Genomic DNA, 57,671 nt, shown 5'->3' on the forward strand with positions numbered 1-57,671 from the left:
ATAAATACCGAGCCTGTTTCAGCAAAAATGATCAGAAACAGAATTGCATAAATCCAGATACCGTACTGATCCAGTAAAACAGGTAACCACTGATCCATATGCAGCATAAAATCAAGCATAATCAAAAATCCGATTGAAGCATTTCATCTGCATAAAATTAAAAACAGCCCCATAAAAACAAAAAACAGCCTGATTTTCAATCAGACTGTTCATTATTTTAATAATTTTTACTTCAGGAAGCCATTTTCAGCCAGGAAATCCATACTGATTTTTGACGGTTGTGTCACTTCAGCGGCTTTATCTCCCATCAACAGACGTTCGATATAGCGTGCCAGCACATCCACTTCCAGGTTGACTTTTGTTCCTGCTTTCCAGCTGCCGATATTGGTTCGTTCAGCCGTATGCGGTATCAGATTCAGACTGATCACACTGCCACGCAGATGGTTGATCGTCAGGCTGATGCCATCCACAGTCACCGAACCTTTCTCTGCCAGGTAACGTGCAATTTCTGCAGGTGCAGTCACTTCAAAATACAGTGAACGTGCATCTGAACGTACAACGGTAATTTCACCGACAGCATCAACATGGCCACTGACAATGTGTCCACCGAAACGTGTAGTCGGCAACATTGCCTTTTCCACATTAACCGCCTGTCCAGCTTTCCAGCTGCCCAGTGTGGAACGGTTCAGACTTTCCCTGGAGACATCTGCCGCATACCAGTTGCTGCCCCAGTCAATGACGGTCAGACAGATGCCGTTGGTCGCTATTGAGTCGCCCAGGTGTACATCGGACATATCCAGATCGGTCTGTATACGCAGGCGGATATCACCACCGACATTCTGCAGACTTTCCACTTTACCCAGACTTTCAACAATACCTGTAAACATAAACTGCCCTCTGCCCTTTCCATTTCACAGAAAGGAAATTTCTGAATTTATCCGTTTCACTCTGATCAAGCCATACGCTCAGTACAGCCGGTTTTACCACAGTGCCAGCTGTGTGCTGACGCCACTGGTATCCACACCGCCCAGCTCAGCAAAATGATAAAGCTGACCCAGCAACTGTCTTAATGGTGGTCCCGATTTCGCATGCGTATCTGTAATCACAATAAACTCAAGCACTCGTGCCCGTTCAGACTGACGCTGCTTACTGACTCTGTATCGTGGCACATCCTGAGTCAGCAGGGTCACACGACCACGTTCGAGGTTTGCTTTCAGCAGATCAGCTGCTTCAATATTACCATCAGTGGAATAACTGGTCAGAATAAAACGTGCATTAATGGTTGAAAGCAGTTTTTCATACGCTTCCTGTGCAAACCTGGACGAATTATAAGGGCTTGGGCGTTCTTTTCGCCATGCACGGTCAATACCACTTTTAAAACCCTTGGTATCCGGTGTTGGCAGGTCGACCTGATCCCACAGTGTCAGAGAGTTCAGCACATGATAATTACTACTGTATGCATGCTGATTATAAGGTGGATCAAGATAAGCCACATCCACTTCAAAGCCACTCATCTGACTGGCCAGATGCTGTGCATCCACACACCACATTTCAGCCATTGGATTTTTCTGCTGGTTTTCACCCACTTCACAGAAACGGCTTGGGGTCAGCCACAACAGTGACTCAATCCGCTCAAGTGCAGTCTGTGTTTTACCCCCCCACCCGTGATGGAAACTTTTAAATACACCACTGGTGTTACTGACAAAACTTGCCGAATAAAGTAATGGCGCAAGTAATGCACTCATTTCAACATCATCAATCGCACCCTGCGCCTGCCAGGTTGCGATCTGCTGACGGATCGCGTCGATACGCATCCCATTACGGCGTTTAAAAAACAGACGGTCTTTTGCAGGGTCATAGATTTCATCATTCCGTGGACACAAGTTATGTGTCACCCACCCTTTTACTTCAGGCAGACGGTTCAGATAATCAATGGCTTTCTGATAACCACCCAGCTCATTGAACGCAGGTGCTTCTGTACCTGCCAGAATGGCATGATTCAATGCATGACTATAGGGTTCCCAGTCATTGGCTATCACACGGTAGCCATTCTGACGGGCGAGTCGTGACACCACACCACTGCCTGCAAAGAAATCGGCAAAGATCGGGGCACGCTTCTTCCCTGTATGCAGGGTGCCTGTTATTTCAAGTGCTTCAAGAATCAGGTGCAGTAAACGACGCTTGTTGCCCAGATAAGGAACCAGCTGATGGAAAAGATATTCATCTGTCGTACGAGCGGCATGACGACGTTTGTGATAAACCGAAGAGGTTGACTCTGAATTCATACTGACTCTTGAAAAGGTATTAGTTTTAAGCGCACGTCATCACCCAGCTGTGTGACCTGTATCAGCTTAAACCTGAGCTGCTCTGCCATGCGGCTGAAATCCGCATTGAACATTGCACGTGCTGACTGACCTAAAAAGGTCGGTGCGACATAGCTGATCATTTCATCGACCTGTTTCTGCTGCAGAAAAGCCGTGGATAATGTTGCACCTGCTTCCACCAGCACATCATAGATCTGATACTCACGGACCAGCAGTGACAGCAGGCTTTCCAGTGACTGAATTTCCAGCTGGATGACACCCGCATCTGCCAGGTCCTGACGATAAGGGCCCATCACCATCAATGTTTCAGGATGTTCCATCAGTTTTGCATTGAATGGCAGACGTCCTTTACGGTCCAGCACAATCCGTACAGGCTGCACAACCGAAGATATATCTTCCACGGCATCAAGCGCACGTACATTTAACTGACAGTCATCAGCAAGCACAGTTTCAATGCCTGTGATCACCGCACCAGAAACTGCCCGCCAGTGCTGAACATCACTGCGCGCCTGTGCTCCTGTGATCCACTTTGACTCTCCTGAAGCCATCGCTGTACGACCATCCAGGCTTGAAGCAACCTTGAGCCGGACATACGGTCGTCCTGTCGCCATTGCTTTTAAGAAACCTTTATTCTGCTCCGCTGCCTGTTCTTCACAGACACCTGTCAGAACCTCTATACCCGCGTCACGCAAAATCTGTACGCCTTTACCTGCCACCAGTGGATTTGGATCTGAACAGGCAATCACAACTTTTGCCAGGCCGGCATTGACCAATGCTTTTGCGCAAGGCGGCGTACGCCCATAATGCGCACATGGCTCCAGTGTGACATAAGCCGTTGCACCACGTGCCAGCTCTCCTGCTTCACGCAGCGCAAACACCTCAGCATGTGAACCGCCGACCGGTGCAGTTGCACCACGCCCAACAATCACATGATCACGGACAATCACACAGCCCACAGCAGGATTAGGACGGGTTCGATAAATCGCTTTGCCTGCCTCAGCCACAGCCTGAAGCATCCACAACTGATCCTGACTCAGCTCAGACATAATAATCCTGATCAAAAATATAAGAAGATGGGGGCTGTTTCTTTAAAATCACGCTGACAATTAATCCTGGACACCACGGTGGTGCTGCATCTGTTCAATCTGCCTGCGGAAGGCTTCAACATCCTGAAAATCCTGATAAACCGATGCAAAACGTACATAAGCCACATGATCCAGGGCAAACAGTGACTGCATGACAATCTCACCAATGGTACGTGAACGGACATCACGCTCTCCAAGACGGCGGATCTGTAACTGAATATCGCTCAGCACCGTTTCAATCTGCTCCTGAGTCACAGGTCTTTTCTGCAAGGCATGCATCAGTGAACGGCGTAACTTTGCCTCATCAAACGGTTCATTTTTACCATCTGACTTGGTCACACGGGGCATGACCACTTCATAGCTTTCAAAGGTGGTAAATCGTTCACCACAGCTCGTACATTCACGGCGTCGACGGATCTGGCAGCCTTCAGCCGCCAGACGGGAGTCAATCACTTTACTGTCTGCTGCGTTGCAAAATGGACAATGCATAGCGGTTTAATTGAACAAATTGTACTGAACTCAGAGTGTAGCAAAAATAATGTATTTTGTAGAGACTTTCGCTGGATATGGAAAAAAAACAGCCCCGAAGGACTGTTTTACACAATATATTGATAATACTTTTCAGCTTTTATTCTACACGTTCACCATGCTGACTTAAGTCCAGACCCATACGCTCATCATCAGGTGTCACACGGATACCAATAATCAGATCAATCACTTTCAGAATAATAAATGTCAGGACTGCTGAGTAAGCAATCGTTGCAAGAACACCTTCAACCTGTACCCATAACTGATGAGCAACACTGACCGGTGCTTTATCGCCCATAATAAATTCACTGGCAAAGAACGCTGTCAGGATTGCCCCGACTATACCGCCTACGCCATGCAGACCAAATGCATCCAGTGAATCGTCGGCTTTGAGTATGCGTTTCAGTGCAGAAATACCCCAGAAACAGACCACACCACCGATCAGACCCATTGCTAGTGCACCACCGACAGTAACAAAACCGGCTGCTGGCGTAATCACCACCAGACCTGCAACTGCACCAGAAGCCGCACCCAACACAGAAGCTTTACCACGGATCACTTTTTCAGTGATCAACCAGGAAATTGCAGCAGCGGCAGCAGCAACCTGAGTCACAATCATGGCATAGGCAGCAGAACCATTTGCACCCAGTGCAGAACCACCGTTAAATCCAAACCAGCCAACCCAGACCAGACTTGCACCCAGTACAGTCAGTGTCAGATTGTGAGGTGCCATGGATTCACGTCCAAGTCCAATACGTTTGCCCAGCATATAAGCTGCGACCAGACCTGCCACACCCGAGTTGATGTGAACCACGGTACCACCAGCAAAGTCCAGTGCGCCATCGCTGCCTAACCAGCCGCCACCCCATACCCAGTGTGTGATCGGGGCATAGACAACCACAACCCAGACTGCAATAAAGGCAACAAAAGCACTGAATTTCATACGTTCGGCAATTGAACCACTGATAATCGCAACCGTGATAATGGCAAACGTCATCTGGAATACAACAAAGAGAATTTCAGGAATAGTGCCTGTCAGTGCGTCAGTCGTAATACCGGACAGCATGACTTTGTCCAGGCTACCGATAAAGGCATTGCCCTGACCGAAGGCAAGAGAGTAACCAATCACGATCCAGGCAATACTTACCACTGCTGCGGCAACAAAACTGTGTGACATGGTACTGAGAACGTTTTTCTTACGAACCATACCACCGTAGAACAATGCCAGACCTGGGATGGTCATCAGCAGCACAAGTGCTGTAGAAATCAGAATCCAGGCAGTATCACCTGTATCAAGAGTGGGTGCTTCTTCTGCGGGTGCCTGTTCAGCAGCAGCCGGAACAGCAACTGGCTGTACGTCAGTTACAGTTGTTTCAACGACCACTGCATCAGCAGTAGAAGCCGGTGTCGTAACCGCTTCTTCAGCCCATGCAACAGAACCACCTAATAATGCGCCGGACAGACTCAGCGCGAAAAGCATTTTTTTCATTCGTATCCCCCAACCTGTTTTTCTGAGTTATTAGATACTCAGCAAACTTCGTGCCAGTTAAACGGCATCTGCACCTGTTTCACCAGTACGGATACGGATGACCTGCTCCAGATTAGTGACAAAGATTTTGCCATCACCAATTTTGCCTGTGCTTGCAACACGGGTAATTGATTCGATAACTGAATCCACCATTTCATCGCTGATTGCGATTTCAATTTTTACTTTAGGAAGAAAATCAACAACATATTCAGCGCCACGATAAAGTTCTGTATGACCTTTCTGACGACCAAATCCTTTGACTTCTGTTACGGTGATCCCTTGAACACCAATTTCAGACAATGCTTCACGAACATCATCCAGTTTAAAGGGTTTTACAATTGCAGTTACGAGCTTCATGTGTGTTTTCCTTCGGCTTCTTTCACCAGTAAGGTTTTATGTTCAAATTTCATGCCAGAAATATCTGAGGTCGGGGGAAAACAGATTTCCTGTACATGAGTTTTCTTTATAACCTATTTTATCCGTTTTCAAGCAGATTAATCATTAATATTAGACATTTTTACTGGATTCCTTAACACTGTTATAAACACGAAACCATATTTAAACTGAAACACTGTCCGAGCAGCTCTGAGCGGTGATACACTGCGCAAACTTATTTCAATTCAAGGCTTAAAAAATGATTGAAACCTTATTACAGGCGATTCTTGAACAGGTGGATCAGCCAAAGAAAGATCTGGAACATAATGTACGTGCTTTACTGAATGAAGCCGTCAGCAAAATGGATCTGGTATCCCGTGAAGAAATCGAACGTCAGCGCACTGCTCTGAATGTCGCGACCCAACGACTTCAGGAACTGACTCAACTGGTTGAAACACTCGAAAGTAAAATTCAGAACAATAAATAAGCACCAGAAAGGTGCATAAAAAGACGCATAATGATTAAAAAATGCGCACAAAAATGGAACAATAATAATGTCATTCGCAAAAATTCATACCCGGGGATTGCTGGGGCTGCATGCCCCGCTTATTGAAGTTGAAGTCCATCTCAGTCAGGGACTGCCCTCTCTGACCATTGTGGGACTGGCTGAGGCAGCGGTCAGAGAAAGTAAGGATCGTGTGCGCTCTGCCATCATCAACAGTGGTTTTCAGTTTCCGGCAAAACGCCTGACTATCAACCTGGCACCGGCAGATTTGCCCAAAGATGGTTCCAGACTTGATCTGCCCATTGCACTGGGTATTCTGATTGCTTCAGGGCAACTGCCTGAAAATGTAACAGATGGTTTTGAGTTCATTGGAGAACTGGCACTGGATGGTCATTTACGTCCTGTCTCAGGTACTTTAACCATTGCCATGGCATGCCTTCAGGCAGAACATCATTTAATGCTTTCTTCTGAAAATGCACCAGAAGCTGCCCAGTTGCCTGCCTTGCAGGTCTATGCAGCTACACATTTACGTCAGGTCTGTGAGCATTTCCTTGAAATGCACAAAATCAGCGCCACAGCATCTCCAGAGATACGGACAGAGCCTTCCTGTAAATTTGATATGGCTGATATTAAAGGTCAGTTGCGTCCCCGACGGGCACTGGAAATTGCAGCAGCAGGCGGACACTCCATTTTATTTAAAGGACCTCCCGGCACAGGCAAAACATTACTCGCGTCCAGACTCTCAGGCATCCTACCTCCACTGACAGCACAGGAAAATCTGGAAGTGGCAAGTATCTACTCGATTGCCAGTACGCCACACACTTTCGGGCAACGTCCATTCAGAGCACCGCACCATACGGCATCTGCCATTGCCCTGGTTGGAGGCGGATCATATCCAAAACCTGGAGAAATCACCCTTGCACATTTAGGTGTGTTATTTCTGGATGAATTACCTGAGTTTGACCGTAAAGTGCTGGAAGTACTGCGTCAACCGCTGGAGTCCAGAGAAATTGTTATTTCAAGAGCCTCCCGCCAGATCACCTTTCCTGCAAACTTTCAGCTGATTGCAGCCATGAACCCATGCCCATGTGGTTATGCCTTTAATCAGGATGTGCGCTGTCAGTGCTCGGCTGAATCCATCAAACGCTATCAGAACCGAATTTCAGGTCCTTTACTCGATCGTATAGATCTGCATATTGATGTACCCCCCTTAAAAGCCCACGAACTCCAGGACAATAAACCGGTCGAAAACTCAGAAACAGTTCGCAACCGAATTACTCAGGCTTATGAACTGCAGATGCAAAGACAGGGTTTTCTGAATCAGAACCTGTCACCACAGCTACTGGAAAAACATGCTCAACTGGATGAGTCTTCAGCCAGAATGCTGGAAATGGCACAACAGAGACTGAATTTATCGGCACGGGCATATCATCGGATTTTACGGGTCGCCCGCACCATTTCAGACCTTGCAGGTTCAGAACAGATACAGAGTTCACACCTTTCTGAAGCACTGTCCTACAGAGGTCAGCAATCCTGATCAGGCAGGCTTAAAGCATAAAAAAGGCGACAATACTGTCGCCCTTTCCTGTTCATATATTCAGTCTGATCAGAATGCTTTGGTCAGTGTAAATACTGCACCGGTTTCAACTGCACGTTTCTGAGCATGAGTTAAACCTGCTGTCTCAGTATTTGTACCTATTGCAGCCAGTTCTGCGCTTAAACCTGAAACAGATTTAAAGCCATAGGTCACGCCTGCTTTCCAGTCCACATAGTTGTCATCACCATTGAAGCTGTATTTGTCTTCGTCCACCGTGGTATATCCCACACCAAACACACCACCAAAACCTGTTGCACCAAAAGGTACGCTATAACCGAGATTGACATTCCAGCTGTCCGCTTTGACCCCTGCATAGTCGTTGGTATAGTTGATATTGGTCAGAATACTGTCTCCTTCAGCAACCGCATTTTTGAAAGTCAGCTTACCGTACAGCTCTGCCCAGTTCAGATCACTTGAACCTGGATAGTTGTAATACCAGACACCCACATCAAGAACAGGTTTACTCCCGATCGCCTCTAAAGTAGTGCTGTAACCAATATAAGGATCAAGTTCCAGCGATGGAGAGTCCGAACCAAAGCTGACATTGGAACCCCATGCACCTGCATACAGTCCTGAGGTATGTGCCAGTGTGAAACCTGCCTGAACAGCAGGATCGGACTGTGTCTGAGTAATACCGCGGAAACGGTAGTCAGAAGTTGCAGCAGCTGAACCGCTGAAACTCAGTCCCATCTGAGACAGTGCTGTATCTTCCGCTGCCATGGCAGTGCCAGCAGTCATACAGCTAAGAACAGCAACAGAAAATGCCTGAGTGGATAATTTCATCTTGATAACTCCCCCATCGTTTGATGTGTATTTGTTTTGCTGAAATTTAATGATTCCGATATCTGTTCAGCAATTGCTGTGCCAGCTTATGACTGCATCAGAATAAAAAAATTAAATAACCATCAAAACAACAACTTATATTTAAAATTATCTTTTTCATGCACAGACAAAACTTAAGCTGTTCAGAGCACCGCCTGGACCAGCCAGTCTGAATATAGAGATACAACAGGAACATAAACCGGCAAACTGTCATATAACAGCGCATAGCAGTGTGCTCGAATGCTGCATAAAAATGCCATTTACAACCCGGGGTCTGGCATAAATTAAATGTAATATCTGTAAGCTGAGATAAGAAAAACCGGATGAAACTGCGGGGGCAGTTACGCTCCATAATTCGGCATTTTTTGTTTTGTGATTAAATTTTACGCATTAAAAAAGTGCATTTTTAAAATGCACTTTTTAAGCCTTTAAAATCATTCAGAAACTGAAATTCAATCCTGCGACCATATGATTATCAAAATCGTCACCCAGTCGGTCCTGACCACCCACCACATAATCAAGGCTGGCAGTCAGCCCTGTATCGGAAAAGGCCTTACTCACTCCCACCCGTGCTTCATTGAAAACAACGTCTTTTTCAGTCTGTATAAAGCTGTCATCGTGAGCATCATTGTAAATATATGCACCCACTGAGGTGTTCAGCGTCATGTCATATTTTAAAGGATGATGATAAACCGCACTCAAATACACATCTCCGGCATTGGCATAAGTGGCATTGTTCAACTGAACCGTTGCACCCACACTCAGGTCTTTATATGCCACATAACCCATCACATCATAGCCTGTGAGTTTACGGCGTTCACCCTCTTCAGACACCAGTCTGCCGCTGTCCTGATAATAATAAGCTGTTGTCTGCAAATGATATTTCCAGTCTTTGGCAAAATCATGGTCATAAGCCACATAAAGATCGTGTTCAAACCCACGGTTCTTTGCGTCATCGGCAGGATCATAACCCAGCGTTGATCCCCAGTAACCCAGTGTCACTCCGCTTTTATGCGCATATTCGACACCACCCTGAACAGCCATATCATCATTTTCCACACCGCCACGGTATACATATCTGGATACAACACCCACGTTACCAGAAAAGCTGTTGCCTGTATCAGGCTCATCAGCCCAGACAGTGTACGCAGGAACAGAAAATGCAGCTGCTAAAAACAATTGGGAAATTCGAGAGAACATAGCTTCAGGGTCAGACACATAAAGAAGCCGAATTGTACTGAATAATAAAACTTATGGTAAAAACTATTCATCAAAATATGATTGATTTTTCTAATACATTTCATCTTTTTAAATAAAAAATTAAAGCTCAGAAAGCTTATGTATTCTCATTATTATCTAAATTAATGAAAAATAAGTACAAACCGCATGTCATATTATTGAAATAATCTTCCAAAAATACTGTACCTTTTTATGAGATAACTTATACAATTTATCCATTTCCTGACCTGACCGTTCAGTAAAAACAAATATTGCAAATTATCCTTTTTTTTGAGGCAGTCCCATGCTGAAAGCAAGCAAACTTACATTGGCAGTTTTAATTAATGCCGCATTAATCTCCACTGTATACGCCAGCGAACAGAGTGAAGCCAAAGGCTTTGTAGAAGATGCTGAAGGATCAGTACTGTTCCGCACCGGTTTTGTTGATCGCGATAAGAAACATGGCAAAGCAGACACCCGTTCCACCGCTCAGTCTGCTATTTTCGATTTAGACTCTGGTTATACTCAGGGTGTTGTCGGTTTTGGTGTAGGTGTTGTTGGCGATGGATCATTTAAAATCGGTGACAACAATCATGCTGGCAACAACATGATTCCACTGCACAACAATGGTCAGAAAGATGCAAAAGGCCGTGTTGATGCCTACGATCACTGGGCACGTGGTGGTGCAAATGTAAAAGCCCGCATTTCGAACACTGACGTTCGCTATGGTACTCAGATTTTAGATCTGCCGGTTCTTGCCAGCAATACAGGCCGTATGGTTCCTGAATATTTTGAAGGTGTACTTGCAACCAGCCGTGAAATTAACGGTCTTGAACTGACTGCCGGTAAATTTACTAAAAACCAGATGTCTGATCAGATTTCAACAGATAAAAACCGTCTGGACAGCGCGATTGTATGGGGTGGAAAATATAAGTTTGATGAGCAGTTAAATGCATCCTACTTTGGTCTCGATTCCAAAAACAAACTTGAACGTCACTATGTAAATGTGAACTTCAAGCAGCCGCTTGCCAATGACAGCTCACTGACACTTGATTTCAGTGGTTATCACACTAAATTTGACAAAAATGCGGTCACGTATTCTGCAACAGGTGAAGTTGCTCCTGACTATGGAACAACGAGTATTGCAGGTTTTGAAAAAACCAATAATATCTGGGCGGTATCAGGTAGCTATAATACTGGCGCACATAATCTGATGTTAGCTTACCAGCAGAACACAGGGAATGTTGGCTATGACTATGGTCAGAATGCGGATGGTTTCCAGAGTGTTTACCTGCCAAACTCTTACCTTTCAGACTTTATTGGTAACCATGAAAAATCTGTACAGGCACAGTACAGCCTGGACCTGGGTAAATTAGGTGTTCCTGGTCTGAATTGGACCACTGCATATGTCTATGGCTGGGATATCAATGTTGCCGGCACAGCGGATGAAGGCAAAGAGCAGGAGTTCTTCAACCAGGTCAAATATACAGTTCAGTCCGGTTTTGCCAAAGATGCCAGCTTACGTTTACGTAACTCCATCTATCGTGCAAACGATGCATATGAAAATACATACATCGGTGACACCAACGAATGGCGTATTTTCCTTGATATCCCTGTGAAATTCTTCTGATTTCCATAGTATCAGGCATAAAAAAACCTGCACAGTGTGCAGGTTTTTTTATGGAAAACATTCTGTTTCAGATCATTTTCCAGTTCCGCGAGGGAATTATTTATTTGCAGCTTTATAAGCTTCGATTGAATCAAGAACTTCCTGTTTTGCAACTTCAGAACCTTCCCAACCGCTTAATTTAACCCATTTTCCAGCTTCAAGATCTTTATAGTGAGCAAAGAAATGTTCAACCTGTTTAATCAGTAATTCAGGCAGATCTGTATATTCTTTAACATCTTTATAAAGCGGTGTTAATTTGTCATGTGGTACTGCAATCAGTTTTGCATCCACACCACCGTCATCTTCCATGTTCAGTTTACCCACTGGACGGCAACGGATTACCGAACCTGGTTCCACTGGATGTGGAGTTACAACCAGTACATCAAGTGGGTCACCATCAAGAGACAGTGTATTTGGAACATAGCCGTAGTTCGCTGGGTAGAACATCGCAGTACCCATGAAACGGTCTACAAATAATGCATCAGAATCTTTATCAATTTCATATTTGATTGGCGCTGCATTTGCAGGAATTTCAATAATTACATAGATGTCGTTAGGTGCATCTTTACCCGCAGGGATATTGCTGTAGCTCATAGGATACTCTTTAACAAATTAAATCTGATTTAAACCGGCACAATTATAGCGGTTTTCTGGTTATGTCGCCGGAATTATACATCCTGGACATTAAAAAAGTATTTTCACCGGTCTGAACTTAGGTCAGTTTGATCACCATTATCAGCAGACAGATCGGACATAACAAAGACAGCATCCAGATGACTGAACGCAGGGTTGCAAGATTTGCCAGATAACAGATGCCATACAGCACACGCAACACAATGTAGGCAATACCGAAGGTCATCACCACAATCTGCGGAACCACCATATATTCAGCCATCAGCACAGAGGCAATAAATAAAGGCAGGCTTTCAAAACTGTTCTGCTGAACTGCATTTGCACGTGCGGACAGACCCGTTGTTTTACTCAGAAAATCCCGCGGGTTCTGATTATCTGCCGGTTTAAATCCACCCGCCATTTTTGCAATGACTGTAAATACATAAGGCAACAGACAGGCAATGATGATTAGCCATATGATTCCGCTGATACTTTGCATCCATTCTGTCTCTTCAACAATTTCTGCACTATCATAGCATGGCATTTCATTAATAAATTTTGTTAAATATAGTGTTTTTATAACCAGAGGAAGAGATTCATCATGCTTAGTCCTGATCAGAAGGAAATGTTTGATGTGCTGGAGCAGCAGCACAAAAGTCAGCGTCAGGTGGATCGTATTCTGAAGTTTGTACTGCCTGTTATGGCTTTTTTACTGACCGTGATCTGTGCCAATCTGAATGTATGGTCTACCGTCTTCACATTTTTTGTCCTGTGGATTGCTTTTATTGCCACAGGCATCAAAAACATGGCAGTTGGGCAATGGGTTGTTTTTATTCTGGTTTATTGTCTGATTGATAATTTTCTGAGTTATGGCTCTTTTAATATTTCAGGCTTCAGCCGCCAGTTCGGCACCATGTTTATCTTTCTGGGCATTGTTGCTATCGGACGACCTTATATTGACCGCTGGTTTCTGAAAAGTAAGTCATAAAAAAAGCGCCTTATGGCGCTTTTTTTATATCTGATTTATTTACGTAAGTCCTTACGCAGGATTTTACCTACATTGGATTTTGGTAATTCATCAATAAATTCAACATAACGTGGACGTTTATAGCCAGTCAGGTTTTCTTTAGCATATTCAAGTACTTCTTCAGTTGTTAAAGAAGGATCCTTCTTCACAACAAACAGCTTAGGCACCTCACCTGATTTTTCATCAGGTACACCAATGGCTGCAACCTCAAGCACTTTTGGATGTTTCGCAATCACTTCTTCAATTTCGGCTGGATATACGTTGAAGCCTGAGACCAGAATCATATCTTTTTTACGGTCTACAATTTTCACGAAACCACGGTCATTCATGACACCAATGTCGCCTGTACGGAAATAGCCATTGAACATAACTTTTTCTGTTTCATCAGGACGGTTCCAGTAACCTTTCATAACCTGAGGGCCACGGATTGAAATTTCACCCTGCTCACCCAGTGCAACTTCATTGCCATCATCATCCAGAATCGCAACTTCAGTCAGTGGCAATGGAATCCCGATTGTACCGCTGAACTCTTCTGAAGCAGGAGGGTTTGCCGTTGCAACAGGTGAGGTTTCAGAAAGACCGTAACCTTCAATAATGTTGGTTCCCGTTACTTTCTTCCATGCTTCAGCAGTCGATGGCAATACCGCCATACCACCACCCATCGCCATTTTCAGCTTGCTGTGATCCAGCTGTTTAAATTCTTCATTGTTCACCAGTGCATTAAACAGTGTATTGACCGCTGGGAAGAACGATGGCTGATATTTACGTAATTCTTTAATCACCGCAGGCAGATCACGCGGGTTAGGAATCAGAATGTTTGCCTGACCTTTGTACATGCCGTACATGGCACAGACCATGAATGCAAAGATATGATAAAGCGGCAGCGCACAGAAAATACGGTCATCTTTTTCGCCATCGGCTTTACCGAATTTGCTCTGGAAAATACCGTCACACTGCAGCAGATTCGCAACAAGGTTGCGATGTGTCAGCTCTGCACCTTTGGAAACACCTGTTGTACCACCCGTGTACTGTAGAACAGCAGTATCACTTAAAGTCAGACTTGGACGCTTATAATTGTTTGCACTGACTTTGGACATTGCAGCATTGAACTTCACATGTCCTGGAATACTCCACGCTGGAATCTGCTTACGTACAGAACGCAGAACAAAGTTCACCAGTGTACCTTTTAAAGTACCCAGCATATCACCCACAGAAGCGACAATCACATGCTTCACAGGTGTTTTACCGATAATTGCCTGATACACCGTCGCAAAGTTTTCAACAATAACCAGTGCTTCTGCACCTGAGTCATTCAACTGATGTTCAAGTTCACGTGAAGTATACAGTGGGTTCACATTGACCAGTACCAGTCCTGCACGGAACACCCCCAGTGCAACCACAGGATACTGCAATACGTTTGGCATCATCACCGCAACACGCGATCCTTTTGCCAGCCCCAGGCTTTGAAGATATGTAGCAAATTTACGGCTTGCTTCTTCCAGCTCACTGAATGTCAGTACTTTATCCATAAAGATAAAGGCATCACGTGAACCAAATTTCTGGAAATTACGCTCAAAAATATCTACAAGTGATGTATTTTCTGCCGGTAATTCAACAGTCTCCGGAATCCCTGTCTTATGGTATTCAGCAAACCAGATCTTTTCCATAACGCCTATCTCTCCAATCAATAATCCTTAGTTTTCAACTGTTTTTTTCAATGCAGCGCGTCATTTTTTGCTTGTATATGCGCTGCATCTCATCCATTTTCACGAATATGATCATATATAACGTATTTTGCTCAAAAAACGCTACTATTATCTTTGAATCAACAGTTTATTTGCTTTTTGATATCCCCGTGGTAGGAGCTGACCTTTCGTTGCTCTTTTACCGATATATTTCTGGAGATCATCCCCTTTGAGTTTAAGCTGTTGCTGTCCAGCAACAATCTGTACCACATCATTCAGGTTCAACGTTATCATGTCGATCACCTGGTCATCACTTTCCAGTTGTATCAACTTATTACCTTTGCCTTTATTCAGCACGGGTAAGTCTTCAAGATCAATCAGCAACAGTCTGCCCGTTCCATTCAGGACTGCCAGATGCGTACTGTCTTTAACGACCTGTAAGTTCAGTGCCTGAGCATGATCAGGGACAGTCAGGAATGCTTTACCTGCTTTGGCATTGGTATCCAGCTGTTTTGCCTGAGTTTTAAAACCATAGCCTGCTGAACTTGCCGCAATGATTTCCTGCTCATCTTCCTCCACAAGAATCTGCATAAAGCCGACTCCGCTTGCCGGAGAAAGTTTTGAACTTAAAGGCTCACCCAGACCACGGGCAGAAGGCAGACTGTTGATGGCAAGTGCATAACTGCGCCCGCTTTCATCCAGGATATAAACTTTCTGATTGGTCTTGCCCTGAGCTGAACTTAAGTACTGATCGCCCGCACGGAAATTCAGACCGGCAGCATCCACATCATGCCCTTTGGCAGCACGGATCCAGCCTGCTTCTGAAAGCACAACGGTCACCGCTTCGGCAGGCATTAAATCCTGTTCACTGATGGCTGTCGCTTCTGCACGCTGTACAATCGGAGAACGGCGGTCATCGCCAAAGTTTTTTGCCACCTCTTTTAATTCATCAATAATCAGAGATTTTAAAGATTCAGGGTTGGCTAACTGTTCACGGATAATGGCAGCTTTCGCCTCCAGTTCTTCCTGTTCACGGCGCATTTCCATTTCTTCAAGTTTTGCCAGATGACGCAACTTGAGTTCCAGAATGGCTTCTGCCTGAATTTCATCAATATGAAAACGTGCCATGAGCTCTGGTTTAGGCTGATCTTCTTCACGGATAATTCGGATCACCTCATCAATGTTCAGATAAGCAATGATTAAACCGCCAAGGATATGTAAACGCTTTTCAATTTTATTCAGATGATACTGTAGACGACGGGTAACCGTATTTTTACGGATCTCAATCCATTCCAGTAAAATTTTACGGATGGATTTAACCTGCGGACGACCATCAGCACCGATCATGTTCATGTTGACACGATAGCTTGATTCGAGGTCAGTCGTTGCAAACAGATGGCTCATGACCGCTTCTGCATCAATCCGGCTTGAACGCAGCACAATCACCAGTCGGGTCGGATTCTGATGATCCGACTCATCACGCAGGTCTGTCACCAGTGGCAGTTTTTTTGCCTGCATTTGGTCTGCAATCTGAGTAATAATTTTTGAACCGGATACCTGATAAGGCAGTTCAGTAATCACAATTTCATTTTTTTCAATTGTGTAAATTGCACGGGTACGATAACTGCCACGTCCCGTGGTCTGTATTTTCAGTAATTCTTCGGGTGACGTAATAATTTCAGCCCGAGTCGGTAAATCAGGTGCCGGAATGTATTCTGCAACTTTTTCATCACTCAGATCAGGCTTACGGATTAAAGCAATCGTACCCTTCACCACTTCACGTAAATTGTGCGGTGGAATATCCGTTGCCATACCGACAGCAATACCCGTTGTACCGTTTAACAGAATATTGGGTACCCGCGCAGGCAAACTGACCGGTTCTTTCATGGTTCCGTCAAAGTTATCCTGCCAGTCACAAGTGCCTTGACCCAGTTCTGAAAGCAGTAAATCACTGTATTGTGAAAGTTTAGCTTCGGTATAACGCATTGCAGCGAATGATTTAGGATCATCCGGTGAACCCCAGTTACCCTGACCTTCAATAAATGGATAACGATAGCTGAATGGCTGTGCCATCAATACCATCGCTTCATAACAGGCTAAGTCACCATGCGGATGGTACTTACCCAGTACATCACCGACAGTACGTGCTGATTTTTTCGGCTTACCACTCGGCTTTAAGCCTAGTTCACTCATGGCGTAGACGATACGTCGCTGAACAGGTTTTAAACCATCACTGATATGCGGTAATGCACGATCCATGATCACGTACATGGCATAGTTCAAATAAGCCTGTTCGGTAAATTCGGCTACGGAACGGTTTTCCGTTGCTTGATGCGCAAGGCTTGTCATAACAACCTGTTATCCTGAATCAATTCGTTCTAAGTAATATTATTTCTACGTTCTTATGCTAAGTCGCCAGCTTCACCTATACAAGTATAAGCACACCGCACAGCGACAATTTGCGTCTTCAGATGTTCCTACTGCCGTAAAATTATCCATTTTTGATGAAATGAGCAACTGATAATTTTGATACTCATCCATCGTGGTTTCAGATGTCACATCCGGACAGCAACAGATACGTTGATTCAGACATCATGGATGGTCATTTATTTAAAATATAAGTCATGATTGATTTTTAAGCGTTTTATTTATAAAAATATGACAAATACATCAATCAGCTTTTACAGAACCAATCGTCCATTATTTTAGACAGGACATAGTGGCAACTCCTGGGAGAATGACTTAAATTCATGAAAAATCTTAACCTGAACAGGATACAGACGACTACTTTACAATACTGTAATGTAACAGCCCTGAGTAAAAGAAAGCTGATCAGATTTTTCTTTAATTCATTTTACTCCAATAAGTTACTTACAACTTTAACAACATTAGCTTTTTCATCTCTGTCAAAAGTAATCATCTCTGAAGTAAGTGTATCCAGTCTTTTCTTTTTTAAATTTATTGAATATGACGTCTTGATTTGATTTCCATTTAATGTAGAACCTGCAATCTCATTAATTATTAATTTTCTGTTTTTTATAAAAAAACTAATGTCAGGTGAAATACTGGGAAAATACTTAAAAGAATAACAGCCATTCTTTTGAGTATCCGATAACCTCAGGATTAAATAATCTTCGTCTGGAATACTGAAATCTTCAGATTTACCTGAATCATCAGAAATTATCAGTTTATCTATATTCTGACATGCCTTTGAATCCGATAGTTTCTGTAATGGGATAGACGTACCTGCATGGCTTATACAGGAAACAAGTGTAGAAACCATTATAATAATTTTTTTCATTCTACTTCCTTAAGACTCACAGGATACATATTTTTTTAAGACCTGGGTTTTGATTGTATTTTGTCCATATCTGAGAACCAACTTTACTTTTACTTAAAACACCGGCTGAAGATGTTTGAAGACTAATATTTTTGATTATTGGATAAGTTATTTTATAAAACAGCCACTTAGTAAAAACATCTGATGGAAAAATTAATCTGAAAAGCTCCATGCCGATATCCTGTTGGCAGAAGCATTCTTTTTTCTCTTCCGTGCTTGCTACCAGACTATTGGTTAAATTCTGCCAAGAATTAACAGGCTTAAAATCAGAGAATGAATCATGTCAGCTGGAACCACCACTCTCTCCAACCACATGCACCTGTTTCGGTAAAATGGTTGCACCACAGCTGAGCTTATCGCCGACATAAGCAACGGCTTTACCATCAAAAATGACATGATCATGACTTTTGATAATCGTTGACCACTGACTGCACCTGGCACAGAAATAGCCATCTCCTGCCACAAGAAAAGGGATGCCCATCTGAGTTGCTTTCATTTGTGTTGCAGGAATAACCCCACCATGATCTGTCATGGAATGATGCACAGCAAAAGCCTTTGCCATATCTGAATCCTTATAATTTAAATTCTTTTTATATTTTAAATATTTATTGTGCTTATTTTCTGTTCATAAAATCCGGCAGGATTATATACCAGATCAGTTCTGCCAACATAGAAAAATAAATGCAGACAGCGTGAAAGTAAGCACTGCCTGCATCAGGTTCAAAGCCCGATTTCTTCCAGGGTTCTTCCTTTGGTTTCTTCACCCAGTACCAGTATCACAGCTGCCACAGCCAGCAACACAGCGGTAAACATCATAAAGACTGCACTGAAACCATTGCTTGCAACCATCATATGGGTCACCACCAGTGGCGCTACGATGCCACCGATACGTCCGATTGCAGATGCCCAGCCAGAACCAAATGCACGGATATTGGTTGGGTACTGTTCTGGCGTATAGGTATAAAGCACACCCCATGCACCCAGGTTAAAGAAAGACATCAGGCAGCCCCAGAGCATAATCATACTGACGGTCGTTGCCTGCCCAAAGAAATAGGCAGATACCGCACACATGCCGATAAAGCCTGCCAGCGTTGCTTTTCGCCCCAGTTTTTCCACCAACCACGCTGCAACCACATAACCTGGAAGCTGAGCCAGAATCATGCCCAGCACATATTCAAAAGACTGCACGATGGTATAGCCCTGTTTGACCAGCAGACTGGGTAACCAGGTGAAAATGCCATAATACGAAAAGACGATTCCAAACCAGATCAGCCACAGCATCAGGGTTCTTTTTGCAAATGGATCAGACCATAGCTGTGTAAAAGAAACTGTATTTTTTTCTGCAACAGGTTTGACTTCAATTGTTTCAATCACTTCCACGCCACACTGGCGTTCAAGCTTCTGCACCAGTGCATGTGCTTCCTCAATCCGCCCTTTATTGATGAGATACGGTACAGATTCTGGGACTTTTTTCAGAATCATGAATACATAAATCGCAGGTAAGCCACCAATTAAAAAGGCAATATGCCAGCCATAATCTGGAATGACAAAATAAGAAATTAAAGCAGCCACCAGCCAGCCCAGTCCCCAGAAACTTTCCAGCAGCACAATAAAACGACCACGTACCTGCGCAGGAATATATTCACTGACCAGTGTCACGGCAACAGGCAGCTGTCCACCCAGCCCAAGTCCAACCACAAAACGGAAAACAAGTAACCAGGTCAGATTTGGAGCAAATGCACATAATGCTGTTGCGATGCTGTAAGTCACCAGGGTAATGGCAAAAACCGTACGGCGACCAATTTTATCGGCAAGTCCGCCTGAAAACACCGCCCCAATAGCCATACCAACAAAACCAATCGATACCACCCAGCCTTTTTCCGCTGGCGTCATTTGCCATTCTTCTGCCATACGCGCCAGAATAAAGGAAATCAGTCCTGTGTCCATGGCATCGAACATCCAGCCCAGTCCAATGACCCACAGCAAGGTATAGTGAAATTTGCCGACAGGCAGGCGTTGTACTCGTGAGATTAAATCCATAACGATTCTCTGGCTTGAGGTGAAAGTGAGTCTTACTGCTTTCACAACAGGATTTTATTGTTCTGTTTATTCTTTTTAGAGGAGTGAACCCACAGTTTAAACCCGCAGGTTCAGTTCATCATCTTTCAGATCTATTTTTTAACACAGCGTGGTTCTGCATATACTGTATCAGGTTTCATCCTTGGAAGATGCAGACTGTTCATCATCATCTTTATAAATAAATTTCGGCATTTCCAGACCAAAATAAATCGCAATACAGCGTAAAGAGAAACCAAAAACCAGCGTCGAAATAACGGTCAACTCCAGTGATAAACCGAAGTGGATACAGAACCAGTAAAAAATGACCGCAACAAAAGAAATGGAAGCATAAAGCTCACGGCGGAACACCAGTGGAACATCATTACACAGAATATCCCGCAGAATACCACCGGATACACCCGTTAACACACCCGCCACCGCACTGACAACAAAGCCATGTCCCATTTCCAGGGCAATCTGACAGCCAATAATGGTAAAGCCAATCAGACCTAAAGCATCCAGTAACAGGAAGATGGAATGTAAATGCTTCATCCATTTGGCAATAATAATTGTCACAAATGCGGCAACACAGGTCAGCACCAGATATTCAGGATGTTTCACCCAGGTCAGGGGATAATGCCCAAGCAGGACATCACGGACAGAACCGCCACCCAAAGCCGTTACACAGGCAATCAGCACCACGCCAAACCAGTCCATACTACGCCGTCCAGCCGACAGCGCACCCGTCATGGCTTCTGCCGTAATTGCAATAATATAGATGACTAATAACAACATTGCCCTTCTTCCGCTGAGGGTTATCGATGCGCGTATTCTAAGTCAAAATGCATGAAAAGTTACAGATATTGCGCACAACACTGTTTAAATTTTTTAGCTGAACCACAAATACAGGGCTGTTTCATGGTGAGTGGCTGATCTGTGGTTGGATCAAGAAAATACCAGGTATCCTCCTGCTTTACAAAATGTGAGACTTCGTGATGAATCTGTACCTGTGAATCATGGCTTTTCTGTTCTGAATAATGTGCCTTGAACTCGACCTGAGCATGATTTTTACCCAGTTTTTCCTTCGTCTGCACAATTTCGAGCTTTAACCACTGGTTCGCTTGACTCCAGTCTGCAATGGCTTTGGCATCCAGTGCCTGCTGTTGCCCCAGAGCAGTCGTCTGCACAATATAATCAGTTTCATGTTTTGCAAATGCACTGTAACGGGAACGCATGAGCTGTTCAGCCGTTTCAGCTTTTTTCTGACCTGCATGTAAAGGCTGGCAACACTCGCTGTAAAGTGGTGAACCACATGGGCAGGATAAATTTGACATGATAAAACCCTTCTGGAAACCCATGGAATTATAAGAAATTCTGATCATAAATGGCGTATTTAAATGAAGGATTCTTTTTAGCTGAAATTCCGCTATGATCAGCTCATAAATTATTAAAATGAATCAGGTATTTTATGTCTGCTGGGGTATGGGTACTTATTTATCTGGCGGTCAGCCTGATGTGTAAATGGATTCTTTCATGGGGTGGTGCAGACTGTATCAAAGGCTGGAAAAGTGTATTTTTCTTCAATGGCTCACCCGAAGACTGGAATACAGAACAACTCAGAGCAATGGCTTTATTTTTATGGATCGGTTTTACCATCCTGTTTCTGATCGGTCTGATTTATCCTGAGTTCCGATGTTACCGACTTAAAAGCTGCTTATAAACTTCAAAACCTCAGGTTTGTTGACCACCAGCACTGTATTTCTGATCTTAAATACAGAATTCAAAAAATACTTCAGTATAAAAAGGTTATGGAGTAAAAATATATTCACCCATATATCCTGACTATCGGTTCTTACACCGCAAAGTATCATTTTTTCAACAAGCCAGCAGGGGTTTGAGTTGCTATCTATGACAAAAATATCTGAACGTATCCCCATGCTCAGCTTCTGGATTTCTGTCGGTATCAGCGTCATGAATATGATTGCCACTATTGCGGGCTTCAAATCAGCACTCAGCTGGTATACTTGTATAACTGTTTCCCCAGCTTTGACCATCCCCATTGCTTTAATCTCGATGGGGATTCTGGTAACCGTCTGGATAAATTCCCTGATGAGTAATTATGGTGGCATGCTGATCTACTGGATCAATCTGCTGATTGCTCCATTTGGTTATCATGCTTTCGGTCTTCCCTTCTGGCTGGGCATAACTTTAGCCGCTGCGCCATTGCCATTTTATTTTGGTGTCATGTATTTTTCCGACTGGATTGATACACGTCAGAAAGAAAAAACCTGATATTCAATCATTTAAAAAATTCAGACCCTTAAAGTTTCAATCATGATCACGGTTTGCCTGTCCATGACCATGTACCGCTTTAAAACATCCAGTATGACTTAAAGCTGAAAGCCTGCATCAGATATTTTACGCACACAAACTTGACAATATGTATTGTCAAAATTATCTTAATAAAAAAAGGAAATTTAAGATGCGTAAAAACAATGAAATCACCGCAGTTTCCCTGACCAAAATGAGCCACCAGCAACTGCTCCATTTATTTAAAACACTGGACGCTCCATCAATCAATGAAATGCACGGTGAATATCGAGCCACCCTGTTAAAGCAACCTAGTTTTATTGCGACCCTGAGTGGCTATATCATCAATAATCCGATACTCAACTGGCAGACCAAATCGTTTCGCCCTGTCAGTGAAGATCAGGGACGTGGCTATAATACCTTTCTGCGTAAAAACAGAATTATTCAAAAATTTCCCATGCAGACAGTGATCGCCCATTCCAGATATGATGCAAAACCAGTCTATCAACTGATCTACAAAAGCTTCCATTCATTGTGTGCTGATATCAATATGGTGGATGAGGTCAGAAAAATTAATGAGCATTTATATTTAGGCATTGGAACATGGGGATTTTCAGAAAAGCAGCAGCATATTGCCTATCCATTTATGCTGGAAGGTCCCATCCATGCTTATAGAAAAGACATCGGGATCATGAGATCACCACTCAAATAATCCATCACGGAGCTATGTTTTAAATTTCAGTCAGACTCTGCGCTAAGATTAAGACTTCACTGTTGATGCCTGAGTGTACAGAATAAATGAGCTGTCCCCAGATTTATCCATTCAATGGTCTGCGTGTTTTAAACCAATAAAAAAGCCAGTCTTTCGACCAGCTTTTCTGTATTTTATGAATTATCACTCATCATCGGACTGTTCCAGCGCCACGATATGGACTTTATCAATCTTATGTCCATCCATGGTCACCACTTCAAATATATAACCATCCGCAATCATTTTTTCACCATTCTGTGGCAAACGCCCCAGGTGAAACAGAATATAACCTGATAGCGTCGAGTACTGCTCAGACTCATCCACAAGATCACGTCCAAGCAGCAGTGAAACATGACGGATGTCTGTAGAACCTTCCAGCATGAGTGAACCATCTTCCAGGCTTTCAGCAGCAGTATCCATTTCATCTTCGTCTGGGAATTCACCGGCAATCGCTTCCAGTACATCAATCGGCGTTGCTATACCTTCGATGGAACCGTACTCATTCAGCACAATTGCCATCTGTAAAGGTGCCTGACGCAACTGTTCCATGACCATCAGAACCTGAGCATTTTCATGCACAATCACAGGTTCACGCAGGTGTTTTTCAAAATCCAGCACACCTGTTTCAATGAATTCATTCATGACTTTATGCGTCAGTACAATGCCTGAAATATTGTCCAGTTCCCCACGTGCCACAATCAGCCTGGAATGCGTCATGCTGAGCAACTGCTCTTTCAATACCGCTTCGTCTTCATCCAGATCAACCCACTCCAGTTCTGGACGCGGTGTCATCACGGATTTGACCGGTCGTTCAGACAGTCCCAGGACACCCTGAACCATCACACTGTGATAAACGCTGTTTTCAGGATCAAATATTTCATCGGCCAGTGCCTGAGTTGCCAGCACATCATCTGCTTTATGGTTCTGCCCATCTGCCGATTTTCCGCCCAGCATTTTCAGAACAGCTGAAGCCGTCCGATAACGCAGGTCAGTCGTGGTCACTGTTTTTTCCTGATTTTTACGCACCGTCTGGTTAAGGAACTCAATCAGGACAGAGAAACCAATGGCAGCATACAGATAGCCTTTCGGAATGTGGTAGCCAAAGCCTTCGACCAGCAAGGAGAAACCGATCATCATCAGGAAGCACAGACACAGAATGACAACGGTAGGATGTTTGTTGACAAAATCCATCAGTGGACGGGATGCCCACAGCATAATACCCACGGCGATAATCACCGCAATCATCATGACGGACAGCTCTTTGACCATACCCACAGCGGTAATCACACTGTCCAGCGAGAACACAGCATCAAGTACCACGATCTGCACAATGACCATCCAGAAGGTGGCATGTACGGGATTTTCTTCTTTGAGCTGAGCACCGCCTTCAAGCCGCTCGCGCAGCTCCATGGTGCCTTTGAACAGCAGGAATACCCCACCGAACAGCAGAATTAAATCCCGCCCTGAAAATGGATGATCAAAAATATGGAACAGTGGGTTGGTCAGTGTGACCACCCAGGCGATGGAAGCAAGCAGAATCAGCCGCATGCCCAAAGCCAGCAACAGCCCGAGAATCCTGGCTTTACTGCGTTGTTCAGGTGGAAGTTTCTCTGCCAGAATAGCAATGAATACGAGGTTATCAATACCCAGTACAATTTCCAGTACGACCAGCGTCGCAAGCCCGACCCATGCAGCAGGATCAGACATCCACTCCAGGATCATGTACGTATCTCCTGAATGATATGATCAGGCATTGCCTGCATATTTTGCTGATAACTGAAAATGCCTGAGCAGGCTGGATAAATAATTATTAGTGAATAATTGATATGTTCGGAGCGATGACAACCACTACCCATGTCGGTTCATTTGTTGTGAAACAGATCATCAGTATAGGCAAGATCAGCGCGAAATTCATCTTTTTTATTTTCAGGAAAAATTTTATACACAGAGAAAGTACACAGAATCTTCCTCTGTTCCCCCGACCCTGAACTGTCATATTTAAGACATAAACTAGAGCATCAAAGAATAAAGTGATAAGGTAAAAAAAATACCATGATCAGCAGTGTATTAAGAATGACAGAACAACTGAATAATCCATCTCCTGCAACAACACAGCCTCTCATTGCCCTGTACTGTGGCTCCCGCCCTGGTAATAACCCTGTTTACCGTGAAAAAGCCATCCGTCTGGCTCAAGGTATTGCAGATCATGGCTTTGGCATTGTCTATGGTGGTGCCAGTATTGGTCTGATGGGACAGGTCGCTGATACTGTGATTGAACACAATGGTGAAGTGGTCGGTGTGATTCCTGAATTTATGCTCGACTATGAAATTGCACATAACAAGCTGACCGAGCTGCATATTGTTCAGAACATGCATGAACGTAAAGCAATGATGGCAGAACGTGCCAGTGCTTTTGTTGCTCTGCCTGGCGGATTTGGTACCTTTGAAGAAATTCTGGAAATTGCTACCTGGGGTCAGCTGAATCAGCACCAGAAACCCATGATGCTCTACAATGTCAACGGCTTCTACAATCACCTGATTGCTCAGCTGGATCATGCGGTACAGGAAGGCTTCATTCCCCCTCAGCACAGAGCTAAACTGATTGTCTGCGACCATGCGCATCAGATTTTCAATGCCATTAAAAATCTGGAATGTCCTAAAAAATTTGTGGTCTGACAGACCTGACATTAAAAAAGGGCAGATCTGCCCTTTTTTTGATTTATCCCTGAATTTATCAGACCGATGGCGTATTCGGCACTATCTGAATGACTCCACCCATGCATACAGCCACGGTAATGTCGTCGCCAGCAGAATACTCATCAATAAACCGATCAGCAGTTTAAAAGCATCTTTACTGACATTTCGTGAAGTACGGTGTTTACTGACACTGACCAGATGCATGGACATGGCAAATTCACGTCCCGCCAGCAGCCCCAGGAATACCCAGGTGGTACTCATTGGAATATTGCTCATTTCCTTGAAGACCAGCAGAATCAACGCATAAATGAAGTCAATAATCGTGGCTGAACGGACATCCTGCACCCCTGTTTTGGTATCAATGATATTCTGGATGGCTCCGCCACGCTGATAAAACACCACGCCCAGTAAAACGACAAAAACAGCAATGGCAAACAGCATGAACCAGAAAGGTACGGCACGTGGCACATAGACAAAAATATTCGCCAGATCCTGGATCAGCCACTGACTCCACAGAAAGCCGGTCGAAACCCACTGAATGCCGATCCAGGTGCTGGATGCTGGCTGATCACGGGTCTGGCTGAAATAGATGGTCACTGTTTTAATGACAAAACGGTACACCAGTATGGCAACCACAAATGCCACGGCATAACCCAGCATGGACTTGGTCAGCATGGAGCTTAAACTGCTCGGAGAAAAAATGGTGAGCACTAAAAATGTGGTACTGACAGGAATACCGAACCGGGTCAGAAACAGCAGCAGTACGGGCGGCACAATATACAGCCAGGTCATGCCCTCTGCGGGAAACGGAATGGTTTCAAGCCGTCCGTAGGATGCATCACCTGTTCCTGAAACCCACCAGCCGTACATCAGAACTACGCTCAGAATTGTACTGGTGTACAGCCACAGCACCCACCACGGGCGGTGTGCATTGGACGAGATAAATGTCCCCAGAGTCTGAGGAACGTCATTCCCCACAATCGAATACGCTGCAAGACAGAACCCAACAATCATCAACAGTTCAATGCTCATCCCGCCATTCCCCGTATTTCAGACATAAAAAACGTTTTTCATCTTTAAAGTCTGCGAGGTTAAGCCACTTTTATCTATTTGCCTACCCTTTTTTGATTCTGGAACTGAAATGTAAAAAGGAGCAGACAGCTGCTCCTTTTTCTGAAACTGCGTGACTGAAATCTATTTCAGATTGATCTGGTACAGTGCGGTACTGCCACTGACTTCATTGCCGACAATCAGCATCGGCTTAGCATTAGGAGAGTCTTTAGCCGGAACAAAAACCAGTCCTTCCGGTCCCAGATCACCCTGTTTCAATGACTCCGCTGCTTTAAAATCACGGGTACTGAAATACTGAACAAAGGCAGGTTTCTGCGGATTGCTGATGTCATACACCATAATTCCGCTCTGACGTTCCAGCCCGATAAAGGCAAAGGTCTTTTTACCGATCGTCCCGACGGTCAGACCTTCAGGTTCTGGTCCTTTGTTGTCACTGCGGTCATCAAAAGCCGCTGCTTCATGATCACTGTTGAAGTAGTCAGGCACCAGTTCTGCAACCTTACGTTCAAACTCGCTGCCAGAATCCCATACCTGCTGTCCCTGCGTATTCCATATACTGAAAGAACGCGCTCCATAGGCATACAGTTTTTTATAGGTCAGCAGACCATTGGCATCCAGTTTTGCAGAACCGTCAGCATGGGTTTCATATCCCATATTCCAGGCAATATTCAGACGCCCAAGCTGAGCATCATCACGGCATAAACCAGGATCCGTTGCGGTTGCACCACAGTAGGAAAAAACAGCAGGGTCCAGTTTTGCACCTTTTACACCAACCGCAATCTGCTGTAAATGCGCAGGATAATCACCCTTTGTATTGAAACCTTTAACATTGAACAAATGCTTCATTCTGATGACTTCAATGAAACCTTTAGTTGCATCTCCTGCAAGATAGGCATCTTCATCCGTGAACCATTCACGGCTGTCACCTTCGTTGGCGGTCACCAGATACGTTGCACCGTTGCTTTGATATTGCGCAATGCTGTCTGGCTGATACATCCCAACCAGTCCACTCCATGTCTGAATATTAATTTTCTTATCTTTATCGCTGACATCCAGCTCATTACCCGCCAGACCATGATCTTTATAGCCCAGTGCAAAAATGTCCGTTACTTTCTGAGTGGTTAAATCAATTTTTGCCAGGGCATTATTTTCCTGCAGAGTTGCCCATGCGGTTTTGCCATCATCACTGATCGTGATGTATTCAGGTTCCAGATCCTGAGCAACGGTCGCTTTCGGCCCCGTGATACGGACACCGGACTGAATCAGTTCTGCTTTTTTACTGTTCCAGGCTTTAAAATCAGCAACAACGGCTGTCGGTTTCGTAATATCTGTGACATTAATAATACTGACTGAGCCTTCTGGATCTATGCTGTAGTCGTCATTAGGTTCAGCTTCATTGGCAACCACAACGGTTTTTCCATCTGGACTGAATGTCAGCATATCAGGCAAAGCCCCGACATCGACTTTGCTGATAAATTTAAGATCTTTAGCACTGTAAAATGCCACAATCCCGGTATCAGTTTTCACTTTTGCCTGAACAGCCAGCGCGACAATACCATTTTTTACGGCAACCGAATTGACTTCGGAGTCTGCCAGTACATCACGTGCAGATAAGTCACCGATATGTAATGGCGTTTCAGGTTTTGAAATATCAAGTACTTCCACCAGACCTTTTTTTGCATTGACCACAAATGCACGTTTTGTTGCCGCATCATAGGCAGGAATTTCAGCAGCACTTTCAGCAAATACACCCGTTTCATAACGTCCAAGCAGACTGAGTGAAATACTCTCAGGTGTGACTTCCTCAACGACCGGTGGTGTAATGGTGGCAGTATTGTTATTGCTCTCATCGCTGTCATTACATGCGCTTAAACCCACCATCAGCATGGTGGCAAGCACCGTCATTTTTGCTTTCATTCTGTTTTTCCTGACAATTTTATAAATTATGAACAATTTATAAACATCTCATGTCATAGCCATGACGGTTTCATGTCAGTTCTGTTGCAGTTACACCAGTATCTGATCTTAAAATTTTGCTACAGCATTCATCCGAGTGTTACTTTAAAATACTGATAAAACATGACCTTTTAACAGATATGAACACCACGCCCACACACCAGGCACTGCAACCTGAGTACCGACTGCTGGTTCTGCTTGTTTCTATTGGCTTTTTCATGCAGGCACTGGACACCACCATTGTCAATACTGCCATTCCTGCAATGGCAGCCAGCCTGAATGAAGACCCGTTACAGATGCACAGTGTTGTTGTGGCTTATGTTCTGTCTGTTGCAGCAAGTATTCCCCTCAGTGGCTGGCTGGCAGACCGCTTTGGTGTCCGGAACACCTATTTTGCATCCATTGTCATTTTTACTTTGGCATCATTAGGCTGTGCCTGGTCCAGCAGTCTGAATGAACTGCTGTTTTTCAGGGTCATACAGGGCATTGGTGGTGCGCTGCTGCTGCCTGTCGGTCGTCTCGCCATGCTGAAGCTGATTCCACGGACACAGTTCCTGTCTGCCATGAGCCTGATGAGCCTGGCAGGTCTGGTGGGTCCACTGATTGGACCGACACTTGGCGGATGGATGGTCGAGGTTGCCACCTGGCACTGGATCTTCCTGATCAATCTGCCTATGGGCATCCTCGGTTGTCTGATCACCTTTAAAGCCATGCCCAATGTCACTGAACCGACTGTTCCCCGTTTTGATTTCAGTGGTTTTCTGTTACTGCTGGTCGCCATGGTGGGGCTGTCACTGGGCATTGAAAACTTTGCCAGCACGCAGTATCCCCTTTGGGTCAGTGCTGCATTGTTTATCACGGGACTTTTAACCGCTGCACTGTATGCCTGGCATGCCCATACTCATCAGAATGCTTTATTCCGCAGTAAACTGTTTAAAAATAAAATTTATGCGATTGGTATTTTAGGTAATTTCTTTGCCCGCTTTGGTGGCAATGCCATGCCGTTTCTGATGCCCCTGATGCTTCAGGTGGCTTTCGGATTTGAACCTTTTATCACCGGGTTGATGATGATACCCACCGTACTCGGCTCACTGGCATCCAAACCTGTCGTCCGCCCTCTGATTCAGTATTTTGGTTACCGTAAAGTCCTGCTGGTCAACACCTTGCTGGTCGGTGCCTGTATTGCCAGTTTTGCCCTGACCACGGCGGAAACTCCTGTATGGTTACGTGCGCTGCACTTCTTTATTTTTGGTGTACTGAATTCACTGCAGTTTGTCTCCATGAACACCCTGACACTGAAAGACCTGCCTCAGCAGGAGGCCAGCAGTGGCAACAGTTTCCTGTCCATGATCATGATGCTGTCCATGAGTATCGGAATTGCACTGGCGGGGACACTGATCAATATTTTCACGGCATATTTCGGCACTGAACAGATGACCACCGCTTTTCATGCAACGCTGATCTGCCTGGGCTGTATCAATCTGATCACTGTCATGATTTTCTGGCATATTCCCAAAGATACCGCTGTTTAAAATCGGCTTTCCTGAACGGTGTGGTCTGATAAACCGGTTCAGCGTATGATGAACAGCTCAGTGACGGAACGGTACATATGAAAAAAAAGGTCAACAGCCATAAAAAACATGCACTCTATGCGTCATGTATTGGTGCAGGTTTATGCTGTCTGGCGATTGTACTCTATGTTTTTGTTTTCCATCACAACCCTGCATCTGCACAGGAATATACCGTCAAAGGCTTTGATCTCTCACACCATCAGGGAGACATTCAATGGAAGAAAATTTCCCCACAGCAATACCGATTTATTTACCTGAAAGCAACTGAAGGTGGCGACTTTAAAGACCGTAAATTTCAGGACAACTGGTTACAGGCCAGAGAAAATGGCTTTTTAGTCGGTGCTTATCATTTTTACCGTCTGTGTCGGGATGGTGCGGTACAGGCGCAGAACTTCATTGAGACCGTTCCCCGTAAGCCCGATGCCCTGCCACCAGTCATAGACCTCGAATATGACAGCAAATGTATCAACACCTATACCAGAGAACAATTGCTGCAGGAAATTCAGCTCATGCATGACCGACTGCATGCACACTATGGCAAACAGCCTGTTTTCTATATTTCAAAATCGTTTTACAACATTATCCTCGCAGGTGAATTTAAACAGACACCTTTATGGGTTCGTGAATATAACGGTCAACCTGACCTGAAAGGCAATCCCGCATGGACTTTCTGGCAGCATACCAGTCAGGGGAAAATAAACGGCATCAGCACCGATGTCGATCTCAATGTATTTTATGGTGATGAATACGAATGGCTGAGTTTTCTTGAAAAAAATGGGATCTATCCGATGAAAAGTCCGGTACAGCTTCCTGTAAAATAAAAAACGTACATAACAAAAATACTGTGTTGCATGGATGAACAATGAATCTGAAAAAAACCATTACCATCACGCTCAGCCTGCTGGTGTTCAGCCTGATTGCCATAATGACCTTTCTGCTGCAGCCATCCGGGCATGTACAGCAGTTCAAAGCATGGATGTATCAGCCCGACATCAAAACAGCTTCCAGAGCTGGATCATCTTCTGATCAGCTGACTGTCCGATTTTTTGGTGTATCGACACTGCTGTTTGATGATGGCAAAGATCAGCTGTTGATTGATGGTTTTTTTACCCGCCCCTCTTTGTCACAGACGCTGTTCAGACCTGTACGGAGTGATCCTGAACTGATTCAGCGCATGATTAAAGACTATGATTTAAAACGTCTGAGTGCCGTCCTGATTTCACATTCACACTATGACCATGCACTGGATATTGCTGAACTGGGGACGCAGTTACCGGTCAGAATCGTCGGCTCGGAAAGCACACTGAATATTGCCCGTGGTGCTCAGATTGCAGAGAATCAGTTAGTGTTGATTCAGCCCTTACACGCCATGCAGTTCGGAGATTTCCGTGTCACGGCGCTGCCTTCTCAGCATACCCCACCTACTGCGGTAAACAATGATCTGGGCGAAGTGATCAGCCACCCACTGCAACAGCCTGCCCGTTTTTCAGCGTTTAAGGAAGGTCACAGCTTTGATTATCTGATTGAACATAAAGGAAAGAAAATACTGGTGAAAGCCAGTACAGGTATCATGCCCGATCAGCTGAAACATATTAAAGTGAATACCCTGTTTTTAGGCATTGCCCAACTCTCCAGGCAAAGTCCTGACTATCAGCAGCACTATCTGGAACAGACTATTGCCATGCTCAAACCCAAAGTGGTTATTCCTGTTCACTGGGATAACTTCTGGGAAGCACTGCCACTGAAGCAGCCTTTGGAGTTCCTGCCTTATGTGGCTGACAATACTTCAAAAAGCATGCAGACACTGATTGATTTTACTGAAAAACAGCATGCAAAAGCTGTCATCCTGACACAACCTGTCGCTTACCCTGTTCAGTAAATCCTGAAGGGGCATGAACTTCCCTGATAATCGGTTAGAATAATCACACAGCGTTAAAACACTGTGTGATTCATGAGAAAAATCATTCACATTGATATGGATGCATTCTTTGCATCTGTAGAGCTTCGGGAACGCCCCGACCTTCAGCATCTGCCTGTTGTGATTTCTTCACACCATCCACGGGCGGTGATTGCTGCGGCATCCTATCCTGCCCGTAAGTTCGGACTGCGTTCCGCCATGTCCATGTCACAGGCAAAAAAACTCTGTCCGCACGTTGTGGTGATTGAACCTCATTTTGATAAATATCGTACCGTTTCTCAGCAGATTCATGAAATTTTCCAGCAATATACACCACTCATTGAACCCCTTTCGCTGGATGAAGCCTATCTGGATGTTACTGAAAATCTACAGAATATCCCCAGTGCCACAGAAGTTGCTCAGCGGATTCGTGCCGATATTTTCAAAATCACAGGGCTGACTGCATCAGCAGGTGTTGCACCCAACAAATTTCTTGCAAAAGTTGCTTCCGACTGGAACAAACCCAATGGCATCTGCATTATTAAACCCAGTCAGGTTCAGCATTTTATTCATGATCTGCCCCTTAAAAAAATTCCAGGTGTCGGCAAAGTCACTCAGGAAAAGCTGAAAAGCCTGAATCTGGAAACATTGGGTGACTTACAGCAGATAGAAGAAAATGTCCTGATCCACCACTTTGGCAAATATGGCAAGCAACTCTTTTTATACGCTCAGGGGATAGATGAGCGCCCAGTTCAGGCTGAACGTCAGCGCCAGCAGATTTCCAAAGAAACCACCTTTGATGATGATCTGACTCTGATCCAGTGCGCTGTGTACTGGGAGGGTCTGATTGAACGTGTCTGGCAGAGTCTGGAAAAAAAGCAGATGCAGGCACGTGGCGTAACAGTCAAACTGAAACTGAAAAACTTCCAGGTTTTACAGCACAGTAAAAGTTTTAAACTGGCACTGAATTCACAGCAGGAAATGCAGGAGGTCATTCATCAGTTACTGGATGAAATGCAGATTCCCGCCCATTTTCAGTTCCGCCTGGTCGGTGTTGGACTGTATCAACTGACCGAACAGCAGGACCAGCCTCAGCTCTGTCTATGGTAGTTTTCGGCATTTACCCCATAAAAGTCTATTTATTGACCAAAAGAACACAAAGACACCAAATTCTTCGCAAAGTGCTTAAAAAATAGCGTACTCTATTCCCCGCAATGCATTACCCATGCATTGACAGAGATGCTGAAAATCATCTTTACTTTCAGCATATTGTCCTGTGATTGGCGTGACGATCAAATCCGAAGATTGCAGGGCTCTCAGAAAAATAATAACAGGGTAAACCCTCAGTCCTGAATTTCACCTCATTCTGTCTTCATACAAAATCCATCAGAAATCCATTCGCCTGCATCCTGATATTTTGATTAAACTCCAGGTAATACGTTCATCTGTCCGCTCTGCACACAGACGATAAAATAATAAAAACAGTGCACCAAAGCATAACAAACAGATTAGGCAGAATGCTCCTGATCACGTAAAATCAGACATTGTAAGTTTTATTTCAGGAACTCCCATGACTGTACAGCGTTTACATGTTGCGAAGCGTTTTTCAGAAATCGCCATTGCAGGCAATCTGGTTCACCTGGCTGGACAACTGGCTTCAGATCTCAGCCTGGATATTAAAGGACAGACCCAGCAGACACTGGACATCATTGATCAGTTTCTTGCAGATGCGGGAACCGATAAAAGCCACATTCTGTCTGTGACTATTTATTTAAAGGATATTGAACAGGATTATGCAGCATTTAATGAGCTGTGGGATGCCTGGGTCGCTGACATTCAGGCTTTGCCCCGCACCTGTGTGGAAGCAAAAATGTACCTGCCTGATGTACTCGTGGAAATGACTGTTGTTGCAGTCCGTCCAGATCAGGAAGCCTGAGTGCTTCCTGTGTGTTAAACGATGACTCTGAGTTTACGGTCAACTTTTGGATAAAAATTGAATTTCTTCTGTTCTTCAGGCTGCTCAGTTCCACTTAGACCATAATCCTGATTAAAGTCCTGTCTGAGCTGTTGATATTCAGGTACATCATCATAGCGGATCACCTGATAGCCTGCCATTCTGAGCAGATCATCCTCATACTGAACATCACGCATTTTTTTCAATGCAGAAACATCGTCCACGGCAATCACGGAGACCACCTGAAGATTATCATCCACCACCACAAAATCAGCGATCATATGTCTGTATTTATCGCGCGTTCTTGGCAGTTTGGTTGTCAGTAAAGCATCAAAGGAAACATGCACAAGAATGGTGTATTTTTTCGGCATGATTTCCTGAAGACGGGTATAAGTCAGTTGTTGCTGTATATTAAAAAGAGCCCTTTGTTTCAGCACACTATCCTGCTGCTTATTACGGTTTACGAGTCCTTTTACTGCCATAATCAGAACGATTCCCAGCAGCAAGACCCCCGTCAGTATGTAAATAGCCATTTCATAATCCTTTAAAAAATCCATATTCTTATAATCTTTTCGGTATCACACCGATGTTTTCCCCGATATACAGGCATTGTTCTTATAAGGGAGTCCTAACAAAAAACAGTCGTTTCAATTGACGAAATTATTATAAAAGCCCAACAATCCTGTGCAAAATATACAGCTCAGAATGTCAATGTCACTCCTGCGTCAACTTCAGGTCAATAACATCAGTTTCAATTTATATTAAGCCTTATTCGGAATGCAATTAGATTTAAGCATAGTGTCGAACAATTCCGACGAATTGTAGGGTTTAAAATTCTCAAAATAAGACCATATGATTATTTTTTATTCAATTTCAACGACTTTATGCCGTCTGTTCTTTTTATAAAAAAAGGGCACCGCTGTGCCCTTTTTTATTTTCAGCCGTGTTTATGCACCAGATCTGGATTTTCCTTTAGGTTTTGAACCACCCGATGACTTTTTACGGTCACCTGTTTCACGTGGTGGTAAACCTGTATGTTGCGTCAGAATCTGACCACGTTCAGGGCGTTTTTTAGTATTCGACGGACGTGACTGACTTTGTCCCGCTTTAGTGCGATTCCCCTGTTCACCATTACGCTTTTGCGAGTCACCATCCACCGTTGAGTTTTTCTTACGCGCAGACTGATACTGACCATCAGCACTGCCCGCAGGCTGATAAGTCGGAATCAGATGCTGTTTCGAGTTACCAATAAGATCGGCACGCCCCATTTCTTTCAGGGTTTCACGTAACAAAGGCCAGTTGTTCGGATCATGATAGCGCAGGAAGGCTTTATGAATACGACGACGCTTATCACCTTTCACGATGTCAACATTTTCAGTATAACGCGCCACTTTTGCCAGCGGGTTCTTACCTGTGTAATACATGGTCGTTGCTGTTGCCATTGGCGATGGATAAAAGGTCTGAACCTGATCGGCACGGAAACCATTCTTTTTCAGCCAGATCGCAAGGTTCATCATGTCATATTCAGTCGTACCAGGATGCGCTGCGATAAAGTACGGAATTAAATACTGTTCTTTACCTGCTTCCTTACTGTAACGATCAAACATCTGTTTGAAGCGGTCATAGGTCCCGATACCCGGTTTCATCATCTTCGACAATGGACCTTTTTCGGTATGTTCAGGGGCAATTTTTAAATAACCACCCACATGGTGCTGTACCAGTTCTTTGACATATTCAGGATTCAGTACAGCAAGGTCATAACGCAGACCTGAACCAATCAGAATCTTTTTGATGCCTTTTAATGCACGTGCCTTACGATATAACTGAGTCAACGGCGCATGATCGGTATGCAAATTCTGGCACACACCTGGGAATACACACGATGGCTTACGGCAGTTCTTTTCAATCTCAGGATCTTTACATGCCAGACGGTACATATTTGCCGTTGGACCACCCAAGTCCGAAATGATGCCTGTAAAACCTGGTGCGGTATCACGGATTTTTTCCACTTCACGCAGAATCGATTCTTCCGAACGGTTCTGGATAATACGACCTTCATGCTCTGTAATCGAACAGAACGTACAACCACCAAAACAGCCACGCATGATATTCACAGAGAATTTAATCATGTCAAATGCAGGGAAGCGTGCTTCACCATAAGCAGGATGTGGCAGACGTGCATAAGGCAAGTCAAACACATAATCCATTTCTTCAGTGGTCAATGGAATCGGTGGCGCATTCAGCCATACATCACGCCCTGCATGGTTCTGAACCATCGCGCGCGCATTACCAGGGTTGGTTTCTAGATGAAGAATACGGTTGGCATGTGCATATAAAACAGGATCTTGTGATACCTCTTCAAAAGCAGGCAAACGAATGACCGCTAACTCACGTGGCGGTAATTTGTGTTTAATCGCTTTCGATGCAGGTTGAAGCTGAACAATCTGGGTATTTTCATCCAGATTGTCGCCTTCACGGACAATCGGATTGGCAACCAGTTCTTTCTGGAAATTTTGATACTGCGTTAAAGAATTGCCTTTACCCTGTTCAATTTCACAACCATCCAAATCTTCAGTCATCACATAGGGGTTGATAATTGGATCTACACGTCCAATCGAATCAACATCATTCGATGCTATTTCAACAAAGTGTGCTTTTGAAGCACGGTTATTTTTATTAACAATAAATGCAGTACCACGAACATCGGTGATTTCATGGATTTTTTGCCCTTTGGCAAGGCGATGCATTACTTCAACGATAGAACGCTCGCCATTTCCATACATCAACAGATCGGCTTTTGAGTCCATCAATACTGAACGGCGAACTTTGTCTGACCAATAGTCATAATGTGCAATACGGCGTAAAGATGCTTCGATCCCACCCAGTAATACAGGCACATCTGGGAATGCTTCCCGGCAACGCTGGCAGTACACAGTCGCAGCACGGTCTGGGCGTTTATTCGGTTGATTGTCTGGAGAATAAGCATCATCAGAACGGATTTTACGGTCTGCCGTATAGCGGTTGATCATTGAATCCATATTGCCCGCAGTGACACCCCACGCAATATTTGGCTTACCTAAAACTTTAAATGCTTCAGCCGATGTCCAGTCTGGTTGCGCGATAATGCCGACACGGAAACCTTGCGCTTCCAGAGTACGCCCGATGATGCCTGAACAGAATGACGGATGGTCAATATAGGCATCACCACAGACTAAAATAAAGTCACAACTGTCCCAACCGAGTAAATCCATTTCCTCGCGTGACATCGGCAAAAATGGCGCAGGTTCAAAACATGACGCCCAATATTTGTCGTAATCAAACAGTGCAATTGGCGCTGTCTGAGCAGTATAAGCTGTAGACATGGTTATTTATCTCGATTAGCAGATGGCGATCGGGAGAGATCTAAGATGAAAGTTGATCATTTTACCATGAATTCAATTCATCATGTCTGATTATAATTTATACAAAAAATAAAAAAAGAATATTCAATAAAAAAGCACCTTTTCAGGTGCTGATTTTTCATGGTTAAACTGCTATTTCACAATATTCTGTGTTGTCAGTGAAACGGAGGAATCCGCACCTGTGTTTTTAGCCTGGAGATATTTTTCCTGCATTACCGGTAAAAATTTACTGATATTCTCCATACGCTTGGTAAACAGTGTTTCACTCATCTGAGGGGAAACATTGTATTTTTTACGACGTTCTTCTTCCTGCTGATATTTTTTCCAGAAACTCAATGCTGCTTCTGGGTTATATCCCGCATTTGCCATGATTTCCAGACCCAGCACATCAGCTTCAGATTCCATGGTCCAGGCTTTAGGCACATAAGCGGTCTGAGAAGTGACTGTCGTTGCTACTGTAGCAAGCGCACCCAGACCAGCTGATGCAGACAGCATGGCAACATTACTTGCCACCATTAAGGATGCCTTTTCACGGTTATGATCACGTAAAGCATGTGCCATTTCATGCGCAACGACAAATGCCAGTTCATCTTCATTCAGACCCAGTCCCCAGTACAGACCGGTATTGATCACGACTTTTCCACCCGGAAAACCATAAGCATTCAGCTCACCGTTCAGACTGGCATTAATTTCCCAGTTCCAGGCTTTGGAACCCGTTCTGAATGACTCAGCATGGGACTTCATGTTGTTTAACACTTTATCCAGTTTTGCATCAATAACCATGACCTGGCTATTTTTTGCTTTTTGTACGAACCGTTTATATGAACGTTCTGATTGAGCTTTCCATGCTTTTTCAGGAATCACCATAAACTGCTTACGGTCTGCCCCAAAAGTTCCGGTTTTCGTTGTTGTCATACAACCAGAAAATAATAAACAGCCACATGCGATTATAAAAAATTTCATATTTTTCACAGTACACCTTGGCTATAAACTAAATTAACAAATTCATAATAAAAAGAAACAAAAATAAAAAGCAAATCCGTTTATCGGAAGTTTAAAAATCTTCCAATAATTCAATTTTTTATATAATAATCAATTGCTTAAAATTTAAACACAAGTTAGATTCAATTCATAATATTTTATCTTTTGTTATATAAAATCAAAGTTATCTTTATAAAATATGCTTCATATCACATAAAAAATACACTGTGATCACTCATTAAACAAAGTTCTCAATTAATGCTGTTCACTCCCCTCTGTCAGAGCTTAATGATAAATACACCTTATTCAATAAGCCCTGGATTTTTAATCATTTTCAATATTCAGCACAGCAACTCAACTGTTTCACTTGAGCATCACTCAATAAATATTGATCGTATTAAACATATCCATATTAAAGGTCCTTTCTCCCCTTATCCTTCACAACACACCATCCGTTCAGAAAGCTTCTATTTTAATAAATTGATATCATTAATTTTTTATTATCAATTATACAGTGTTGACCCTTAAATCCTGATCTTCATTATTTCAGTCATTCCAGATTTATATTTCGTGATTTAAATTGGATTAAATAATAAAACAGAGAAATACATCATGCTTATAAAACGTATGCTGATGGCATTTATGGTCTGTCTCAACACTTCTGGATGGGCTGCCGTTTCTAAAGAAAATTTCTATACAGAACAGAATGCCTGGAAAAACCTCCAGAAACGTATGCCTGCTTCATATCAACTGAATGAAAACAGCCTTCCACAGGAATCTTTCTGGAGCTGGAAAAACTACAGAATTCATGTCGATGCTTATCTTAATCCAGAGGCAAAAGCTAAAATCATACTTCTGCATGGAGTCGGAACAAATGGTCGTCAGATGAGTCTGGTACTGGGGCATCCATTGGCTCAGGCAGGCTATGAAACGATGGCTCTGGATTTACCAGGTTATGGTTTAAGTAGCTATCCTTCCAAAAGTGCCATTCGCTATGAGGACTGGATACAGGTGGTCAGTGATTTTGTTGATGCCGAAGCTGAGAAAGACCAGCGTCCCATTTTCCTCTATGGTTTATCTGCTGGCGGTATGCTGACACTGCACGTTGCCATGCAGAATAAAAATATCAAAGGCGTGATTGGCATGACCTTTCTGGATCAGCAGCAACTGAAAGTAAAAAAAGGAACCATGCGTTTCAGTGGATTCAGTCCGATACTGCTTCCTGGTATGAAACTGGGTGCAACCCTGCCCATCATTAACCGCACACCATTACCAATGTCCTTGGTCTCAAAAATGTCCAGACTGACCAATGATCCTGAAGCCTTAAACATCATGCTGAAGGATAAAACATCTGCGGGCAATGCCATGTCCATTGGTTTTCTGAGCAGTTATATGAATTACAAACCAGAAATGTCGATTACTGCTTTTACACAATGTCCCGTTTTACTGACTCAGCCTGCCGAAGATCACTGGACTCCGCTTGAACTGAGCCAGCCTGTCATGGCACATCTGTCTGTGCCACATCAGATCGTGATGTTGCCACGTGGCGGGCATTATCCAGTGGAAAAAGAAGCTTTGGATCAGCTTCGTAACAGCAGTATTGCTTTTATTCAGCGATACACAACGCCTTAAGCAGTTGGATTTTTTAAATTCAGCAGTCTTAAACAGTATGCGATGAGAAATCCCACGCATAAAATTATACTGATCGTGATGGTCAGTCCCAGCCAGCCATATGCTTCCCAGACCAGTCCACTGCTGCTACCCAGGAAGCTGGAGCCCAGATAATAGCAAAATAAATATAACGATGAACCTACGGCACGGTATTGCAGTGACTGTACTGAAACCCAGCTGCTTGCGGTCGAATGCGCTGCAAAAAATGAAAATGTGAAAATCAGTAAGCCTGTTAAAATTGCCCATAAAGATGGAATCAGCATAATCCATAAACCTAAAATCATACTGCTGAACATAGCCATCAGGACTTTCCCCCGACCAAAAGAGCGGCTCCATCCGGCTGCTTTAGGTGAACTGTAAATACCCGATAAATATGCAATGGATATCAACCCAATCCAGGTTTGTGACAGTGCAAATTCAGGTTCTAGCAGGTGATAACTCATATAGTTAAAGACCGTAACAAAACAGCCCATGAGAATGAAACCTTCGGCAAACAATAACCGAAGCTTATGATCTGCCAGATTTTTTTTAAAAGATTCAATGAAACGTTTGAACTGAATCGGGTAAGCGACAAAATGTTTAGATGCGGGCAAGGCTATATAAAAAATTACAGCAATACATAAGTTTAAAAGACCAATGATCATGGTCGCGGTCTGCCATGAAATATAATCCAGCAGTACCCCAGCAATCAGACGTCCACTCATACCTCCAATAGCCGTACCTGAAATATATAATCCCATGGCAAAACCGACATCTTTTCTGGCAATTTCCTCACCAATATAAGTCATTGCCACTGAGGCAACGCCACTGACTGCAAGTCCCACCATCATTCGGGTGGCTAAGAAAAACTCCCAGTAAGGTAAAAAGGAACTGAGCAACAACAGACCTGAAGTGCCAAACAGTGAAATAACCATGATCTGTTTACGGCCATAGCGATCTGAAATCAAGCCGGCGAACAGCAGCCCCAGCGCGAGTGCAATGGTGGAAAAAGACAGAGGAAAACTACTGTGTGTGGGTGTGACATCAAAGAATTTTGCCAGAAAAGGCATCATTGGCTGTACACAGTACAAGGATGAAAATACCGCGAAACCTGCCAGGAACAAGGACAATAAAACAGCCTGAAATGACCGGCTTCCATATTCAATATAAGCTGCTGCTTCGGCTGATTCAGACATAATGACTCCCTGTATCTGATCATTATACGCCTGTTTCTCACATCGTGAAAAAAGATCAGCCAGTAAAACCCGCTGATCTTATCCTGCCTGGATTTCTGTCAACTTCAGAACAATGCTTTGGGTAATTTAATCTGAATCATTTCATTATCATCGGCACGTTCAGCATTGCGTCCAGATGATCCTGGAAAATTATTGTCATTCAACACGGTTAAAGTGTGATTATTTTCAATAATGACGTCTTCAATTGTTTCAAACGGGAAGGCAAATATCTTTCCTGTACCAATATCACCTTTACGTGGTGTTCCAGAAAGATGATGCGGATTGGCAATATTCATCAAGTCGACCAGATCTTCGCGCCTGACGACTGTTCCTGGCTCACCCAGTTCAACTTTAATCAGTTTTTTATAGCCATCCAGCCTGTTTTGTGTCGCATCGCGTTCAATAATAATACCGTTTTTATCATCAAACAGCTGGAAATCACCAATATTACTGGCTTTGGGATTCAACTGAAAATACCAGAATTTTCCTGTATAGGATTTTGTCTGTAAATCAAACTGAAATATCAGTAATTTTTTTTCAGTCTCATGCCCTTTTAAAGGTTTTTCCAGCAAAGGGTACAGATATAAGCCATTTTTACTCAGAGCCATACCTTCAAAGCCACCGCTTTGTTGCGTCAAAGGTTCTGTATAATTTATATCGGCTTTATTGAACTGATTCTGTGGTGAACGCAGTTCCGCGCCCTTTTTAAATGGATCAGGAAGTGGAAAAGGTGCATCCTGCAGCACACCATCTTTATCAAAATGCAGTAAATATGGACCAAATTCATCACCGATCCAATAGCTTCCATCTTCTGTTCTCTGAATGGATTCAGGATCAAAGTCTGAACCGGTCAGTAACCTATCCACTGTGTTCTGATTAAAAATGGTGAATGGAATTAATCCGTTAGGATCACGTAACTGGATGAAGTCCATCACCTGAACTTTTGCTGAACCTGTTGATTCAGTACGAAAATCAGGCTTAATCTGATAGATACGTAATAAAAAATCAGATGAATTATCTTGCGTACCAAAACCATTGTCCGCCATCACCATGTACGTCCCGTCACCATTTTTCAAAGCACCTGAAAAACCCTGGACGGGTTGACCTTTAAAGGGTGGGAAAATACCATTTGCCCCTTTCACTGCTGCACCTGAATTCGGTCCTGCAGCATAGGTTTCAATGTCAAGCTTAGCAAATGAAACTAAAGTAGGCACTGTAACCGATGATTCAGGCGAGAAATCATCCTCATTGTCATTGCATGCTGTTAGACCAAAAGCACTACAGCAAAATAGAGTCAATAAAGTTTTCCTGTTCATGGTCTTTATACATTTGATCAAAATTGACTCAAATATAAACAGTTTTTTATGACGCTTTTACTGCACCAGAATGAAGTCTTTATGGCGAAAAGATGACAATGCAACGCAACACGTTGCGAACTGAATGAAAATAAAGCGCATCGGCTCAGTATTACTCAAGTTTAGTTGGTTGATATTCACCCGCAATCGCTGCTTTTAAATACTTTTGAAAGGTCGGACACTGCATATGATTTTCTGCAGGACACACCGCAGCATGTCTCAGTCCTTCACTGATTAAATGTAAACGTCGGGTCATCTGTTCCAGTTGCTCAGCTTTCTGGTTTAACATTTCTCGATCTAATTCAGGCTGTCCCTCCTGGCTAAACATCTGCGCAATTTCAGTTAAGGAAAAACCTGCCGCCCGTCCCAAAGCAATCAATGCCAATTGATCTAAAACCTGCTTGCCATACTGTCGGCGCAGTCCATGACGACCAATGGATTTAATTAAACCCTTCTCCTCATAAAAACGTAAGGTCGACGTCGCCATATTTGCCCGTTTAGCCACTTCTCCAATATCCATAAAACCTCTTGACTTCAAGTTGACTTTAACTTGCACACTATCTTTATCGCGTTTTGTGCAGAAAAGATCAAGGTGAAAAAATGAAAACTGCGGAACTGCTGTTTCAAATCCTGTGCTTAGGGATCGGTGCCACACTGATCATGGATATCTGGCTTTTTATCTTAAAGAAATTCAATCTTCCGACACTCAATTTTGCGTTGCTGGGTCGTTGGGTCGGCTGGATATTTCAAGGTAAATTCACCCATACATCAATTGCCCAAAGTCCTGGTATTCAACATGAATATGCTCTGGGTTGGCTGGCGCATTACTGTGTCGGTACCCTCTTTGCATCTGGCTTTATTTTAATTACAGGCAAAGCATGGTTATTACAGCCTCAATTTTATTCTGCCTTTTGTTTTGGTCTCATCACGGTTCTGATGCCTTTTCTGATCATGCAACCTGCCATGGGCTCAGGGATTGCTTCTACTAAAACTGCACAACCTTTGCGCAACGCGCTAAGAAGTCTGATCAATCACAGTGTCTTTGGTTGTGGTTTATATCTCAGCGCCCAACTACTTGCACTATTTCAATAAGGAGTCAAACCATGAAATCTATTGCCATTATTTATCATAGCCGCCAAGGTCATACTCAGTTTATTGCTCAACAGATTCAACTTGGCGCAACACAAGTCGAACAGATTAAAGCTGATTTATTCACCGCTGAGCAGTTAATGTCTCAATCTGAATTACTTTGTCACTATGATGGACTGATCTGGGGTTCGCCAACCTATCTCGGTGGTGTCTCTGGCACCTTTAAACAACTCATGGATACCACGGGTCCATTATGGAAGAAGCAGGCATTTAAAGGAAAATTAGCCGCAGGGTTTACCGTTTCCTCATTACCTGCAGGGGATAAACAATCAACCCTGATTTCACTTTTCACCTTCTCGATGCAACACGGTATGGTATGGGTCGGCAATCCTATTTTACCTGAGCAACATCAAGGTGTTCCGTATACGCAAGCAGCCAACCGGCTCGGATCATGGTCTGGTCTTATGGCACAAGCCGAACATGCCAGTGCAGCAGATGCTTTTGATATTGGCGATATTAAAACCGCTCAGTTATTTGGACAAAACTTTGCATTTCGCTTAAATGCATATCAAGGAACATGATCGAATAAAAGGAGCCAGTCTTTAATTTCCACATGTTTTTAATCTCGGGCATTACTACATTAAAAACATTAGGTGTTATCGATAACTTCTTTTTTATGTAAATGTCAGTGTAGATCGACGAATATATCTAATGAGGTCAATTCACTAAGATATAAAGTATAGAGAGACTAAAAGTTAGGTAATACAAAAGTTTACCTAACAAATCAAGTTAAAGAAATTCCATGAAAATGATGGGCTTTCTTTTATTTAGACAATAATTCCAAATCTATTCAACGCCCGCGTAACATTTTCGTTCGTATTCAAAAGGAATTTACCTTCTTTATCTTTCTCAATTCTAAACGAAAGTTTTTCTGATTTTGCAATTACACCAACATCTGGTAATCCCATTATTTTGAAGAATTATTTATAATTCTGAATTCACTCAAATAATTTAAACAATTTTTTTAATTGAGCAAATTGAAGTATTTTTTGATCAAGTTGATCTGAAAATTCCCAAAAACTCCTGTCTAGTTGATCTAATTCGATATTTTCTACATCTCCTTTGCTATTTAATATATCAAATCTTAACCCTCGATCATCTGGAACATCCAGACTACCAAATAATATTACTTTTGCACTTTCCAATAATTCTAAACTTTTAAAAGCTTTTAATTCATTTAAGGCTTGTAGTGTTTCAGCATAATAATTTCCTGAACTATTATCGAAATACTGATAAAATCCACCATTAAATACTTCTCCAATCAACACATTTATAACAAAATAGACTTGTTCTTCAAAAGCTAAGTTTCTTAAATCAGCTACACAAGATACCTTTTGTGATAAATTTACCCAATATCTATATTCTTCTGAGTCTCTATATTTTTTATCATCTTGATAACGTTTTTTAGATTCTTCTATTTGTTTCCTATAACCTTTTGCACAAGGTACACATAGACCGTTATTTTTTGTTGGTGTATCAATCAAAATCCAAGTATTACATTCTGAACAAGCTACTTTTTCTTCCATTTATAACACCTTATATTTTATAAAAACTAATGTATATCCTTAATTATTTTAAATCCTTTCATTTTTTGAACAATAAAAAACACCCTCAATCAAATGATTGAGGGTGTTTAGGAATAATGAGCTGGCGATGACTTACTCTCACATGGGTAACCCCACACTACCATCAGCGCAAAGAGGTTTCACTTCTGAGTTCGGGAAGGGATCAGGTGGTTCACTCTTGCTATTGTCGCCAGCACAACTGTTTATGGATACTTGCTTTGGTCTTATTTAGATGCCAATGCTTTTTCCAAATGAGTTATTAACAGCTCTATCTGAGTTGGAACATTGTCATACTGTTGCGATTCTGAATCAAGTCATTCTGATGAATATCGAATCAACTGAGCTTCATACAACAACTGTTTGGGTGTTGTATAGTCAAGCCTCACGAGCAATTAGTACTGGTCAGCTTCACACGTCACCGTGCTTCCACATCCAGCCTATCAACGTCGTAGTCTTCAACGGCTCTTTAGAGGACATAAAGTCCTAGGGAAATCTTATCTTGAGGTAGGCTTCCCGCTTAGATGCTTTCAGCGGTTATCCCTTCCGAACATAGCTACCCGGCGATGCGACTGGCGTCACAACCGGTACACCAGAGGTTCGTCCACTCTGGTCCTCTCGTACTAGGAGCAGATCCTCTCAAATTTCCAGCGCCCACGGTAGATAGGGACCGAACTGTCTCACGACGTTCTAAACCCAGCTCGCGTACCTCTTTAAATGGCGAACAGCCATACCCTTGGGACCTGCTTCAGCCCCAGGATGAGATGAGCCGACATCGAGGTGCCAAACACCGCCGTCGATATGAACTCTTGGGCGGTATCAGCCTGTTATCCCCAGAGTACCTTTTATCCGTTGAGCGATGGCCCTTCCATACAGAACCACCGGATCACTAAGACCTACTTTCGTACCTGCTCGACTTGTGGGTCTCGCAGTTAAGCGCGCTTTTGCCTTTATACTCTACGCGTGATTTCCGACCACGCTGAGCGCACCTTCGTACTCCTCCGTTACTCTTTAGGAGGAGACCGCCCCAGTCAAACTACCCACCAGACATGGTCCTCGTCCCGGATAACGGGACAGAGTTAGAACCTCAATATTACCAGGGTGGTATTTCAAGGATGGCTCCATAGCAACTGGCGTCACTACTTCAAAGCCTCCCACCTATCCTACACAGGTAAGATCAAAGTTCAATGTCAAGCTGCAGTAAAGGTTCACGGGGTCTTTCCGTCTAGCCGCGGGTACACCGCATCTTCACGGCGAATTCGATTTCACTGAGCCTCTGCTGGAGACAGCGCCCCCATCATTATGCCATTCGTGCAGGTCGGAACTTACCCGACAAGGAATTTCGCTACCTTAGGACCGTTATAGTTACGGCCGCCGTTTACTGGGGCTTCGATCAAGAGCTTCGCTTACGCTAACCCCATCAATTAACCTTCCAGCACCGGGCAGGCATCACACCCTATACGTCCACTTTCGTGTTTGCAGAGTGCTATGTTTTTAATAAACAGTTGCAGGGGCCTGGTTTCTGTGGCTGCTGGCCGCTCAGGGAGTAAATCCCATCACCGCCGGCAGCGTACCTTCTCCCGAAGTTACGGTACCATTTTGCCTAGTTCCTTCAGCAGAGTTCTCTCAAGCGCTTTGGTCTACTCGACCTGACCACCTGTGTCGGTTTCGGGTACGATTCCTGTGTAACTGAAGCTTAGAGACTTTTCCTGGAAGTATGGTATCAGCCACTTCACTGTACAAGTACAGCTTGCTATCAGATCTCAGCATAGAGTACCCCGGATTTGCCTAAGATACATGCCTACATCCTTCCACCTGGACAACCAACGCCAGGCTGACTTAACCTTCTCCGTCCTCTCATCGCATTACACACAAGTACTGGAATATTAACCAGTTTCCCATCGACTACGCCTCTCGGCCTCGCCTTAGGGGTCGACTCACCCAGCCCCGATTAACGTTGGACTGGAACCCTTGGTCTTTCAGCGAACGGGTTTTTCACCCGTTTTGTCGTTACTCACGTCAGCATTCGCACTTCTGATACCTCCAGCAGACTTCTCAATCCACCTTCATCGGCTTACAGAACGCTCCCCTACCACTTGCAATAAATTGCAAATCCGCAGCTTCGGCATATAGTTTTAGCCCCGTTACATCTTCCGCGCAGGCCGACTCGACTAGTGAGCTATTACGCTTTCTTTAAAGGGTGGCTGCTTCTAAGCCAACCTCCTAGCTGTCTATGCCTTCCCACATCGTTTCCCACTTAACTATAATTTTGGGGCCTTAGCTGGCGGTCTGGATTGTTTTCCTCTTGACTACGGACGTTAGCACCCGCAGTCTGTCTCCCGGATAGTACTCATTGGTATTCGGAGTTTGCATCGGTTTGGTAAGTCGGGATGACCCCCTAGCCGAAACAGTGCTCTACCCCCAATGGTATTCGTCCGAGGCGCTACCTAAATAGCTTTCGGGGAGAACCAGCTATCACCGAGTTTGATTAGCCTTTCACCCCTATCCACAAGTCATCCCCTGGCTTTTCAACGACAGTGGGTTCGGTCCTCCAGTTAGTGTTACCCAACCTTCAACCTGCTCATGGATAGATCACCCGGTTTCGGGTCTACACCCAGCAACTGAACGCCCTATTAAGACTCGGTTTCCCTACGGCTCCCCTATACGGTTAACCTTGCTACTGAATGTAAGTCGCTGACCCATTATACAAAAGGTACGCAGTCACCGAACAAGTCGGCTCCCACTGCTTGTATGCATGCGGTTTCAGGATCTGTTTCACTCCCCTCACAGGGGTTCTTTTCGCCTTTCCCTCACGGTACTGGTTCACTATCGGTCAGTCAGGAGTATTTAGCCTTGGAGGATGGTCCCCCCATATTCAGACAAGGTTTCACGTGCCTCGCCCTACTCGACATCATCATATAAGCCCTTTCGCGTACAGGACTATCACCTACTATGGTTGCACTTCCCAGAGCATTCCACTAAAGCTTATATGACTTAATGGGCTGTTCCCCGTTCGCTCGCCGCTACTGAGGGAATCTCAATTGATTTCTTTTCCTAAGGGTACTGAGATGTTTCACTTCCCCTCGTTCGCCTCGCAACACTATGTATTCATGTTACGATACCTGCCTTATAGCAGGTGGGTTTCCCCATTCAGAAATCTCCGGATCAAAGGATATTTGCCGCCTCCCCGGAGCTTATCGCAGGCTATTACGTCTTTCATCGCCTCTGACTGCCAAGGCATCCACCACATGCACTTAATTACTTGACTATACAACCCCAAACAGTCGTTCATCCCTACAAGTAGGATGAGCAACAGATCGCGACGATTTCTCATCACTCTCATACAGTTGGCGTCTGTGAAATTAATCACTGTACAGCTTCAATTAGATTCATATACCAAAACGCTTGATTCAGTTTAATCGCTAGTTTCTCATTTCTTGTAGTTGCCTACTTGAAACGAGTATGAACAATTTATTTCAACTCAAATATATGCTGTTAATGATTAACTACCGCCTCGTCAGCAGGTAGCAAACTGTGATAAATCACAGAACTTAATAAACTGAAATCAGATGATGTCATATTCACTAAATTCTATAATTCAGAACTTCACTTAATGTGATGGTGGAGACTAGGAGAGTCGAACTCCTGACCTCCTGCGTGCAAAGCAGGCGCTCTACCAACTAAGCTAAGTCCCCAGTTAAGATCCCGATATATCTGTTTCTGTGCTGATTCGTCAGAATGGTGGGTCTGACAAGACTTGAACTTGTGACCCCACGCTTATCAAGCGTGTGCTCTAACCAACTGAGCTACAGACCCTCAGATACATCAATGAAGAACAACTTGTTGTGGATTCTTACCAATCGTCAATCTTTCGTTAAGGAGGTGATCCAGCCGCAGGTTCCCCTACGGCTACCTTGTTACGACTTCACCCCAGTCGTCGGCCACACCGTGGTAAGCGTCCTCCTTACGGTTAGACTACCTACTTCTGGTGCAACAAACTCCCATGGTGTGACGGGCGGTGTGTACAAGGCCCGGGAACGTATTCACCGCGGCATTCTGATCCGCGATTACTAGCGATTCCGACTTCATGGAGTCGAGTTGCAGACTCCAATCCGGACTACGATCGGCTTTTTGAGATTAGCATCCTATCGCTAGGTAGCAACCCTTTGTACCGACCATTGTAGCACGTGTGTAGCCCTGGTCGTAAGGGCCATGATGACTTGACGTCGTCCCCGCCTTCCTCCAGTTTGTCACTGGCAGTATCCTTAAAGTTCCCACCCGAAGTGCTGGCAAATAAGGAAAAGGGTTGCGCTCGTTGCGGGACTTAACCCAACATCTCACGACACGAGCTGACGACAGCCATGCAGCACCTGTATGTAAGTTCCCGAAGGCACCAATCCATCTCTGGAAAGTTCTTACTATGTCAAGACCAGGTAAGGTTCTTCGCGTTGCATCGAATTAAACCACATGCTCCACCGCTTGTGCGGGCCCCCGTCAATTCATTTGAGTTTTAGTCTTGCGACCGTACTCCCCAGGCGGTCTACTTATCGCGTTAGCTGCGCCACTAAAGCCTCAAAGGCCCCAACGGCTAGTAGACATCGTTTACGGCATGGACTACCAGGGTATCTAATCCTGTTTGCTCCCCATGCTTTCGTACCTCAGCGTCAGTATTAGGCCAGATGGCTGCCTTCGCCATCGGTATTCCTCCAGATCTCTACGCATTTCACCGCTACACCTGGAATTCTACCATCCTCTCCCATACTCTAGCTTCCCAGTATCGAATGCAATTCCTAAGTTAAGCTCAGGGATTTCACATCCGACTTAAAAAGCCGCCTACGTACGCTTTACGCCCAGTAAATCCGATTAACGCTCGCACCCTCTGTATTACCGCGGCTGCTGGCACAGAGTTAGCCGGTGCTTATTCTGCGAGTAACGTCCACTATCCCTGGGTATTAACCAGAGTAGCCTCCTCCTCGCTTAAAGTGCTTTACAACCAAAAGGCCTTCTTCACACACGCGGCATGGCTGGATCAGGGTTCCCCCCATTGTCCAATATTCCCCACTGCTGCCTCCCGTAGGAGTCTGGGCCGTGTCTCAGTCCCAGTGTGGCGGATCATCCTCTCAGACCCGCTACAGATCGTCGCCTTGGTAGGCCTTTACCCCACCAACTAGCTAATCCGACTTAGGCTCATCTATTAGCGCAAGGTCACAAGTGATCCCCTGCTTTCCCCCGTAGGGCGTATGCGGTATTAGCATCCCTTTCGGAATGTTGTCCCCCACTAATAGGCAGATTCCTAAGCATTACTCACCCGTCCGCCGCTAAGATCAGTAGCAAGCTACCTCTCTCCGCTCGACTTGCATGTGTTAAGCCTGCCGCCAGCGTTCAATCTGAGCCATGATCAAACTCTTCAGTTTAATACTTGCTAGTGCCTTAAAGGGCACCAATCTTGGCTCATCAATTTTCTGACAAATTCTCTCAAATAAACTTCGAGTAATTTAAACCATTCAATCAATGAAAATAATTTCGATCAATCAATCAGTAAAAATCCACACAAGTTGTTCTTCATATTCTCTTAATGATCTTCTCGATGCTTCGTCAGCATCAAGCTAGGTCGGCTATATTACTCTGAATCTCTTCAAAGTCAACATATAATTCAGATTATTTTAAACTTTCTTTCTAAAACCCAGTTTAACCATTCTATGCTAAGCCACTGTTTTATCAGAAGTTTTAATCTTCATCACCGCCGATGGATGTGCATTCTACAGCATTTCAGAACCGGTGCAACCCTATTTTTAAAATATTTAAAACGGGTGTTTATATTTCAAACCACAAAATATTTAAATTACTGTTTTATAATGTATTTTTATTTAGAAATATTTAATCCTGACTTAAATACGCCAGAATCATCAATGTTAATTCTTTCTTAAGCTGTTGTTCTGAAATAAGAAAACTGTTGTTTGAGACATATCTCATCATAGTGAAAAGTGTACTGTTGATAATCACAAAGGATTTATTCTTTAAAGTTTCAAAGTTCCAGTGCTGAAAAAATCGGTTAAAAACATATAAGCCAACCTCAAAAAAGTGTTTTTCCAGAATCTGAGCTGCTTCAGAGTTGTTATAACCATGCCAGTGTTTCAGGATTTCTATAAAGAAACCATCATCTGCTTTCATCATGTCAAATCCGAACTGAATACTAAGTGGAATGATTTCTTCAAGCTTCAGCTGCTCCTGAGCCGTTGCCAGCTGTTTCAGAGCCAGCCCAAGATTTTCACTTTTACGGCGCAGGAGTTCCTGAACGATTTCTTCTTTATTTTCGAAGTACTGATAAATAGAGCCAACACTGACACCTGATTTTTCAGCAATTTTGGGTGTGGTTACCTGTAACAACCCATGTTCTGCAATACAGAGCTGTGTTGCTTCAAGGATATTGTCCACGATCAGTCGTGCCCGCTTCTGTTGTGGCTGTTTTCTCATGGTTATGCCTGTTGTGATATGCGAATTGAATGCGAATAAATATTCATATTAAAGTCTGATCAAACAATAATCAGGAATTGATCACAATGCAAACATTAAACAGACCCAGCCGACTGGCTGCATTTGAAGACATCCCTCAGTTCAGTCTGAAATCAAAAATTTTAAGCTATATGGCTGATCAGGAAGTTTCTCCCAGTTTTGAAGAATATCAGGCATTGAACCGCGCTCTGCAAAGTGGTGATGATGCTATGGATACTGTCATGCAATGGGTCGTTCAGAATCCAAAAGAGCATCGGCAGTATTTTGAAACGGCGCTGTATAAGGGTTTGGATCAGTTACCTCATGAAATGTCGGTACTGACTGATTTTTTCAGAAAAGTTGAACAGAAACCGGAATGGTACGATCAGCAGAAAATTGATGATGCTCTCAGGTTTACTTACCGGCTCGGGGTCAATAATGGTTTCATTCTGCGTGATCTGTCCCTGATGACAGGCTATATGTATCCAGGATTCAACCAGCCACTGGTGCTGACCGGGGCACTGAAAAAGCAGGCCGGCACACGGCTTGCCGAAACCACAAAATGGTGGATTGATATCACTGAAGAAAACGGTTTCGAACGTTTCAACAAAGGTTTTACATCCACTATCTATGTCCGGTTTATTCATTCACTGGTGCGCTACCATCTTGGAAAGTCTGAAAAATGGGATGCCGACACCTGGGGCGTTCCTATTAATCAGTTTGATCAGGCTATGACCAATATTGCTTTCAGTGGTGTGGTGCTGATTGGTATTCGGGCGCTTGGCATTTTTCCTTCAAAGCAGGAAGTCGACAGTTTTCTGCATTTCTGGAAATATGCAGGCTGGTTAATGGGTATTGATGAAAAATGGCTGGTGAATAAAGAATCTGATGGATGGAAACTTATTTACTGGATGCATTTCGCCCATCCCAAGTCTGATGAGTCGAGTGTTTCACTGGGGTCGAGTCTTTCCAAAGAACCTTTTGAACGGCAATACCGCTATATGCGACCGTTGCAGCAGAAACTGGCTTACAGACAGCACCTGGAGGTGACTCAGTTTTTTATTGGACGTAAAAAAATGCACCAGCTCGGTTTAAAACAACGCCCTGCTGCATGGTTTGCATACTATCTGATCGCCCGTAATCTGCTGCTTTATACAGGTGCGCGCCACTCAAGCAAAATAGATGATTTTTTACTGCGGAACGGGCGTAATGTTCAGAAGTTAGGACTGGCTCTGTACAGCAGTAAAGCCAAACAACTGGCAAGCATGCACCAGCACTGATCCACAGATTAATTTTTACAGTTCCACTGAAAATTTCAGTCACCGATCCTGATGATTTTTATTATTCCACCCATAAAAAAAGGAAACCCGCAGGTTTCCTTTTATCAGATCAGAAGGATAGTTCAGGGATGGTGTGATGCATGAGCTTCTGAAGAAGCCTGTTCCTGATGAGCCTGTTCTGTCTGCTTCATGACAGGTGCATTTTTAAAACTCTGCTGCGTATATTGCTGTTTATGACTTGGCATATATTCCGGATCATTGGTGATTGCCAGCCAGAAAAAACCCATAAAGATACAGCTCAGAATAATGGCAACGATGAGCAGTTTCCAGCCCCATCCCGATTTTTCAGGGGATAACTTATTACTTGAATGACTCATATTTAAACTCCTGTTCAGTCTGTATCAACTTAGAATTTCATGCTGATTCTTGCCCAGTAGTTACGACCGGTATTGTTGAACTGTTCATTGCTGGCAAAGCCAAAACCTGAACTGCCTGCTTTATTTAAATGCTCGGTATAGGTTTTATCCAGCAGATTATCTATACCAACCGCAAGATTAAGATCTTTCTGAATGTTATAGCCTGCATTAATGGAAAGTGTGCTGAATCCTGCACTTTCTTTCATGTCATAACCAACAATCGTACCCTGATTCAGGCTGATACGATCCTGTTTTGCAACCGCACGCCATAACAGCCCCAGCGAGTATTTATCCTGAACATAACGTAAATTCAGACGTCCTTCCAAAGGAGCGATCTGTGGCAGTGGATCATTTGTTTCGCTGTTTTCACCCCAGGCATACATGGCACTGATATCTGCCTGAACTGCATCTGTAAACTGATAGCCCACACCTGCTTCAGCACCGGCAATCACAGCATCCACATTTTTTGCTCCTGCACTGAATGTAGAACCATGACTGTGTCCCATACCCGTCGAATGATCGTGATAACTCATCAGAATATAGTCATTGATCAGACCTGCATAAGCCGACACCCATGAACTGAACGCACCATGTTCATGCTGATAGCCCATATCGAGCTGCAAGGTTTTTTCAGTATCCAGGTCATTGAATGCAGGTTTGGACATTCCGCTGTTGCCATGTGCTGTACTGAACAGCTCCCAGTAGTCAGGCACCCGCTCTACATAACCCAGGCCAATATATGTTTTTGCATCGTGATGGGGATGCTGATTTTCCAGGCGGATAAAAGCACTCGGTAAGGTTTCCTTACGCTCATCATTCAATTTCAGCGCATCAATTTTGACCTGATCTATACGAGCCCCGGATACCAGTCTGTAATTTTCAGACAGCTGATAGCCCAGTTCTGTAAAAGCACCATAGGAGTGGTATTTCATATTGGTACTGAGCGGCATATTCATCGTATGCGAAGTCATACTGCCAGCATGATGATTCTGTTGTGAATCCACACCACTGATCAGACTTAATTTATCCCACTCAGTCGTCATCGCTAGGCGTGAGTTCAGTGTACGGCGTGTCACCTGCATGGAAGACTTATCCAGATACATGGTATGCAGAGTATGGTCATGCTTCATTTCTGGCTGACGCAAACTGAAATTATCCATCACATGATCATTAAAACTGTAGTTCACCTGCGCTTCAATTTTCTGAATCGTTTCAGTAATGTTTTTCTTTTCAAAACGCAGTCCCAGACTTTCACGGGCAAACTGTGAACCATCCATGGAACGCCCTGCATACAGTGCCTCACCATCACCCTTACCGCCTGTCAGCTCTACCCAGGTGTCATCATCAGGTGTCCAGCCCACTGCAAGATCTGTATTCCAGCGTTCCCATGCCGATGGGACTGTTTTCCCATCACCATCCTGATAACTGTCCGACTCCGAACGGTTTGCATTCAGACGGATGTATTTTTGGTCATCTCCTGCCAGTGCTTCCACGTTGTGATCCAGTCGCCCGAATGATCCGAGCAGCACACTGGCTTGCCCCTGTACAGGCTGATGTTCTTTAAATTCAGATTTCTGACGTTCAAAAATAACCGTGGCAGCAGAACCCGTACCTGCATACTGCACTGTCTGAGGACCTTTGATGACTGAAATACGGTCAAAACTTTCCGGCTGAATATAAGAGGTCGGTGCATCCATCCGGCTTGGGCAGGCACCCAGACTCTCCGAACCATCCGTCAGAATTTTTATACGGGAACCGAACATGCCGCGAAACGTAACATCACCGTTGGTTCCACCATTTTTCACTGCACTGAAACCCACAATACTCTGCAGATAATCTGCACCATCCGTTGCTGGAACCGGCTGAATCGGCTTTTTCGGATCAGCACGGACAATCAGCCCACTGGCATCATTTCCCTGCTGAGCAGTGGTGACAATAGGTGCCAGGCTGGCAACCGCCCTGTGGGACTGATCATTTTCAGCATCAGCAAATGCCACACCTGAATGACAGGCAATAAGAACTGCAGCCGTCAGTGGCTGTAAAAGGAATACTGGCTTAGCCATATCAATTTCTCTCAATACATAAATACAACGGGACAGGAGTCATTCAAGACCCTGAAAAACAACAACCGGATTTATGCAGAAAGAGGTGGTGCCCTACCCTGAGGAAGCAGAAACAGCCGTTGCAGCACGAACCAGACATGACTGAATGTTTTCTGAAATGCAAGCAGACGCACCTGAATGCGATCAAGCACTTCTTTGACTTCAAGCTCTGGTGGCAGTACAAGGTTTCCGTAGACAGTACAGTACTGACACTGATGCCCTGCATCATGATGATGGTGTTCAGAAGCAGCTTCAGACTCATGCTGTACAGAAAGATCAGCATGATCATGGGTTGAAGACACAGCAGAATGAGCTGCGTGATGGAAATGCGAAACAGAAGAATGACTGTCAGGTTTCACTAAAAGTGCACGCGTAATGGTTTCACAGACCGGAGCAACCTGATATTGCTTCGGCAGCAAAGGCTGTAAAAATACAGCAATCTGTAAAAATACTGCTGCAAATGACAGCAGTAAACCACTACGTAACAGCAAAATAACAGTCCTGCAATTTGCGCAGCGCAAGTATAGCAAAGCCCAGACTGATCTGGGCTTTTGCACTTACAAATTTGTAAATTTTACTGCTCAGCGTTTCACAGCAACTTTTTCTTTCTGACGCTGACGAATAACTTTTTCGACCTTTTCACGGGCACGCTGACGTTTTAAAGGCGATAAATAATCGACAAACAGTTTGCCGTTTAAGTGATCCATTTCATGCTGAATGCAAACAGCGAGAAGTCCGTCTGATTCCATCTCAAATGATTGACCTTCAAGGTTAATTGCCTCAATTTTTACACGTGACGGGCGCGCAACTTTATCGTATATTTGAGGCACTGATAAACAGCCTTCTTCGTAAGGCTGTGTTTCTTCAGTCAATGGGGTAATTCTGGGGTTAATGAACACCATGGGCTGATCTTTATTTTCAGACAGATCCATGACGATAAGCTGAATATGCTGATCAACCTGTGTAGCGGCTAAACCGATGCCTGGCGCTTCATACATGGTTTCAAACATATCTGCAGCAAGCTGACGGATTTCATCAGTAACTTCTTCGACAGGTTTTGCAATGGTACGAAGACGGGGATCAGGAAAACTTAAAATAGGTAATAAGGCCATACTGCATCCTCACTTATGCCATTGATCAAAAAACCAGAATGAAGGAATGCTTCATCAAAAAAATGTGTGTAAGATCGTTATTATAACGCATCTGCATACATAATTTTAGGAATTATGATAATGAAAAAGGTTTTGAAGGGCATACCATCTTTTAATGCTCTGGGGTTAAAAAAACAATTATTAGCGCTTGCCATCTGCGTCAGCGTTGGAGCTGGCATGGTCAGCGTTGCTGAAGCTGCGCCAGCCAGGAACGTCAATCCACCCGCATTGAAAGCAGGAGCACCACAGGTTTATGTGGTGAAAAAAGGCGATACGCTGTGGGATATCTCGAAGCGATTTTTAAAAAATCCTGTTCG

50 protein-coding genes, 2 tRNA genes, 3 rRNA genes and 1 pseudogene (2 of these 56 running past the window's edge) are annotated in these 57,671 nt (G+C 44.0%); 18 read left to right on the forward strand and 38 right to left on the reverse strand.

The window, feature by feature from the left end:
* The 7 genes from CDG61_RS16295 to glnK all read right to left on the reverse strand — a co-directional run.
* A protein-coding gene (locus CDG61_RS16295) for a VTT domain-containing protein (RefSeq protein WP_087513564.1) crosses the window boundary here: on the reverse strand, window positions 1-119 show its start. 427 nt of this gene lie to the left of the window's left edge; the window shows 119 of its 546 coding nt (coding positions 1-119); the start codon lies at window positions 117-119; its stop codon lies beyond the left edge, outside the window.
* A 108-nt stretch (window positions 120-227) separates the two neighbouring features.
* Window positions 228-887: a riboflavin synthase gene (locus CDG61_RS16300; RefSeq protein ID WP_087551523.1), complete on the reverse strand. Its 660-nt coding sequence runs from the start codon at window positions 885-887 to the stop codon at window positions 228-230.
* 93 nt (window positions 888-980) lie between these two features.
* A complete protein-coding gene (locus tag CDG61_RS16305) occupies window positions 981-2,285 on the reverse strand; it encodes a DNA adenine methylase (protein ID WP_087513563.1) in 1,305 nt (434 codons plus the stop codon).
* On the reverse strand, window positions 2,282-3,370 hold the full coding sequence (ribD, locus tag CDG61_RS16310; RefSeq protein WP_087551524.1) for a bifunctional diaminohydroxyphosphoribosylaminopyrimidine deaminase/5-amino-6-(5-phosphoribosylamino)uracil reductase RibD: 1,089 nt from the start codon (window positions 3,368-3,370) through the stop codon (window positions 2,282-2,284). The genes CDG61_RS16305 and ribD overlap by 4 nt, the downstream gene beginning before the upstream one ends.
* A 60-nt stretch (window positions 3,371-3,430) precedes the next feature.
* On the reverse strand, window positions 3,431-3,898 hold the full coding sequence (gene nrdR / locus CDG61_RS16315) for a transcriptional regulator NrdR (RefSeq protein WP_087513561.1): 468 nt from the start codon (window positions 3,896-3,898) through the stop codon (window positions 3,431-3,433).
* 139 nt (window positions 3,899-4,037) lie between these two features.
* Window positions 4,038-5,426 carry an ammonium transporter gene (locus CDG61_RS16320; RefSeq protein WP_087551525.1) on the reverse strand — a complete coding sequence of 463 codons (1,389 nt, stop codon included), beginning with the start codon at window positions 5,424-5,426 and terminating at the stop codon, window positions 4,038-4,040.
* A 57-nt stretch (window positions 5,427-5,483) separates the two neighbouring features.
* Window positions 5,484-5,822, reverse strand: a complete 339-nt coding sequence (glnK, locus tag CDG61_RS16325) for a P-II family nitrogen regulator (protein WP_004650081.1) — start codon at window positions 5,820-5,822, stop codon at window positions 5,484-5,486.
* Between the two features lie 277 nt (window positions 5,823-6,099).
* On the opposite strand from glnK, the gene CDG61_RS16330 reads away from it, so the two are divergent.
* Both CDG61_RS16330 and CDG61_RS16335 read left to right on the forward strand, forming a co-directional pair.
* Window positions 6,100-6,327 (forward strand): accessory factor UbiK family protein, encoded by a 228-nt coding sequence (locus tag CDG61_RS16330; RefSeq protein ID WP_087551526.1) that lies wholly within the window; start codon window positions 6,100-6,102, stop codon window positions 6,325-6,327.
* A gap of 67 nt (window positions 6,328-6,394) precedes the next feature.
* On the forward strand, window positions 6,395-7,882 hold the full coding sequence (locus tag CDG61_RS16335) for a YifB family Mg chelatase-like AAA ATPase (RefSeq protein ID WP_087551527.1): 1,488 nt from the start codon (window positions 6,395-6,397) through the stop codon (window positions 7,880-7,882).
* Between the two features lie 69 nt (window positions 7,883-7,951).
* Here the strand turns inward: CDG61_RS16335 and CDG61_RS16340 are convergent, their stop codons facing one another.
* Together CDG61_RS16340 and CDG61_RS16345 are read right to left on the reverse strand one after the other, a co-directional pair.
* Window positions 7,952-8,725, reverse strand: a complete 774-nt coding sequence (locus CDG61_RS16340; protein ID WP_087513557.1) for a TorF family putative porin — start codon at window positions 8,723-8,725, stop codon at window positions 7,952-7,954.
* A gap of 477 nt (window positions 8,726-9,202) precedes the next feature.
* Window positions 9,203-9,982, reverse strand: coding sequence for a TorF family putative porin (locus tag CDG61_RS16345; protein WP_228199591.1), 780 nt, complete (start codon window positions 9,980-9,982; stop codon window positions 9,203-9,205).
* A 304-nt stretch (window positions 9,983-10,286) separates the two neighbouring features.
* Between CDG61_RS16345 and CDG61_RS16350 the strand changes: the two genes are divergently transcribed.
* Window positions 10,287-11,612 carry an OprD family outer membrane porin gene (locus CDG61_RS16350; RefSeq protein ID WP_087551529.1) on the forward strand — a complete coding sequence of 442 codons (1,326 nt, stop codon included), beginning with the start codon at window positions 10,287-10,289 and terminating at the stop codon, window positions 11,610-11,612.
* Between the two features lie 96 nt (window positions 11,613-11,708).
* On the opposite strand, the gene ppa is transcribed toward CDG61_RS16350, so the two are convergent.
* Both ppa and CDG61_RS16360 read right to left on the reverse strand, forming a co-directional pair.
* Complete coding sequence (ppa, locus tag CDG61_RS16355) at window positions 11,709-12,245, reverse strand: inorganic diphosphatase (protein ID WP_087513553.1); 537 nt, start codon at window positions 12,243-12,245, stop codon at window positions 11,709-11,711.
* A 118-nt stretch (window positions 12,246-12,363) separates the two neighbouring features.
* Window positions 12,364-12,762 (reverse strand): MAPEG family protein, encoded by a 399-nt coding sequence (locus tag CDG61_RS16360; RefSeq protein WP_087513610.1) that lies wholly within the window; start codon window positions 12,760-12,762, stop codon window positions 12,364-12,366.
* A gap of 102 nt (window positions 12,763-12,864) precedes the next feature.
* Between CDG61_RS16360 and CDG61_RS16365 the strand changes: the two genes are divergently transcribed.
* Window positions 12,865-13,251, forward strand: a complete 387-nt coding sequence (locus CDG61_RS16365) for a hypothetical protein (protein WP_087513552.1) — start codon at window positions 12,865-12,867, stop codon at window positions 13,249-13,251.
* 35 nt (window positions 13,252-13,286) lie between these two features.
* Here the strand turns inward: CDG61_RS16365 and CDG61_RS16370 are convergent, their stop codons facing one another.
* The 7 genes and pseudogenes from CDG61_RS16370 to CDG61_RS16405 form a co-directional block, all read right to left on the reverse strand.
* Window positions 13,287-14,957: an AMP-binding protein gene (locus CDG61_RS16370; protein WP_087551530.1), complete on the reverse strand. Its 1,671-nt coding sequence runs from the start codon at window positions 14,955-14,957 to the stop codon at window positions 13,287-13,289.
* 147 nt (window positions 14,958-15,104) lie between these two features.
* Window positions 15,105-17,324: a DNA topoisomerase IV subunit A gene (gene parC / locus CDG61_RS16375; protein WP_087551531.1), complete on the reverse strand. Its 2,220-nt coding sequence runs from the start codon at window positions 17,322-17,324 to the stop codon at window positions 15,105-15,107.
* 505 nt (window positions 17,325-17,829) lie between these two features.
* Window positions 17,830-18,276 (reverse strand): hypothetical protein, encoded by a 447-nt coding sequence (locus tag CDG61_RS16380; protein ID WP_087551532.1) that lies wholly within the window; start codon window positions 18,274-18,276, stop codon window positions 17,830-17,832.
* A gap of 328 nt (window positions 18,277-18,604) precedes the next feature.
* Window positions 18,605-18,877, reverse strand: a pseudogene (locus CDG61_RS16390) (PAAR domain-containing protein); the annotation flags it as partial.
* Window positions 18,878-19,035: 158 nt separating this feature from the next.
* Window positions 19,036-20,355 (reverse strand): MFS transporter, encoded by a 1,320-nt coding sequence (locus CDG61_RS16395; RefSeq protein WP_087551534.1) that lies wholly within the window; start codon window positions 20,353-20,355, stop codon window positions 19,036-19,038.
* 168 nt (window positions 20,356-20,523) lie between these two features.
* Entirely contained in the window at window positions 20,524-21,168 is a 645-nt protein-coding gene (locus tag CDG61_RS16400; protein ID WP_087513546.1) for a trimeric intracellular cation channel family protein, read from the reverse strand.
* 59 nt (window positions 21,169-21,227) lie between these two features.
* A complete protein-coding gene (locus CDG61_RS16405; RefSeq protein ID WP_087551557.1) occupies window positions 21,228-21,707 on the reverse strand; it encodes a YchJ family protein in 480 nt (159 codons plus the stop codon).
* 134 nt (window positions 21,708-21,841) lie between these two features.
* On the opposite strand from CDG61_RS16405, the gene CDG61_RS16410 reads away from it, so the two are divergent.
* The 3 genes from CDG61_RS16410 (at window position 21,842) to CDG61_RS16425 (ending at window position 23,395) form a co-directional block, all read left to right on the forward strand.
* Complete coding sequence (locus tag CDG61_RS16410; RefSeq protein ID WP_087551535.1) at window positions 21,842-22,093, forward strand: hypothetical protein; 252 nt, start codon at window positions 21,842-21,844, stop codon at window positions 22,091-22,093.
* A 188-nt stretch (window positions 22,094-22,281) separates the two neighbouring features.
* The gene (locus CDG61_RS16420) at window positions 22,282-22,665 is read left to right on the forward strand and encodes a hypothetical protein (RefSeq protein ID WP_147387803.1); all 384 of its coding nucleotides are present in this window, start codon (window positions 22,282-22,284) and stop codon (window positions 22,663-22,665) included.
* 190 nt (window positions 22,666-22,855) lie between these two features.
* Window positions 22,856-23,395 carry a hypothetical protein gene (locus CDG61_RS16425; RefSeq protein WP_087551538.1) on the forward strand — a complete coding sequence of 180 codons (540 nt, stop codon included), beginning with the start codon at window positions 22,856-22,858 and terminating at the stop codon, window positions 23,393-23,395.
* Between the two features lie 183 nt (window positions 23,396-23,578).
* Here the strand turns inward: CDG61_RS16425 and CDG61_RS16430 are convergent, their stop codons facing one another.
* Window positions 23,579-25,156 (reverse strand): TerC family protein, encoded by a 1,578-nt coding sequence (locus CDG61_RS16430; RefSeq protein WP_087513542.1) that lies wholly within the window; start codon window positions 25,154-25,156, stop codon window positions 23,579-23,581.
* Window positions 25,157-25,486: 330 nt separating this feature from the next.
* On the opposite strand from CDG61_RS16430, the gene CDG61_RS16435 reads away from it, so the two are divergent.
* A complete protein-coding gene (locus CDG61_RS16435; RefSeq protein ID WP_087513541.1) occupies window positions 25,487-26,110 on the forward strand; it encodes a TIGR00730 family Rossman fold protein in 624 nt (207 codons plus the stop codon).
* 81 nt (window positions 26,111-26,191) lie between these two features.
* On the opposite strand, the gene CDG61_RS16440 is transcribed toward CDG61_RS16435, so the two are convergent.
* Window positions 26,192-27,163 (reverse strand): hypothetical protein, encoded by a 972-nt coding sequence (locus CDG61_RS16440; RefSeq protein WP_087513540.1) that lies wholly within the window; start codon window positions 27,161-27,163, stop codon window positions 26,192-26,194.
* 162 nt (window positions 27,164-27,325) lie between these two features.
* Window positions 27,326-29,119: a choice-of-anchor I family protein gene (locus CDG61_RS16445; RefSeq protein WP_087551539.1), complete on the reverse strand. Its 1,794-nt coding sequence runs from the start codon at window positions 29,117-29,119 to the stop codon at window positions 27,326-27,328.
* Between the two features lie 179 nt (window positions 29,120-29,298).
* On the opposite strand from CDG61_RS16445, the gene mdtD reads away from it, so the two are divergent.
* From mdtD to CDG61_RS16470, 5 genes are all read left to right on the forward strand, one after another.
* The gene (gene mdtD / locus CDG61_RS16450) at window positions 29,299-30,690 is read left to right on the forward strand and encodes a multidrug transporter subunit MdtD (protein ID WP_087551540.1); all 1,392 of its coding nucleotides are present in this window, start codon (window positions 29,299-29,301) and stop codon (window positions 30,688-30,690) included.
* Window positions 30,691-30,767: 77 nt separating this feature from the next.
* Window positions 30,768-31,550 carry a GH25 family lysozyme gene (locus CDG61_RS16455; RefSeq protein WP_087551541.1) on the forward strand — a complete coding sequence of 261 codons (783 nt, stop codon included), beginning with the start codon at window positions 30,768-30,770 and terminating at the stop codon, window positions 31,548-31,550.
* Between the two features lie 41 nt (window positions 31,551-31,591).
* Window positions 31,592-32,608, forward strand: a complete 1,017-nt coding sequence (locus CDG61_RS16460) for an MBL fold metallo-hydrolase (protein WP_087551542.1) — start codon at window positions 31,592-31,594, stop codon at window positions 32,606-32,608.
* 72 nt (window positions 32,609-32,680) lie between these two features.
* On the forward strand, window positions 32,681-33,736 hold the full coding sequence (gene dinB / locus CDG61_RS16465; RefSeq protein WP_087551543.1) for a DNA polymerase IV: 1,056 nt from the start codon (window positions 32,681-32,683) through the stop codon (window positions 33,734-33,736).
* Between the two features lie 460 nt (window positions 33,737-34,196).
* Entirely contained in the window at window positions 34,197-34,562 is a 366-nt protein-coding gene (locus CDG61_RS16470; RefSeq protein WP_087513534.1) for a RidA family protein, read from the forward strand.
* Window positions 34,563-34,576: 14 nt separating this feature from the next.
* On the opposite strand, the gene CDG61_RS16475 is transcribed toward CDG61_RS16470, so the two are convergent.
* The 3 genes from CDG61_RS16475 to CDG61_RS16485 form a co-directional block, all read right to left on the reverse strand.
* Complete coding sequence (locus CDG61_RS16475) at window positions 34,577-35,113, reverse strand: DUF2726 domain-containing protein (protein ID WP_087551544.1); 537 nt, start codon at window positions 35,111-35,113, stop codon at window positions 34,577-34,579.
* A 414-nt stretch (window positions 35,114-35,527) separates the two neighbouring features.
* Window positions 35,528-37,942: a YgiQ family radical SAM protein gene (locus CDG61_RS16480; protein WP_087551545.1), complete on the reverse strand. Its 2,415-nt coding sequence runs from the start codon at window positions 37,940-37,942 to the stop codon at window positions 35,528-35,530.
* A 171-nt stretch (window positions 37,943-38,113) separates the two neighbouring features.
* Window positions 38,114-38,896 carry a M48 family metallopeptidase gene (locus CDG61_RS16485; protein ID WP_228199592.1) on the reverse strand — a complete coding sequence of 261 codons (783 nt, stop codon included), beginning with the start codon at window positions 38,894-38,896 and terminating at the stop codon, window positions 38,114-38,116.
* Between the two features lie 678 nt (window positions 38,897-39,574).
* Between CDG61_RS16485 and CDG61_RS16490 the strand changes: the two genes are divergently transcribed.
* A complete protein-coding gene (locus CDG61_RS16490) occupies window positions 39,575-40,594 on the forward strand; it encodes an alpha/beta hydrolase (RefSeq protein ID WP_205671794.1) in 1,020 nt (339 codons plus the stop codon).
* Here the strand turns inward: CDG61_RS16490 and CDG61_RS16495 are convergent.
* From CDG61_RS16495 to CDG61_RS16505, 3 genes are all read right to left on the reverse strand, one after another.
* Window positions 40,591-41,808 (reverse strand): MFS transporter, encoded by a 1,218-nt coding sequence (locus CDG61_RS16495; protein ID WP_087551547.1) that lies wholly within the window; start codon window positions 41,806-41,808, stop codon window positions 40,591-40,593. The genes CDG61_RS16490 and CDG61_RS16495 overlap by 4 nt on opposite strands.
* 104 nt (window positions 41,809-41,912) lie before the next feature.
* A complete protein-coding gene (locus CDG61_RS16500; RefSeq protein ID WP_087551548.1) occupies window positions 41,913-43,163 on the reverse strand; it encodes an esterase-like activity of phytase family protein in 1,251 nt (416 codons plus the stop codon).
* 151 nt (window positions 43,164-43,314) lie between these two features.
* Entirely contained in the window at window positions 43,315-43,722 is a 408-nt protein-coding gene (locus tag CDG61_RS16505) for a helix-turn-helix domain-containing protein (RefSeq protein WP_087551549.1), read from the reverse strand.
* Window positions 43,723-43,802: 80 nt separating this feature from the next.
* On the opposite strand from CDG61_RS16505, the gene CDG61_RS16510 reads away from it, so the two are divergent.
* Together CDG61_RS16510 and CDG61_RS16515 are read left to right on the forward strand one after the other, a co-directional pair.
* Entirely contained in the window at window positions 43,803-44,294 is a 492-nt protein-coding gene (locus CDG61_RS16510; protein WP_087551550.1) for a DUF2938 domain-containing protein, read from the forward strand.
* An 11-nt stretch (window positions 44,295-44,305) separates the two neighbouring features.
* Window positions 44,306-44,872, forward strand: coding sequence for a flavodoxin family protein (locus CDG61_RS16515; protein WP_087551551.1), 567 nt, complete (start codon window positions 44,306-44,308; stop codon window positions 44,870-44,872).
* Between the two features lie 417 nt (window positions 44,873-45,289).
* On the opposite strand, the gene CDG61_RS16520 is transcribed toward CDG61_RS16515, so the two are convergent.
* The 7 genes from CDG61_RS16520 to CDG61_RS16555 all read right to left on the reverse strand — a co-directional run bounded on the left by CDG61_RS16520 (window position 45,290) and on the right by CDG61_RS16555 (window position 52,387).
* Complete coding sequence (locus tag CDG61_RS16520) at window positions 45,290-45,877, reverse strand: DMP19 family protein (RefSeq protein ID WP_087551552.1); 588 nt, start codon at window positions 45,875-45,877, stop codon at window positions 45,290-45,292.
* A 119-nt stretch (window positions 45,878-45,996) separates the two neighbouring features.
* A 5S ribosomal RNA gene (gene rrf / locus CDG61_RS16525) occupies window positions 45,997-46,111 on the reverse strand.
* 176 nt (window positions 46,112-46,287) lie between these two features.
* A 23S ribosomal RNA gene (locus CDG61_RS16530) occupies window positions 46,288-49,181 on the reverse strand.
* A gap of 351 nt (window positions 49,182-49,532) precedes the next feature.
* Window positions 49,533-49,608, reverse strand: a tRNA-Ala gene (locus CDG61_RS16535).
* A 44-nt stretch (window positions 49,609-49,652) separates the two neighbouring features.
* A tRNA-Ile gene (locus CDG61_RS16540) sits at window positions 49,653-49,729 on the reverse strand.
* A gap of 59 nt (window positions 49,730-49,788) precedes the next feature.
* A 16S ribosomal RNA gene (locus tag CDG61_RS16545) occupies window positions 49,789-51,327 on the reverse strand.
* The 16S, 23S and 5S rRNA genes sit together here with 2 tRNA genes alongside, the layout of an rRNA operon.
* A gap of 463 nt (window positions 51,328-51,790) precedes the next feature.
* Entirely contained in the window at window positions 51,791-52,387 is a 597-nt protein-coding gene (locus CDG61_RS16555) for a TetR/AcrR family transcriptional regulator (protein WP_087514168.1), read from the reverse strand.
* A gap of 86 nt (window positions 52,388-52,473) precedes the next feature.
* Here CDG61_RS16555 and CDG61_RS16560 point away from each other — a divergent pair, with 86 nt between their 5' ends.
* The gene (locus CDG61_RS16560; protein WP_087551153.1) at window positions 52,474-53,685 is read left to right on the forward strand and encodes an oxygenase MpaB family protein; all 1,212 of its coding nucleotides are present in this window, start codon (window positions 52,474-52,476) and stop codon (window positions 53,683-53,685) included.
* A 122-nt stretch (window positions 53,686-53,807) separates the two neighbouring features.
* Here CDG61_RS16560 and CDG61_RS17705 read toward each other — a convergent pair whose 3' ends face one another.
* The 4 genes from CDG61_RS17705 to def form a co-directional block, all read right to left on the reverse strand.
* A complete protein-coding gene (locus tag CDG61_RS17705; protein WP_087514170.1) occupies window positions 53,808-54,062 on the reverse strand; it encodes a hypothetical protein in 255 nt (84 codons plus the stop codon).
* A gap of 29 nt (window positions 54,063-54,091) precedes the next feature.
* Window positions 54,092-56,164, reverse strand: a complete 2,073-nt coding sequence (locus CDG61_RS16570) for a TonB-dependent copper receptor (protein ID WP_087551152.1) — start codon at window positions 56,162-56,164, stop codon at window positions 54,092-54,094.
* A 71-nt stretch (window positions 56,165-56,235) separates the two neighbouring features.
* On the reverse strand, window positions 56,236-56,694 hold the full coding sequence (locus CDG61_RS16575; RefSeq protein WP_087551151.1) for a DUF2946 family protein: 459 nt from the start codon (window positions 56,692-56,694) through the stop codon (window positions 56,236-56,238).
* Between the two features lie 90 nt (window positions 56,695-56,784).
* Entirely contained in the window at window positions 56,785-57,315 is a 531-nt protein-coding gene (gene def, locus CDG61_RS16580; RefSeq protein ID WP_087514173.1) for a peptide deformylase, read from the reverse strand.
* A 120-nt stretch (window positions 57,316-57,435) separates the two neighbouring features.
* On the opposite strand from def, the gene CDG61_RS16585 reads away from it, so the two are divergent.
* A protein-coding gene (locus CDG61_RS16585; RefSeq protein ID WP_087551150.1) for a LysM peptidoglycan-binding domain-containing protein crosses the window boundary here: on the forward strand, window positions 57,436-57,671 show its 5' end (the start). Its footprint extends 919 nt past the window's final position; the window shows 236 of its 1,155 coding nt (coding positions 1-236); it begins with the start codon at window positions 57,436-57,438; the stop codon falls past the right edge of the window.

This window comes from Acinetobacter sp. WCHAc010052 (assembly GCF_002165295.2).
GTDB classification, from domain to species: domain Bacteria; phylum Pseudomonadota; class Gammaproteobacteria; order Pseudomonadales; family Moraxellaceae; genus Acinetobacter; species Acinetobacter chinensis.

Excerpts from the sequence above, each read along its gene's own strand:
- CDG61_RS16500 (WP_087551548.1), bottom strand. The coding sequence starts at position 43,163 with ATGAACAGGAAAACTTTATTGACTCTATTTTGCTGTAGTGCTTTTGGT.
- CDG61_RS16510 (WP_087551550.1), top strand. The coding sequence starts at position 43,803 with ATGAAAACTGCGGAACTGCTGTTTCAAATCCTGTGCTTAGGGATCGGT.
- def (WP_087514173.1), bottom strand. The coding sequence starts at position 57,315 with ATGGCCTTATTACCTATTTTAAGTTTTCCTGATCCCCGTCTTCGTACC.
- CDG61_RS16400 (WP_087513546.1), bottom strand. The coding sequence starts at position 21,168 with ATGTTGTTATTAGTCATCTATATTATTGCAATTACGGCAGAAGCCATG.
- CDG61_RS16330 (WP_087551526.1), top strand. The coding sequence starts at position 6,100 with ATGATTGAAACCTTATTACAGGCGATTCTTGAACAGGTGGATCAGCCA.
- CDG61_RS16485 (WP_228199592.1), bottom strand. The coding sequence starts at position 38,896 with ATGACAACAACGAAAACCGGAACTTTTGGGGCAGACCGTAAGCAGTTT.
- CDG61_RS16490 (WP_205671794.1), top strand. The coding sequence starts at position 39,575 with ATGCTTATAAAACGTATGCTGATGGCATTTATGGTCTGTCTCAACACT.
- CDG61_RS16555 (WP_087514168.1), bottom strand. The coding sequence starts at position 52,387 with ATGAGAAAACAGCCACAACAGAAGCGGGCACGACTGATCGTGGACAAT.
- CDG61_RS16350 (WP_087551529.1), top strand. The coding sequence starts at position 10,287 with ATGCTGAAAGCAAGCAAACTTACATTGGCAGTTTTAATTAATGCCGCA.
- CDG61_RS17705 (WP_087514170.1), bottom strand. The coding sequence starts at position 54,062 with ATGAGTCATTCAAGTAATAAGTTATCCCCTGAAAAATCGGGATGGGGC.
- nrdR (WP_087513561.1), bottom strand. The coding sequence starts at position 3,898 with ATGCATTGTCCATTTTGCAACGCAGCAGACAGTAAAGTGATTGACTCC.
- CDG61_RS16570 (WP_087551152.1), bottom strand. The coding sequence starts at position 56,164 with ATGGCTAAGCCAGTATTCCTTTTACAGCCACTGACGGCTGCAGTTCTT.
- CDG61_RS16360 (WP_087513610.1), bottom strand. The coding sequence starts at position 12,762 with ATGCAAAGTATCAGCGGAATCATATGGCTAATCATCATTGCCTGTCTG.
- ppa (WP_087513553.1), bottom strand. The coding sequence starts at position 12,245 with ATGAGCTACAGCAATATCCCTGCGGGTAAAGATGCACCTAACGACATC.
- CDG61_RS16440 (WP_087513540.1), bottom strand. The coding sequence starts at position 27,163 with ATGAGCATTGAACTGTTGATGATTGTTGGGTTCTGTCTTGCAGCGTAT.
- CDG61_RS16305 (WP_087513563.1), bottom strand. The coding sequence starts at position 2,285 with ATGAATTCAGAGTCAACCTCTTCGGTTTATCACAAACGTCGTCATGCC.
- CDG61_RS16455 (WP_087551541.1), top strand. The coding sequence starts at position 30,768 with ATGAAAAAAAAGGTCAACAGCCATAAAAAACATGCACTCTATGCGTCA.
- CDG61_RS16435 (WP_087513541.1), top strand. The coding sequence starts at position 25,487 with ATGATCAGCAGTGTATTAAGAATGACAGAACAACTGAATAATCCATCT.
- CDG61_RS16405 (WP_087551557.1), bottom strand. The coding sequence starts at position 21,707 with ATGTCAAATTTATCCTGCCCATGTGGTTCACCACTTTACAGCGAGTGT.
- CDG61_RS16320 (WP_087551525.1), bottom strand. The coding sequence starts at position 5,426 with ATGAAAAAAATGCTTTTCGCGCTGAGTCTGTCCGGCGCATTATTAGGT.
- CDG61_RS16380 (WP_087551532.1), bottom strand. The coding sequence starts at position 18,276 with ATGAAAAAAATTATTATAATGGTTTCTACACTTGTTTCCTGTATAAGC.
- CDG61_RS16495 (WP_087551547.1), bottom strand. The coding sequence starts at position 41,808 with ATGTCTGAATCAGCCGAAGCAGCAGCTTATATTGAATATGGAAGCCGG.
- CDG61_RS16370 (WP_087551530.1), bottom strand. The coding sequence starts at position 14,957 with ATGGAAAAGATCTGGTTTGCTGAATACCATAAGACAGGGATTCCGGAG.
- CDG61_RS16515 (WP_087551551.1), top strand. The coding sequence starts at position 44,306 with ATGAAATCTATTGCCATTATTTATCATAGCCGCCAAGGTCATACTCAG.
- glnK (WP_004650081.1), bottom strand. The coding sequence starts at position 5,822 with ATGAAGCTCGTAACTGCAATTGTAAAACCCTTTAAACTGGATGATGTT.
- CDG61_RS16425 (WP_087551538.1), top strand. The coding sequence starts at position 22,856 with ATGCGTAAAAACAATGAAATCACCGCAGTTTCCCTGACCAAAATGAGC.
- CDG61_RS16365 (WP_087513552.1), top strand. The coding sequence starts at position 12,865 with ATGCTTAGTCCTGATCAGAAGGAAATGTTTGATGTGCTGGAGCAGCAG.
- mdtD (WP_087551540.1), top strand. The coding sequence starts at position 29,299 with ATGAACACCACGCCCACACACCAGGCACTGCAACCTGAGTACCGACTG.
- CDG61_RS16300 (WP_087551523.1), bottom strand. The coding sequence starts at position 887 with ATGTTTACAGGTATTGTTGAAAGTCTGGGTAAAGTGGAAAGTCTGCAG.
- ribD (WP_087551524.1), bottom strand. The coding sequence starts at position 3,370 with ATGTCTGAGCTGAGTCAGGATCAGTTGTGGATGCTTCAGGCTGTGGCT.
- CDG61_RS16480 (WP_087551545.1), bottom strand. The coding sequence starts at position 37,942 with ATGTCTACAGCTTATACTGCTCAGACAGCGCCAATTGCACTGTTTGAT.
- CDG61_RS16335 (WP_087551527.1), top strand. The coding sequence starts at position 6,395 with ATGTCATTCGCAAAAATTCATACCCGGGGATTGCTGGGGCTGCATGCC.
- CDG61_RS16430 (WP_087513542.1), bottom strand. The coding sequence starts at position 25,156 with ATGATCCTGGAGTGGATGTCTGATCCTGCTGCATGGGTCGGGCTTGCG.
- CDG61_RS16420 (WP_147387803.1), top strand. The coding sequence starts at position 22,282 with ATGACAAAAATATCTGAACGTATCCCCATGCTCAGCTTCTGGATTTCT.
- CDG61_RS16505 (WP_087551549.1), bottom strand. The coding sequence starts at position 43,722 with ATGGATATTGGAGAAGTGGCTAAACGGGCAAATATGGCGACGTCGACC.
- CDG61_RS16460 (WP_087551542.1), top strand. The coding sequence starts at position 31,592 with ATGAATCTGAAAAAAACCATTACCATCACGCTCAGCCTGCTGGTGTTC.
- parC (WP_087551531.1), bottom strand. The coding sequence starts at position 17,324 with ATGACAAGCCTTGCGCATCAAGCAACGGAAAACCGTTCCGTAGCCGAA.
- CDG61_RS16410 (WP_087551535.1), top strand. The coding sequence starts at position 21,842 with ATGTCTGCTGGGGTATGGGTACTTATTTATCTGGCGGTCAGCCTGATG.
- CDG61_RS16340 (WP_087513557.1), bottom strand. The coding sequence starts at position 8,725 with ATGAAATTATCCACTCAGGCATTTTCTGTTGCTGTTCTTAGCTGTATG.
- CDG61_RS16395 (WP_087551534.1), bottom strand. The coding sequence starts at position 20,355 with ATGGATTTAATCTCACGAGTACAACGCCTGCCTGTCGGCAAATTTCAC.
- CDG61_RS16445 (WP_087551539.1), bottom strand. The coding sequence starts at position 29,119 with ATGAAAGCAAAAATGACGGTGCTTGCCACCATGCTGATGGTGGGTTTA.
- CDG61_RS16560 (WP_087551153.1), top strand. The coding sequence starts at position 52,474 with ATGCAAACATTAAACAGACCCAGCCGACTGGCTGCATTTGAAGACATC.
- CDG61_RS16520 (WP_087551552.1), bottom strand. The coding sequence starts at position 45,877 with ATGGAAGAAAAAGTAGCTTGTTCAGAATGTAATACTTGGATTTTGATT.
- dinB (WP_087551543.1), top strand. The coding sequence starts at position 32,681 with ATGAGAAAAATCATTCACATTGATATGGATGCATTCTTTGCATCTGTA.
- CDG61_RS16470 (WP_087513534.1), top strand. The coding sequence starts at position 34,197 with ATGACTGTACAGCGTTTACATGTTGCGAAGCGTTTTTCAGAAATCGCC.
- CDG61_RS16475 (WP_087551544.1), bottom strand. The coding sequence starts at position 35,113 with ATGGCTATTTACATACTGACGGGGGTCTTGCTGCTGGGAATCGTTCTG.